This window comes from Neoluteolibacter marinus (genome assembly GCF_014904755.1).
GTDB classification, from domain to species: Bacteria; Verrucomicrobiota; Verrucomicrobiia; order Verrucomicrobiales; family Akkermansiaceae; genus Haloferula; species Haloferula marina.
The window spans coordinates 1-57671 of record NZ_JACZFQ010000106.1 but is presented as its reverse complement, the minus strand read 5'-3'; the positions used below and the strand labels follow the sequence as shown (position 1 = coordinate 57671).

Sequence of the window (57671 nt, the reverse complement as noted above, 5' to 3'; positions counted from 1 at the left end):
GCCGCTTGCTGGGCCTGGTTGCGGTTGTTGTTGTTCGGGGTGACCCGGTTGCCGCCGGAGTTGAAGGATACCGGATTCCCGAAGGCATCGACGTTCCACAGCAGGTTGTCGGGGATCGCCTGCGTCGCGTCTCCCCAGAAGCCGAGATCCCGGTTCGGATGGACGAGCATCCGGTCCTCCAGGTTCGAGTTCCAGGTCATCTTGTATTTGAACTCGGCGACCCGCTCTTGCGGGATGCTGAGGGACTGGATCTTGATCGTGCCGCCGCCGAAGTCGCCGGGGAGGCTCGGGACATAAGTTTTGGCGATGTCGATCCCCTGCAGGGCAACCGTCGGGAAAATGTCGAGCTGGACGGCTTTCCGCGAAGGGTCGGCGGAAGAAATGGCCGCACCGTTGAAGAGGGTCGTGACGTAGCGATCGGCGAGACCGCGCACCACGGCGAACTTGCCGCCGACAATGTTGGCACCGGAAATCTTGCCGACCGCGCCCGCGGCATCGCTGATGTTCTTCTGCGAGAACTCGGCCTTGTCGATGCCGGAAGTGATGGTCTGGCTGGTCTCGAGATTGATGAAGAGGTCGCCCTGGGAACTCTCCTGGTACTCCCCGACGATGCTCTCTTCCTCGAGCATGTACTCCTCGTTGCCGCCATCGACCGGCTTCTCGGTGAGGTTGAAGCGCAGTTCCGCGGGGGTGGTCGGGCTGGCGCTCACGCCGAGCGTCTGGCCGGAGTAGCCGAGGGCGGAGGCGTCCGCGGTGAAGTCGCCGGCGGGCAGGCCTTCGATCCGGAAGCGGCCCTGGGCGTCGGTTTCGGCGATGCGGCCGGTGCCGAGGATCTCGACGCGGGCGCCCGGGACCGGGTCCAGTCCGGAGGCGACTTCGCCGAAGACGACGCAGTCGCCGGACTCCTGTTCGATCGGCAGGGCGCCGAAGTTGCCTTGCCGGGGAGCAGGGTCGCTGCCGGATGGCACTTCGCCGGGAATCCACGGTACCTGGATGGTGGATGGCGTGACCGCGGGGGCCGGCAGGGATTCCGGAGCCGGGGACTCCCAGGTCGAAAGCAGGTCGCCCGGGCGGACACCCGCGGGCTCAGGTGACATCCAGAAGGCGGGCCGTTCCGGCGTGTGCCATTCGAAGAATCCGGCGGCTTGGGTGGAAGCGCCACCATGGGCGTCGAGCACGACGTCACCGCGCTCCGGCAGGAGGGCGGCGAGCATGAAATCGCCCCCCATGCTGTAATCGGGGAGCGCGACGAAGTCCGAAAAACCATGGCAGGGAGCCGCGAGAATCGAGATATTCGTCACGCAGGCCACGGCCACGCGGAACCACTCCTGGGTGCGGAGAGGGGGATGGGTAGGGTCGGTGTAGGAAGGCATCGCGCCGGAGGCTGCGAGTCGATACCGACACCTCCCGGCGCGACGAAGCGGGGCCGCGTGACGCTTCCGTCACTTCTAACGGCCCGATCCCCGCGGCGACCTACTCAACCCGGGCCAATTCCAGCAGCTGGCGCAGCCGTTCCGGCGCGGCAGCTGACGTTTTTGCCACAAATCCCCGTGCGTGGGCGAAGTGGACGTCGTCTTCCCCGTCGATCCGGGTGAAGTCGAAGCGGGGATCGTCATTGTTGCGGGACAGGCCGTAGCCGCTGCCCCGGCGGTCCGGATAGACCAGTGCGGCGACTTCCTTGGCCTTGCCGATCGATTCCAGGTAGCGGCCGATGCCGGACGACGGTTCGTCGGGCATCGGCTCGGTGCGCGGCAGGAAGGCGATCTCGCAGCCGGCGACCGTCCACAGCTCGAGATGGCGGGCGATGAAGTCGAGGCGCTGGCGGAGGGAACTGACGTAATCGAGCAGGTCCTGGCCGATGTAGCGCATCATTTCCCAGATCACGTCGCCGGGCCCGAGACGCGATGACTTGGCGAAGCGGCGCAGCAGGGTGACGTCGACGGGCGAGTTGAGCTTGGCGAGGGTCTCGCGGTCGACGCCCAGCCACTTGGCCGTGACATTGGGGCCGCGGGTGTCGAACCACTCGGCCGGCTCGAGCCAGTCGCAGAAGCTACGGGCGTCCTCGTAGATGCCGAGGTGCTGGAGGACCAGCGTGAGGGCGCAGGCCGGCGGATGGTCGGCGGGGAACTGGTGATGGTCGAAGTTGTGGCGTTCCGGCGCGTGTTCGCCGCCGACATCGACCACGGCCACCGCGGGATCGGCCAGGTCCGCGTCGGTCGGCTCGCGGCGGACGATCTCGACCCCGTGGACGGCGACGAGCAGGCAACAGGCGAGCAGCTCGTCCTTATGGGCGCCGCCGGGGTGGGTGAGGATGGTGGTGATGGCCATGATTCCGGGAAAAGGCGGCGAGACTAGTCCTCCGGCACGTTCCTGCAACCCCGGGGTGGCGAATCGTGGATCGAAGAATTGGCTTGCCGGATACCTTGCGATGCAAGATAGCTCTGGGGCCCGGTGCACATTCCACCATGAAAGCTCGATTTTTCCCGATGGCCCCTCGATTGCGGAGGTGGGATTGGATTTGTCTGGCGGCACTTGTTGCGGGGTTCGCGGGATTTTACCTGATGCTCGTCCAGCCCGGGACGGACGATGTGCTGGCGCGGGTGACCCTCGCGGACGGCACCGAGTGCCTGGTGACCCAGTCCTGGAACGGCTGGGACAACGGCGGCGAGCCTTACACCGTCGACTTCTACTCAAGGAAACCGGGAGGCCCCTGGCTGTGGCAGTACCTCGATCACGAGGCCCGGCGTTGGGGGAGCTGCCGCATCGTGCCCGGTCCGGCGGAGCATTCGGTGAAGGTCTTCGGCGACGGCGAGTTGCGCGGCGACCTCGATCTCAACTGGCCCTACCAGCACGAGCAGGATCCTCCGCTGCGGTTCTGGAATGGCTGACACTAGTCATGGCTGACCCCGGCACATCCGCAGGAGAACTCTTTGACAACTGGACCGTCCAGATGCGCAAGGGCGTGCTCGATTTCTGCATCCTGAAGGCCCTGGCCGGCGGCGAGTGTTATGGCTACGCGCTGGTCAAGACGCTGGTGGCGATTCCGGGGATCGGGGTGGCCGAAGGGTCGATCTATCCCTTGCTGTCGCGCCTGAAGAAGCAGGGCCTGGTGGTGACGCGCCTGGAGGAGTCGAGCGAAGGTCCGGCCCGGAAATACTACCGCCTCACCGCCGCGGGGCGGACGGTGGGCGAGGAGATGCAGGCTTACTTCACCGAAATGGCAAAGGGCGTGGCGGGACTCGGCGGTCACGTCGATTTCACGAGCCCTTCATCCGGAATCCCCGCAACCGCCCCATCTGACGGAATCCTCCGAACCTGAGCCGCTACTTTCATGAAAACCTGGACCACCCAAGCCGAGCTGCGCCTGGCCGACTATCTCCACGACCGCGCGAAACGGGAGGGCTTCGACGGCGAGGACGCGGAAGATCTGAAGGCGGACCTCATGCGTCATATCCACGAGGAGGCGGAGAAGGAGATGGCCGACGGCATCGGTCTGATTCAGCTGGAGGGAATCCTCGGCAGGCTTGACGCCGGCTACCGGCCGGTCCCGGCGATGAGCCACCCGGCGGTACCGGAAAAGCGCAAGAAGGAGATGAAGCCCTTCTGGCTTTGGACCTGGGGAGTGGTCCTTCCCCTGGCGGTGCTGCTCATCGAGGGCGCGTCGGTTTTCTGCGGGAGCGTGTTCTTCGATCCGATCGCGACCTGGTGGCACGCCATGCTGGTCGCGACCGTGCCGGCGGTCAACGCCTGGATCCTGAAGGGGGCTCCCCGGGGAAGCGAACGCGGCAAGGGGCTGGCGGCGGGGTTCACGGTGGTGATCGCCGTCTTCTATGCGCTGCTCTTCCTGCCGCTGTTGCCGCTGACATTGATCGCGTTGTTATTCGGGATCGGGGTGCTTTCCCTGACCCCGGTGATGGCCGGACTGTGGACCTGGCGGATCGGGCGGCGGCAGCGCCGTGAATCACATGACCCCGCGGCCTACCGCCGTGGCTGGCGGACCGGCCTGGCGGCAGCGATCGTCGCGCTGCTGGTGCTCGAGGGGCCCGCGGTCTGGACGCGGGGAAACCTCGGCATGGCCGGAGCGGGCGGCGCGAGCGAGCGGTCCGCGATCGCCCGCCTGCGGATTTTCCACTCCGAGCGCGTCCTGCTGCGGGCATGCTACGAGAGCTCTCGTAGCGGTGCGATGGGGACCGATGTCTCGGGTTGGTTGCGCTACGGGTGGCAGATGCTGGGCTTCGACAACGTCAGCCGGATGGCCCGCAACGAGGATGCCCGGAACGTGTTCTTCCGGGTCACCGGGAAACCGTTCAACTCGCTCAGGCCCCCCCGCATGATGCGCTCGGAATCCTTCGGGCGGGGCGGGGACTTCCGCGAGATGCAGTTCGACGACGGTCTCGGCGGCGATCAGGTGGCGGTCCGGATCAAGGACCTCGACCTCGCCCAGTCGCGCTTCGACGGTCATGTCGATGGCCGCTCGGGGATTGGCTATGGGGAGTGGACGATGGTTTTCCACAATGGCTCGCGCCAAGCCCGCGAGGCCCGCTGCCAGGTGCTGATGCCGCGCGGGGGGCGGGTGTCGCGGCTGACCCTGTGGGTGAACGGCGAGCCCCGCGAGGCGGCGTTCAGTTCAGTGGCGAAGGTGAAGGCGGCCTACAAGGAGATCGCGGTCGTCCAGCGCCGCGACCCCGTCCTGGTGACGATGGCGGGACCGGACACCCTCCTCGTCCAGTGCTTTCCGGTGCCGGCGGAGGGCGAGATGAAGATCCGCTTCGGCATCACCGCCGCCCTCGACGGGGGGATGTGGGAGATGCCGCGGATCATCGAACGGAACTTCGGGACCGTGGACGGGCTGGAGCACGCGTTGTGGATCCAGGGTGACGGCAAATTCGACGTGCTGGAGAAAGGGAAGGCGGACCGCCATTCGGTCGAGGACGGCGAGGGCCAGTCGATGACGCTCAGCCTTTCCCCCGCGGCGGTGATGGAGGGCAAGGTGGTGGTGCGGACGGGAGCGGTTCCGGACGCGGCATCGCCGGAGGTCTGGTGCGAGGACAAGTTTGCGGAGGCGGAGGAGCGGTTCCTGATCCGCGGACCGAAGACGCTGACCCGCGGTCCCGCGGGGAAGATCCTGCTGGTGATCGACGGTTCGGCCGCGATGCGGGAGGCGAAGGACTGGATCGTGGGCTCGGTTCTCGATGACTTCCCCGAAGGGGCTTTCGAGTTGATGCTGGCAAACGACGACGCCACGGAGATCAGCCCCGCGCAGCTGAGGAAGCATCGCTTCTCCGGCGGCCGCGACAACGAACCGGCGTTGCGCGAGGCCCTGCGGCGGGCGAAGTCCGGGGAGGTCGGTGCGGTGGTTTGGCTGCACGGTCCGCAGTCGGTCGGGCTGTCTCAGGCCGAGGCCCTGCTGCAAGTGATCGAACGCGGCGCGCGGGTGCCGGAGATCCACGCGGTGATGGCGGTGCCCGGGCCGAACCGCCTGGCGGAGACCATCTACCGCGGTGGAGCGCTGCGGCGCGGGCCGGTGCTGCTGGACCCGCGGAAGGATCTGACCGCCTTCTTGAAGGGGCTGGAGTCGGGCCGCGAGGAGATCGGCTGGCATTGGCGCCGCCAGGCCACCCCGCCATCCGAACTCGGGGCGCCGGTGTGGGATCATCTTGCCCGGCAGTGGGCGATCGAGGCGGTCGATTCGCCGCTTTCCGGAGTGCCCGAAGCGGAGCGGCCGGCGCTGGCGGCCCGCTACCAGCTGGTCACCCGCGTGTCGGGGGCGGTGGTGCTGGAAACCGAGGAGCAGTACAAGAAGCACGGCCTGGAGCCGGTTGATGACGACGCGACGCCGAAGATTCCCGGGGTGCCGGAGCCGTCGACGTCGCTGCTTCTCCTGATCGCCGGGATGGCCGCGGCCTGCAGGCGGTCGAGGAGGTCGAGAACCGCGATCTAACGGGTCACCCCGCGCTTCGAACCCTCGATGAAGGCGATCAGGTGTCTCACCGGGTCGTGGTTTGCCGGGCGGTCGGCCTTGAGCGAGCTGATGAGGGTGGCGAGGTTGCCGTCCTTCTTGAGGAACAGCTTCTTGTAGGCGGACTTCAGGGCCTTGATGTCGTCCTCGGCGAAGCCGCGGCGCTGCAGGCCGACGAGGTTCATGCCGCGGGTGGCGGCGGGGTTGCCGTCGACGATCATGTACGGCGGCACGTCCTGGACCACCTTGGCGCAGCCGCCGATGATGGAATGGCAGCCGATGCGGCAAAACTGGTGGATCGCGGCCAGGCCGGAAACGATGGCGTGGTCCTCGACCTCGACATGGCCGCCGAGGGTGCCGTTGTTGGAGAGGATGATGTGGTTGCCGACCTGGCAGTCGTGGGCGACGTGCGAGTAGCAGAGGAAGAGGTTGTCGGAGCCGATGCGGGTCGGGGTGTGGCCGTGGGTGCCGCGGTGGATGGTGCAGTTCTCGCGGAAGACGTTGCGGTCGCCGATTTCCAGCGCGGTCGGTTCGCCCTCGTACTTGAGATCCTGGGTCTTGCCGCCGACCGCGGCGAAGGGGAAGAACTCGTTGCCCTGTCCGATCTTCGACGGTCCGCCGAGGATGACGTGGGAATGCAGCACGCAGTCGTCGCCGAGTTCGACGCCGGCCTCGATGATGCAATAGGGGCCGACCCGGACGTTGGCACCGAGCTTCGCTTGCGGGGAAATGATCGCCGTGGGATGGATCACGCGGCGGATTTTCGTCCGGGCGGCGCGGGAAAGGCGAACGTTTTCTGCGACCGCGTGGGACCGGGGGATGAGAAGATCCGCACACCTTTCACAAACCAACGCGGAGTCAAGCGCCCCGGCGGCTTGCTAGGGTGCGAGCCTCACCACCATGCTCACCACCAACCTCTCCGATTTCCACCGTTGGTTCCTTGATGGCGGGGCCGCGCATGCTCCCGGCATCGTGCTGTTCGGTTTTCCGGTCCTGCCCCGCGGGCTTGCAGCGGCGGTGGCGGGTCACCTCAACGAGTTCGACGAGGACGGCGGCGGCCGCTGGACGGGCTTCGTGCCGGAATTGCTCGAGCAGATCTCGGCAACCCCGGCGCAGCGGAGCCTGCTGAACCTGGGGGAGGGGTGCCGGAATTGCCCGCCTAACAGCGCCTGCGGCCGCCGCAAGGTGCTTGAGGTGCTGGCGCGCCGCGGCAACGCGGTGCTGGAAGGAATGCTGGCGGTCGAGGCCAGCGCCAACCTCTCGAACATTTTCCGCGTTTCACTCGGGCCGGCGCCGAATGACGGCAAGGGCTTTCACCTGGTCCTCCAGCCCGACCTGTTCAGCGAGCGGTCGCTGGCATCGATCATCGGGGACACTTATCTCGAGTGGGCGGCGGCGCGGTTGATGGCGGAGTCGGTTTGAGAAGATCCGCGCATCCTCGGGCAATCCACGCGGCGACGTTCCCGCCCGGGTCCCCTCCAATGCCCCCGTCACCATGAACGTCATCGCCCTGACCATCCTCGTGAGCTCCTGTCTCGCCGGGATTTTCATCTTCTGCTTCGCCGGCGAATTCCGCCGCTCGCGCCGTTCCTCCCCGGAGCGCGATTCCCTGCTTCCCCTCGACGACGACACGACTTTCACGAAATGAACACCGCCAGCGCCAAGACCACCACCATCACCTACGACGACCGCACGGTGCGGCAGTTCATGATCGCCTCCATCGTGTGGGGGATCGTGGGCATGCTCGTCGGCGTGATCTGCGCCACCCAGCTCTCCTGGTGGCAGATGAACGGCAAGTTCCTCGAAGCCCTCACCGGCGGGCTCTTCAAGGGCGAGGGGATGCAGTACATCACCTTCGGCCGCCTGCGCCCGCTGCACACCAATGCGGTAATCTTTGCCTTCGTCGGCAACATGGCCTTCGCGGGGATCTACTACTCCACCCAGAGGTTGTGCAAATGCCGGACCGCTTCCGACCTGTTGTCGAAGATCCACATGTGGGGCTGGCAGCTGATCATCGTGGCGGCGGCGATCACGCTGCCGGCGGGCCTCACGCGGGGCAAGGAATACGCCGAGCTGATCTGGCCGATCAACCTGGCGGTCGTGGTGATCTGGGTCGTCTTCGCGGTCAATTTCTTCTGGACCCTGGCCAAACGCAACGAGCCGAGCCTCTACGTCGCGCTGTGGTTCTACATCGCGACCATCGTCACGGTGGCGATGCTCTACATCGTCAACCACCTCTCGATCCCGACCTCGCTGATCCATTCCTACCCGATCTTCGGTGGCCTGCAGGACGGCCTGGTCCAGTGGTGGTACGGCCACAACGCCGTCGCCTTCTTCCTGACGACCCCGATCCTCGGGATCATGTATTACTTCCTGCCCAAGGCGGCCAACCGTCCGGTCTACAGCTACCGGCTGTCGATCATCCACTTCTGGTCGCTGGTCTTCATTTACATCTGGGCGGGCCCGCACCATCTGCTCAACACCTCGCTGCCGCGCTGGCTGCAGATGCTCGGGATGCTGTTTTCGCTCATGCTCTGGGCCCCCTCGTGGGGCGGTATGCTGAACGGTTTGCTGACCCTGCGCGGAGCATGGGCGAAGCTCCGCACCGACCCGGTGATCAAGTTCTTCGCCGCCGGGATCACCTTCTACGGCATGGCGACCTTCGAGGGGCCGCTGCTCTCGATCCGCGCCGTCAACGCGCTGTCGCACTACACCGACTGGGGCATCGGCCACGTCCACTCCGGCGCGCTCGGTTGGAACGGCTTCATGGCCGCCGGCATGTTCTACTGGCTCGCGCCGCGGCTGTGGAAAACCAAGCTGTGGTCGACCTCGTGGGCGAACATGCACTTCTGGGTCGGGCTGGTCGGCATCCTCCTCTACGTGGTCGCCATGTGGACGGCCGGGATCATGCAGGGCCTGATGCTCGGTGAGGTCGCCGAAGGCGGCACCACGCTGAAGTACGAGTTCGTCGAGACCCTCAAGGCGATCCAGTTGCCCTACATCCTGCGCTCGATCGGTGGAACTCTCTATCTCATCGGCTTCGGCATGTGCGCGGTGAACATCTTCAAGACCGCCCGCTCGGGCTCGGCCCACGACGACACCGTCGAGGTCGTGGTTCCGGACAAAAAGCACGACACGATGCGCATCGGCGCCGCCGTGTTCAACGACCCGGTCGCCTATTGCGTGCTCGGCCTGGCGGCGATGATCCTGTGGTTCTTCCTGCCGCCCCATGCCGACAAGGCCGCGCTGCTGGTGGCGGTCCTGCTTTCGGTCAAGGCCATCCGCGCCTTCCAGAAGAACGCCCATGCCTGGGACCACTGGCACGAGAGCCTGCTGCGCAACTACCTGCCGTTCACGCTGCTGGTCTTCATCGCGGTGGCGATCGGCGGCAGCGTGCAGATCATTCCCTCGCTGCTGGTGAACCGCGACAAGAACATCGAGGGCCGCCTGCAGGAACTCTACACGCCGCTCGAACTCGCCGGCCGCGACCTCTACGTCAACGAAGGCTGCTACAACTGCCACTCGCAGATGATCCGCACCTTGATGCCGGACGTGATGCGCTACGGCCGTGCCGGCAAGACCGACGACTTCTCGCACCTCGGCGAGTCGCTCTATGACCATCCCTACCAGTGGGGGTCGAAGCGGACCGGGCCGGACCTGGCCCGCGAGGGTGGTGACTTCGTGGCCGGCTCCGAGCATGTCCGGTCGGGCAAGCGCGACAACAAGTGGCACTGGTTCCACTTCATGAACCCGCGCTGGGCGAACGAGGACTCGAACATGCCTCCTTACCCCTGGCTCTATGAGCAGAAGACCGACTTCAAGTCGCTGCCGGGCAAGATCGCCGTCCAACGCCGTCTCGGCGTGCCGTTCCCGGCGTGGACCAAGGACGAGATCGACCAGCAAGCCCGCGAGCAGGGCATGGCGATCGCCCGCTCGCTGTTCGAAGGGGACGCCCCGGTCGGCTACGAGCCGATGAAAGGCGCCTCGACCGAGGAACTGGTCCGCCATTTCTCGGAAAGCCAGGTGGTCGCGATGATCGCCTACATCCAGAAGATCGGCACCTATCGCGAGATCACCAAGGACGGCCCGCCGCAGCCGATGCCGCTGGATCCCGACAGCTATCGCAAGCTCACGGAGAAGAACGAGGCCTTCCGCAAGGGCGAAACCACCACCAATCCCTGACCGGTCATGTTCAAGCGCGTCATTCATGAGGAGTGGGCGACCATTGTCCCGATGTTCGCCTTCGCGGTGATGTTCACCGTGTTCGTCGTCACCACGCTGCGGGCGATCCGGCTGAAGCCCGACGAACGCAAGCGGATGGCGGACCTTCCCCTTCAGGATTCCAACGATTCAGAGAAATGAACCCCGAGATCAAGAGAGGCAACTACGCCAAGGAGAAGGGCGAGGTGATCCTTCGCGAACACGAGTACGACGGCATCCAGGAGTTCGACCAGAAGCTGCCGAACTGGTGGTTGTTCACCTTCTACGGCGCGATCGTGTGGTTCGTGGTCTACTGGGGTCTCTACTACCACTCCAACGTCTATCAGACCGACCAGGAGAAGATCATCGCCCAGGTCGGCGCGCTGCAGGAGAAGAAGGACGCCGAACTCGCCGCGACCCTGGCGTCGCTGGACGACGAGACGCTGATCGGCAAATGGTCGACCGACCCGGCGATCGTCGCCGCCGGGGAAGCCACCTACATGGTCAACTGCGTGGCCTGCCATGCCGCCGACCTGAGCGCCACGATGGACGTGGCCGGCAACAAGATCCCGCTGCCCGGGCGGGCACTGAACGACGGCGTCTGGGAGCACGGCGGCAAGCCGATGGACGTGTTCAAGATCATCAACGAGGGAACGCCTGAAGGCTCGACCGGCCTGAACGGCGCGAAGATGCAGGCCTGGGGCCAGATGCTGAGTCCCAAGCAGGTCGCCGAAGTGACCGCCTACCTGATTTCAAGGAACTCCGCGGAGTTCGCCAACTGACCGCCCCGTGCGGTCGCCCCCCCAGAACCATGAAAACCACGACATCCCCCGAAAAACCGAAGCCGGGCTTGTTCCGCTCACGCTGGATGAACCGGCTGATCCAGATGGTCCCCGAGGAATCCGCGATCTGCGAGTTCGACTGCAACAAGACCCGCTGCTCGAACCGCGAATGGCGGACCTGCAAGCGCCGCCTGGCCTCGCTGAGGAAAGACGGCCCGGAGGCCTGAGCGGGAAGATCCGCGCATCGTCTGCGACGGGATGCGGAGCGGGATGACCCCGCGGGAGCCAGATTGTCCCCGTTCACCACGGCATGTCCGCACCCGTCCAAAAGCAGCCGAACCTCGATTCCGTCACGACGATCAACCGGGACGGCTCGCACTTCTTCCTCCATCCCGCGGACGTCAAGGGCCGCTGGACGTCCGCGCGGCGGGTCTTCGGCGTGTTCCTGATCGCGATCTACGTCGCCCTGCCGTGGATCCAGGTGAACGGCAGCCCGGCGCTGTTCTTCGATGTTGAAAACCGCCGCTTCCACGTCTTCGGCCTGACGCTGGTGCCGCAGGATCTCTGGGTGATGTTCTTCGGCGTCACCGGCCTCGGTTTCACGCTCTTTTTCGTCACCGCGCTGCTGGGCCGGCTGTGGTGCGGCTGGGCCTGTCCCTACACCGTCTTCCTCGACCACGTCTTCCGCCGCATCGAGCGCTGGACCGAGGGGGATTCGGTGGCCCGCAAGAAGCTCGCGGCCGCCCCGTGGACGGCGGGGAAACTCGCCCGCCGGGTGGTGAAACACACGCTCTACATCCTGTGCGCGTCCCTCATCGCCCACGTCTTCCTGTCCTACTTCGTGTCGCTGCCCCGGCTCTATTCCTACATGCAGGAGAGCCCGCTCGCCAATGCCAGCGCCTTCGCGATCGTGGCCTTCCTCACGCTGGTGCTGTGGTTCTGCTTCGGTTGGTTCCGCGAGCAGTTCTGCATCATCATGTGCCCCTACGGCCGGCTCCAGAGCGCGCTGACCGACGACGACACGGTGATCATCGGCTACGACGAAGGGCGGGGCGAACCGCGCGGCGCGAAGGGCAAGGTAACCGGCGACTGCATCGACTGCCGGCGCTGCGTCAATGTTTGCCCGACCGGCATCGACATCCGCAACGGCCTGCAGATGGAGTGCATCGGCTGCGCCGCCTGCATCGACGCCTGCGACGACATCATGACCAAGGTCGGCCGGCCGAAAGGCCTGGTGCGCTACGACTCGCTCAATGGCCTGAGCGGCAAGAAACGGCGCATCCTGCGGCCGCGCGTGGTCGCCTACACCTTGCTCGGCTTGCTGGGACTCGGGGCCTTCGCCATCGCCGGCTGGCGCAATGCGCGGCCTTTCACCGCCGACTTCTCGCGGATGCGCGGCCAGCCGTTCTACGCCGACGGCACGGCGGTGCGAAACCACTATCAGGTGCGCTTCCACAACAAGCGCAACCAGCAGGCCCGCTTCACCCTGCACCTCACCCAGGCACCGGAAGGCTTCTCGCTCAGCGGTGCGGACGCGCTCATCGAAGTGCCCCCGCTGGGAGAGATCACCCGTCCCGCCATCGTAGTGGCCCCTGCGTCCGCCTACCGCGGCACCACCAACCTCGCCATCGAGGTCCGTGCGGAACCCGGCGGCGTGGTGCTGAGCCACGAGATGCGCTTCCTCGGCCCCGATCCCGATTCCATCCAAAACTAACCTGTCATGAGCCCCGTCGAATCCCGTCCCGCGTTCCTGGTCCGCCATCCCTGGCTATTCGTGGTCCTCGCCTTCGCCCTCCTGCTGGCGGCGTGGAGCACGCTCATCACCGTTGCCGTGAAACACGCCCCGCAGCAGGTGGAAGTTCAAGTGAAGTAGCGCTGCACCTTCCCGGCGACGCGTCGGGAAGATGGACAGGCAGTCGCTTCGAATCCTTCGCCAAAGCATCATGGACCTGACCCTCGCCGGTGCCCTTTTCGCGGGCCTTGCCACCAGCCTGCACTGCGCGGGCATGTGCGGGCCTTTGGCCTGCGGGGTGGGGGCGATCGCGAAAAGCGAGAGCGAACGGATGGCGGCGGCGTCGATATACCACGTCGGCCGCCTGGCCGCCTACACCACGATCGGCACGATCTGCGGCGCGCTGGGGAAGGAGCCGCTCGGCTGGTTCTTCCACTCGCCGGCGGTGCTGCTGCCGTGGGCGCTGGTGATCGCCTTGCTATTGCTGGCGAGCGGTTTGGAAAAGAAGATCCCGCGGCCCGCCTTTCTCACCCGGATCGCGGTCAGAGCCCGCTTCAAGGCCCAGCGGCTGCCGGTCGTCGCCGGGGCCGGGCTGACCGGTCTGTTGACGCCGTTCCTGCCTTGCGGGCCGCTTTACGCGGTGTTCATCGCGTTGCTGGCCGCCGGTTCCGCGGCGCGGGGAGCGGAAGTGGCGCTGGCCTTCGGGCTGGGCACCGTGCCGCTGCTGTGGGTGGCGCAGCACCAGTTCCAGAAGCTGCGCAGCAAGATTTCGCCCCGTGGCTTCGCGCGCATCCAGCGGGGACTTGCCCTGGTCACCGCCGTGGTCCTGGCCTGGCGGCTCCACGCCACCGTGCCGTTCCGGGGCGGGGAAGTGGCGGTTGAGCGGGAGCTGCCGTCATGCTGCCACTGAAGGCGCGGAGGCTTTCAGACCAAGGCGCCCTTGCTTTCGATCCACTTCGCGATCCGGTCGTCGTCGTCTCCGGCGGCCCAGACCCGGCGCAGGAAATCGGCGAGGTGGATGTCGCCGTGTTCGCGGAGGAATTTCCGGTCGCCGCCGCAGCCGTACATCAGGTCGGGGTCGAGTTCGCCCGCCAGCTTGGCGCGGGCCTTGGCGAGCAGCCGCGGGAGGTACGCCATGCCCGCCAGGGTTTCCTCACGGGCGGGGGCGTTGTCCGGGTTGAGGGTGGGGCGGCAGACCTTGCCTTCCATCACGACGTGGAAGTAGTCGCGCCGGACCGCCGCCACCAGCAGCGCCGTGGTCGCCGCCGGGCCATCCCGGTCCTCGACGTGGTCCTCGACGAAATCAAAGAACTCGCGGCCGCGGCAGCCGATCGATGTTAGAAGCAGGAGATCCTCATCCTCGTAATAACCGGTGAAATTCTTGTCGCCCGATTTGTAGCGTTTCACGCTGCGCTCGAAGAGGTCGATGAAGGATTCGTTCCAAGTCATGCCGGAGAAATGCACGAGGCGGCGGGACGAGGCAAGCCGCGGCTTTCGGGTTCGATTTGCACAACCTCCGGCAATTCCCGCGTGGCGGACGGCGCGGCTTGGGGCAAGATTCCCGCCACATGGCGACCTGCGAGCATTGCGGCACGGCCTTCACTCCCCGTGACGCGGGGGAACGGTACTGCTGTCGTGGCTGCGACTACGTGGCAGGGATGATCCGCGAGCAGGGATTCGGCCGCTACTACGAACTCAAGGACGATGCGACCGGCACCCCGGTGAGGTCGCGGCCGTTCGAGGACCACGACTTCGCCTGGCTGGCGCCCGCGATGGCGGCGGCGGAGCAGGGCGAGGGCGTGGCGCAGCTCGATTGCGCGGTCGAGGGCATCTCCTGCGTCGGCTGCGTCTGGCTGATCGAACGGCTCTTCGAGCGCCACGACGGCGCGGTGCGGGCGGCGGCGAACCCGGCCAGCGGGCGCTTGCACCTGGAATGGCGTCCCGGCAGCTGTGATCTCGCCGGTTTCGCCAAGGAGCTGGCCGGTTTCGGCTACGTGGTGGCGCCGGCAACGGGCCGCGAGGCTTCGCCGGAGCGCCGCCAGCTGGCGGGTCGGATGGGGCTGTGCGGGGCCTTCGCCTTGAATGCGATGGGCTTCTCGCTGCCCGGCTATCTCGGGATGCCGGCGGACTTCGAGTTCGCCGGGTTGTTCCGTCTGATCGCCTTCGCATCGGCGACCCTGGCGATGCTGGCGGGGGGCGGGTATTTCATTGCCCGGGCCTGGCGGGCGCTGAAGTCGGGCGCGCTGCACATCGACCTGCCGATCGCCCTCGGCCTGGTCGCCGCCTATGCGGGTTCGATCGCCGGCTGGGCGGCGGGCGAGGAGAAGCTGATGTATTTCGATTTCGTCGCGACCTTCGTGTTCCTGATGCTGCTGGGCCGCTACGTGCAGACCGCGGCGGTGGAGAAGAACCGGCTGCGGCTGGTGAGGCGCTCGCCCTTGCCGGAGTCCGTGAATGCGGGGGACGGCAGGGTGGCGGTGGCGGCCCTGGCACCGGGGATGAAATTCGACCTCGAGCCCGGCAAGGCCTTGCCGGTGGCGGCCTGCCTGGCGGACGGGGTGGCCGAAGTGTCGCTGGAATGGATCCACGGCGAAGCGGACCCGGTCACGCTGGGACCGGGTGCGAGGATGCCGGCCGGTGCGATCCTGTTAGGGCGGCAGCCGGTCTCGGTGACCGCCGACGAGAGCTGGGCGGATTCGTTGATTTCCAAGCTGACCGCTGACACCGCGGGCGATCGCGGCTCGCCGGTGTTCCAGCGGCTGCTGAAGGGCTATCTGGCGGTGGTGATCGCAGTCGGGATCGCGGTCATGGCGGGCTGGTCGTGGTCGGGCGACTGGCGCACCGGCCTGCAGGCGATGATTTCGGTGTTCGTGGTGTCCTGCCCGTGCGCGCTTGGGGTGGCGGTGCCGCTGGCCGACGAATGGGCCGCGTCGCGCTTGTCGCGGGCGGGTGCCTTCGTGCGCCGTGCCAGCTTGTGGCCGCGCCTGCGGCGGGTGCGGAAGGTGGTCTTCGACAAGACCGGGACGCTGACCCTGGAGCGGCCGGAACTGGTGAACCCCGGGGCGGTGGAGTCGCTCGGCGAAGATGCGGCACTGGCCCTGGCCCGGCTGACCCGGGGCTCGCTGCATCCGGTTTCGCGGAGCTTGTTGGAGGCGCTGGGAAGCCGCGGCCAGCGGCTGCTGGGAGCGCAGGGGCCGATCGCCGTCGAGGAGATCCCCGGGACCGGGGTGCGTGGCCAGGCGGAGGACGGCGAGTGGTTCCTCGGCAAGGGCGCGGGCGGGACCGAACTCCGTCACGGCGACCAGGTGGTCGCGACCTTTTCCTTCCGCGATTCCCTGCGGCCGGGAGCCGCCGAGGCGATCCGCGGGCTGGAGCGCCGGGGGCTGTCGATCCACATCCTGTCCGGCGATGATCCACAGAAGGTCGCGCGGCTGGCGCGGGCGCTGGAGCTGGACGACGGGCAGGCGTCGGGGGGCTTGAATCCGGAGGAGAAGGCCGAACGGGTGAAGGCGCTCGACCGTCAGGACACGCTGTATCTCGGCGACGGGGCGAACGATTCGCTGGCCTTTGATGCGGCTTTCGTGACCGGAACCCCGGTGGTTGACCGCAGCCTGCTGGAGTCGAAGGCGGACTTCTACGCGCTGGGATCCGGGCTGGCCTACCTGCCGGAAGCCCTGGCAGCGGCGGATGCCCGCGCCCAGGGGGTGAGGCGCGCTTTCACCTTTGCGATCGCCTACAACCTGGTGGTGATCGTCCTTTCCGCCGGCGGCCACATGAGCCCGATCCTGGCGGCGGTGCTGATGCCCTTGAGCTCGGTGATTTCGATCCTGTTAGTCGCTTCGGGTTCGCGAACTCCTGTGGTTGAAATCTCCAAGCAGGGGACCTATGGTCGCGACGCCGGTCCGGCGACCGGACCCTCCCGAAATGAGCCAAGCGAGCAAGCAATTTGAGGACACCCTGCACGAACGGCTGAAGCAGTCGGACATGTTCCGCGTGTATCAGGATGCCTTCCGCACGGCCACCGGGTTGCCGCTGCGGCTGGTGGGGGCGAATCCCGAGGAGTGGTGCCTCGACGACCAGTCGATCAACCGCAGCCCCTTCTGCGAGGAACTGAATCTCTGCAAGTCGGCGTGCCACGCCTGCATCGACACCAACCGCCGCCTGATCGACGAGGCGAGCGTCAAGGGGCCGTCGACCTGCCATTGTTTCGCCGGCCTGACCGCGTCGGCGGTGCCCGTGAAGCTGGGAGCATCGGTTGTCGGTTACCTGAAGACCGGCCAGGTGTTTTCCCGCACGCCGGGCGAGGCGGACTTCGAGCAACTGCTCGGCAGCCTCGGCCGCAAGACCATGACCAAGGCGACGGAAAACACGCTGCGTTCGGCGTATTTCCAGACCCGCTCGGTGGAGCCCGAGCGCTACGCCAGCATGATCACGCTGTTGCAGAGCTTTGCCGACCAGCTCAGCCGCCACGCCGAGTCGCTGGCGATCATCGCCGAAGGCAGCGAACCGGCGGCAATCGCGAAGGCGCGGAAGTACATCCACTCCCATCTCGACGAGTCGCTGCCGCTGGGCGACGTCGCCCACGAGGCCGGGCTGAGCGAGTCGCACTTCTGCCGCCTTTTCAAGGAAGCCACCGGCCTGACTTTGACCGACTACGTCAACCGTTGCCGGGTTGAGTGGGCAAAGCGCGAGCTGCTCAAGCCCGAGAAGCGCGTTTCGGAAATCGCCTTCGAGGTGGGATACCAGTCCTTGTCGCAGTTCAACCGCAGCTTCGCCCGGATCGTCGGTGCGGCGCCGACGGCGTGGCGCCGCGAGAAGATTGCCGAGTCTTGAGGTTAAAACTCCGCCCGGATGCCGGCGACCACGCCGCGGCCGCCGAGGGGGGCGACTTCCTTGAGGAAGGACGTGCTCAGGCGGGCTTCCTCGTCGGTGAGATTGGTCCCTTTCAGGAAGAAGGTGGTGGTCACGTCGCCGAGGTCGAGCTGGTAGCTGAGCGCCGCATTCACCAGGAAATAGCTGTCGGTGGGCAGCTCGCCGGGTGCGTGGCGGTCCTGGTGGGCGGCGTACTGGCCGTCGATCCTGAAGGTCAGGGCGTCGCGGCCGTATTCGAGCGCGACTCCGCTGCGGAACGGGGGAATGCGCGGTAGCGGATCGCCGGTGCTGCGGTTTTCGGCATGGACGTAGTCGGCCTGCAGGCTGAGGTCGAGGCGCTGCGATACCGACACCGGGGATTTGGCATCTTTGGCTTCAGACGGGGTTTCGAGCAGGTGGAAGGTCGCCTCGATCTCGCCGCCCGTGAAGCTCGCGGCAACGGGGGTGTAGTGGTAGATCGGGATCAAGCCGCCGTCCTCCGGATCGACAAAGTCGGTGCCGGTCGGGGCGAGGTTGATGTAGTCGTCGAAGCGGTAATGGAACACGCTGGCCGATCCGGTGACGCGGCCGGTGTTCTTCCGCAGGGAGAGGTCAAACGACAAGGCGTCCTCGGTGCCGAGGAAGGGGTCGCCAATTTCGAAGGTTCCCGTCGCGACGTGGGGGCCGTTGGCGAACAGCTCGACGTAGGTCGGCGGACGGCGGGTGTAGGCGGCCGACAACGCGACCGCGTAACCGTCGGCGGGTTCCCAGACCAGGCCGGTGGAAGTACTAAAGGCATCGAAGTCGCGCTTCATCGATGGTCCGAACGCCGCGGAAGCATCGGTCTCGTGGTCGTGATGGTCGTAGCGCGCGCCGAATTGGAACCGGAGGTCGCCCAGGGGGACCTCCTCGAACAGGAACAGGCCGACCGCCTGGTTTTGCACGGGTGGCAGGAAGGCCTCGTCGCCGAGGGCGGAGAAGTCGTTGGTGCCGGCTTCCATCCCGATGGCGCCCTCGAAGGGGCCGAGCTTCTCGTGGAGCAGTTCCACCCGACCCTGGAAGCCTTCGATCAGGAACTCGGTGCCCGGTTCGATACCTTCGAATTCCGTATGCTGGTAGTCGCTGTAGCTCAGTCGGTAGTCGATCTCCCGGATCCACGTGGCCGGCTGGTCGAACGCGCCGCGGAGGTCCCAGCGGCGCTGCCGGAGGTCGATCGTGACGTCGGGTTCCGCCACCGTGCCGTAAAGGGAGTCCTCGCCGGAAAAGGAAAGCCCGATGTAGCCGCCCTCATGAAACCAGGTGCCGCCCAAGGCCGCGCCGCGCGATTCGGTCGCGCTGTTCGGCAAGATGCCATAAGCCTCGGTTTCCCCGGGGGGCAGTGGATCAAGGGCCCGGGCGCGGGCCGATCGGGCGAAGCCCGGGATCTTGAGGTTGTCGGTCTGGGTGCTGAAGGCATCCAGGTGGAAGGCGAAATCTCCTTGGCCGTAGTCGAGCTCGCCGGCGTATTGCTCGAGGTTGTCGACCGATCCGAAGCGGCTCGAGAAGCTGCCGGTCGGCCGCGACCCGGTGAAGGGCTGGTCCGGAATGCGGCCGTCGATCACATTGACGACCCCGCCCAGCGTGTTCGGTCCATAAAGCAGGGTAGCCGGGCCGCGGACGACTTCCACCGATCGGGCGGTGAGCGGATTGCTGGCCACCGCGTGGTCGGGGCTGACGTTCGAGACATCGAGCACGGAAGTTCCGTTCTGCAGGATGCGCACGCGATCCTCCCCGAGCCCGCGGATCACCGGCCGGCTGGCGCCGGGCCCGAAGGCGGTCGAACTGATCCCGGGTTCGTCCCGCAAGGTTTCGCCCAGGGTTGATTCCAGGTTGAGCATCAGCTTGCTGCCGGACAGGAGGTTCGCCGGCTGTGCCTGCTCGAAGAGGGTGCGATCGGTGGGCGAGCCGGTGACCAGAAGCTCATCCAGCGTGCTGAGGTCCGCGGATTGGCCGGAAGCAGTGGCGTGAAGGAGGCAGGCGCCGGGGAGGGCGAGAGAGACCCAGGAGAAGCGGTTCGATTTCATGAGGTGTGGAGATCCGTGGCCCCGGGGGAGCTTCCGGGGCACGGCCCTGCATGAATTGAATCCGCTCCAAATTTGCAAACACAAAAAAACTACAACAACAAAAATGACGCGATAGATCCCGTGCTGTGGAGCGTGTGGCGGCTCAGCTTTCCGGTGGCGTGCCGACTTCGATCTCCGGGGCCTTGCCGAGCTCGGGCAGGGCATTGGCCTCGGCCTCTTCCAGGAGCCTGGCTTCGGCCTCCCGTGGCACTTCGATGGTGAAGCGGGTGTCCTGGCCGGGGATCGAGGTGACCTGGATGCTGCCGCCGTGGGCTTCGATGGCCCGTTTGACGATCGAAAGCCCGAGGCCGGTGCCCTTGATCTCTTCTTGCGAGTGGTGCTTTTCCACCCGGTAGAAGCGCCGGAAAATATGGGTCAGGTCGGCGCTGGGGATGCCCACGCCATCGTCGCTGACCCAGATCCGCGTGACCTCTTCGTCGCGGACGCAGCCGATGGTCACGGTCAAGCCCTTGCGGGGGTTCTGCTTGAGGGCGTTCTCAACCAGGTTGAACAGCACCTGGGTCCAGTAGAAGCGGTCGCCGGCGAAGGTCAGGTCGAGGTCCGGCATGTCGATGCGGATCGTCGCTTCCTGGTTGTGGATCACCGACTCCAGCCGCTCCAGCACGTCGTTGAAGCAGGAGCGCATGCGGAATGGCTTCACCTTGAGCGCGGCGGCTTCGCCGGATTCGAGGCGGGAGATCACCAGCATGTCCTCGACGATGCGGGAGATCCGCTCGGTGTGCTTGCGCATCACCTTGAGGAAACGGCGGGTCAGTTCCGGATCGTCGAGGAGGTCGTCGTCGATCAGGTTCTCCAAATAGCCGTTGATGATGGCCAGGGGCGTGCGCAGTTCGTGCGAGGCATTCGCGACGAAGTCCTTGCGGATCTGCTCTGTCTGGTATTCGCGGGTCACGTCACGGATCACAACTCGGGTGGTAGGGTCTTCCGCGGGACTGTCTGAAAGGCGGGCGGCATCGATGATCCAGGCATTCACGCCGCGGCGTTCCTGGTCGCCCAAGGGGGAGGATTGTTGGGCGAGGACCGCCCGGGTCACGGTCGGTTCGCCGGTCTCGAGGCAGCGCATCAGGGCGGCGGCGAGACGTTGGTCGAGGAAGGCCTCGTGAACCGTCCGGCCGGTGAGATCCCGGCCGCGGAACAGCGTGCGTGCCGCCTTGTTGGCGAAGCGGACCCGCGCATCGGCATCGACCAGCATGAAGGCGTCGCCCAGGGCATCGAGCAGCTGGTCGCGTTCCCGGCGCGACTGCGCCATGTCGATGTCCAGCTTCATCCGCCACGACGACACTTCGCGGGTGAACTCCGCCCGGGCGCGCCGCAGGCGCAGGGCCGTGACCGCCAGCGCCAGCAAGGCACAGAGCGCGGCAAGGACGGCGGCGATGGTGAACGGCTCGGGCATCCTCAAAGGGATGACACGCAGTAGCCGATGCCTCGCACGGTTTCAACCATCGCTGCATGTTCGCCCAGTTTCTGACGGAGCCGCTTCATGTGGGTGTCGAGGGTGCGGCTGTGAACCTCGTCGCTGTATCCCCAGACCGTGCGGAGCAAATCGTTGCGGTCCTGAGCCTTGCCGGCGCGCTCGGTGAGGAAGAGCAGCAGCTTGAACTCGGTGGAGGTCAGTTCAACGGGTTCACCGTCGAGGTAGAACTTCAGGGCGTTCTTGTCGAAACGGAAGGGGCCGTAGGTGATTTCCACCTGGCCGGGCGGGCCGTCGCTGCGCTTGAGGACGGCTTGCACGCGGAGCATCAGCTCCTTGGGCGAAAAGGGCTTGGTCAGATAGTCGTCGGCGCCGGCCTCGAGGCCCTGAATGCGGTCCTCGGTCTGGGCCCGGGCGGTGAGCATGATGACCGGAATGTCGCGGCTGCGGTCGTCGCGGCGGAGCTCCTTGAAGACGCCGTAGCCGTCCTTGCCGGGGAGCATCAGGTCAAGAATGACGAGGTCGGGCCGTTCGCGGATCGCGACCTCGGCCCCCGAGATTCCGTCGTGCGCCTTCATCACTTGGAACCCGGCGCGCTCCAGGTTGAAGCCCACCAGGTCCGCGATGTCGCGTTCGTCCTCGACGATCAGGATTTTCTGCATGCGCGGTGAGGTTTACGGGGGCCGTGTGACGCCGGGAACGGAGGGCGTGTGACGAATTCGTCGCAAGTCCCGTCAGGCCGGGGGCGCTGCCATCTTGCGGTGCCAGTCCTTGTAGACCTGCGGGGAAATCTCCGACGGTTTGATCTCCGAGCGGCCGCCCCAGAAGACGTTGGTGTAGCTGACCGGGATGCCGATCGAGTCGAGGTGGCGATCGATGGCGGCCTTGTGCTCGAGCACCCGGTCCTTCTCGGTGCCGTGGACCACGCCCATGATATTGACGTCGCCGAACTGCGGGCCGCCTTCGCGCCAGTAGCAGTGGGTCATGCAGAAATGGCGGCCGACCTCGCCGCCGGCCTCGATCTCGCGGCCCTTCGGCACGGCCCAGTGGAAGAGGCCGTTGAAGCGGGTAACGCGCTCGCCGGTGGACGACGGCTTGACGTGCTCGAGGAAGGTCGAGAAGCGGCCGATGACCTTCTTCTGGTTCAAGGCTTCAGCAATCTCGCAGTAGCGCTCGAGGGGCATGCCGAGCCGGGCGGCGCGGGCTTCCCAGGGGTTGGGGACGATCTCGTCGGGAGCGAGCTCTTCCTTCAGGGAAAGGAGCACCGACCATTCTTCCGGGCTCAGGTCGGCGGGCACGGTGTTCATCATCACCGCCGGCTCGTCGGCCTTGTCCCCCGGTTCGAGGGCGCGGCGGCGGATATGGCCGACGCCGAGCGCGAACACGCCGTTGGCGGGCATCAGGAGGTATTCGGTGGCACCGGTCAAACGCAGCAGGGCGGTCGCGTGTTCGTCGAGCGACTCGCCGACCGGGACTTTCAAGGTGGTCCACAGGCGGTAGCCGGAGCCGGAGACCTCGGTGTCCGTGGACCGGATGACCACGTGGCCGGAGAAGGGGTCTTCCTTGGCCATGAAGTCGAAGGCGGCGTTGAGCTTTTCCTCGGGCACTTTCCAGGCGACCAGGGCCCCGTGTGCCAGCTTGGTGGCGAGCATCGTCTGGCGGACGCGGCGGATGATGCCGGCTTCGAGCATCGCGCGGATCCGTTCCAGCACGGTGTCGAGGGGGACCCCGCTCTTTTCGGCGATCACGTGAAATGGCTCACGCTGGAAGCCAGCGACCAGATCCTCCGAAACGGCCAGGATCTTTGCGTTGATGGGGTCGGTGTGCTCGACAGGGATCGTTTGCATGGCGGGGACGCTAGGCCGTCCCTTACGCGCAAGCCACGCGGAATTTGCGGAATTCCTCCCGATTCATCGCACGCCGCCGGGGCAAGCGGCTCGCGGCTTCAAGCTCGCCATGCGGCGGAAAATCCGTCTGGATCTACGGTTGATTGGCCAAGCCGGGAAATCTCATGAAGCCGGAAGCGCTCCAAAAGCTCTCGTTCCTTGTGTTGCGCGGCTCGCTCCTGCTGGCCTTGGGCGCCTTGGTGGCGTTGGGGATCTGGATGGCAGCGGACCGGCAGGAGGCCTGGGTTGGCTTCGAGGGGCTGGTGATCCTGATCTTGGTCGGAGGGGTGATGGCGACGTGGGGGAAGAGGTTCCTGGTGAGGTCGGGCTACGAGGTGTCGGACGAGGGGCTGATCGTTCACCGGGCGCTGGGATCCCGGATGATTCTCTACCCGACGATCACGCGGGTGGACCGGGTTCGTCGGGTTGCCAGCGCGAGGACCGAGATGGTTCGGGTCACCTTCCGGCGCGGGTGCAAGCAGGAGGCGGTGAAGATCCGGGTGCCCCGGCCCGACCTGCTTGCCGCCGAGGTGGTGAGGCGCTGCCCCCAGCTCAAGTCGAGCAGCGCGCAGAAGCTGGCTCGCGACCGGACATTCAGGGCCGCGGAGCAGCTGCTCCGGGGCGCTTCTGCGCCGAACTCGCCCGAGGTGGACTACTAGATCCGGAGAGGGTGCAATGCTGGAGACGGATTGATTGAAACAATTGATCGAATCGAAAGATTCAAATGATTAGATTGTTGGTTTTTAGTGGTTTGTGTTGTTTCAATTGGGCTTCTTTTCGAGGCGTTGATGGAAGATTTGCTGGTGTTTAAGTGCCCATTTGACTCGATCGATGCAAAAGGCTGCTCCCTCAGGCTCGGTGAGTCTCGATCATGAATCCTTGATCTGATCGAGGAGCCACTCAAGGGCGTGCTCGCGGCTGCCGAGTCGGCCTTCGAGTTGCTCGGTCTGCGCTGATTCAAGCAGTTCCTTGAAATGGGGGCCGGGTTTCAAACCCCGGGCGATCAGGTCGCGACCGGTGATCAAGGGTGGCGGGATCAGCGGTTCGGCGGCGAACTCTTCGCGCTTCCCGAGCAGGAAGTCCAGGTTCTCGGTGAAGCCGTTGGAAGAGGCGCAATCGACCCGGTGCAGTTCCAGTTCCAGCGGGAAGGTCGGGGTGGCCATGAAACGTTTGAGTTTCGCCGTGCGCATCTGCTGCACGTTCATGAATTGCATGTGGCGGCCGACCATGGTGGTTACGGAATCGATTGTTTCATTCGGATATTTCAAACGACGCAGAATCACCTCTGTCATCGTGGCGCCCAGGGCATCATGGCCATTGAAACGGATGCGTCCGGCGTCTTCGTCGAAGGTCCGGGTGGGCGGCTTGGCGATGTCGTGAAGCAGAACGGCCAGGCAAAGTTCCAGCGGTGCGTGGTCGCCGAGCATCTCCAGCATGATCCGGGTGTGAACGTAGACATCGCCTTCGGGATGCCATTCCGGCGGTTGTTCACAGCCGATCAGGTCGAGGACTTCGGGGAGGAAATGGCGGATCAGCCCCGAGTCGACCAGCAGGTCCAGGCCCCGGGCCCGTGCCGGCAGGACCAGTGTCCGCGAGAACTCGTCGCGGATCCGCTCCGCGGCGATCCGTTTCAGTCCGTCGGCATGCTCGCGCATGGCGGCCCAGGTGCCGGCTTCGATTTCAAACCCGAGCTTGGTCGAGAAGCGAACCGCCCGCAGCAACCGCAGGGAGTCTTCGGCGAAGCGGTGAACCGGATTGCCGATGGCCCTCAAAACGCCAGCCTCGAGGTCGGCCCGGCCGCCGACGTGGTCGATGATCTCCCCGCTTTCCGGATCTTCAAACAGGCCGTTGATCGTGAAGTCCCGGCGATGGGCATCTTCCTCCGGGGTGGAAAAGGCCACCTCCGCCGGGCGCCGGCCATCGTGGTAGGAGCCGTCGGTGCGAAAGGTCGCGATTTCGACCATGTGGCCCTTGGACTTGGCGATCACCACGCCGAAGTGGGCTCCGACTTCGTTCGCCCCGGGAAACAGCCGGACGACCTCGGCGGGCGTCGCGGAGGTGGCAATGTCGTAGTCCTTGGGTTCCTTGCCCAGCAGATGATCGCGGACGCAGCCCCCGGCGAAATAGGCGAGGTGACCCGCATCGCGGAGGCGGTGGGCGAAGGAGACGGCGACGTTGCGGGCTTCTGGCACGACCATGGTGTTAGGGCAGTGTGTGGACGGCGGCAAGGCCCGGTGGGCTGGAAACGGCCGTTTGATCCCTTGAGTTCGCCGGCGTCCCCGCGATAGTCGGCGCCATGTGCTGGATGCGAGTCCCCCTGTTCCTGACAATCGCCGCCGTGGCCGCGGCCGAAGATCCGCCGCGTCCGGTGACGACGGCGACGGCGGTTTCAGCGCCCCTCGAGCGCCAGCTGGAACTCACCGGCACGGTGACGGCCCATCGCCGGGCCAGCCTTTCTTCGCGGACCGGCGGCTTGATCGGGAAAATCCAGGTGGACGCGGGGAGCGAGGTGACGGCGGGGCAGGTGCTGATGGAGCTCGATACCGAACTGGCCGGGCTGACCCTGGAGCGGATCTCGATCGAGCTTGAGCAAGCCGAACTGGAGCTGGCCGAGGCGCTGCGCAAGGTCGAGGAAGTGCGCGACCTCACCCGTCGCGGCGGCTTTCCGCGGTCAGAGGCGGAGTCGCGCGAGACCGCCGCGAAGGTGCGCGAAAGCGAGGTCCGGCGGCTTCAGGTGCAGAAGAAGGAGCAACAGGAAATCATCGGGCGTCACCAGCTGGTTGCGCCCTTCGCGGGGGTGATCGGCCGCAAGTTCGCCGAGGAGGGCGAGTGGGTGGAGACCGGCACTCCGGTGGTGGAACTGGTGGAAACCGGCGACCTGCGGCTCGACGTGCAGGCGCCGCAGGAGGCCTTTGCCCGGCTCGATGGCGAGGTGCGGGCCACGGCGGTGCTCGACGCCTGGCCGGGCCGCGAGCTCGATGCCCGGATTCTCGTGCGGGTGCCGGTGAAGGACCCGGTTTCCAGGACCTTCCTGGTACGGCTTGAAATGACCGATCCCGAGGATCTTGCGTCCCCCGGGATGTCGGCGCGGGTGGTTTTCCATTCCCGCGGCAAGGTGCCCACGGTGCAGGTGCCGCGGGACGCCGTGGTCCGCTTTCCCGATGGAACCGCGAAAGTTTGGACGATCGAGCGGGAGGGGGACCGGGACGTCGCGAGGTCCCGGCCGGTGAAGCTCGGCGTGGAACTGATCGGGAAGATCGAGGTGCTCGAAGGCGTCGCCGGCGGCGCGACGGTGGTGGTGCGCGGCAACGAGGGCCTGCGCGAGGGGCAGCCGGTGAGCAAGCTCGACGACGGTCCAAGCGGCGACTCCTGAACCGATGATCGACGCCATCCTCAAGCGCGGGACGCTGGTCACCGTGGTCACCGCGATGGTGATGCTGCTGGGCATCATCGCCGCCACGCGGGTGCCGGTGCAGATGATCCCGGACCTGGACGTCCGCATCGTCTCCATCCAGACCGGCTGGCCCGGTGCGACCCCGCAGGATGTCGAGAAGGAGATCGTCATCGAGCAGGAGCGCTACCTGCGCAGCTTGCCGAACCTCAACCGGATGACCTCGCTGGCCTCCACCGGCCGCGCCGAGATCGAGCTCGAGTTCCCCTTTGGCACCGATGTCAACGAGGCACTGCTGCGGGTGAACAACGCCCTCAGCCAGGTGCCATCCTATCCGGAAAACGTCGACGAGCCGGTGCTGCGGACCGACTCGTTTTCCTACAACGCCTTCATGGCCTTCAACGTGGTGCCGATGGTCGGCAATCCGAAGAACGTCGACATCCACATGATGTTCGACTTCATCGACGACCACGTGCGCCCGGCGCTGGAACGGGTGCCGGGCGTGTCGCAGGTCGAGATCGGAGGCGGGGTGGAGCGGCAGATCCGGCTGCTGGTGGACGCGGCGAAACTGGCCGAACGGAATCTGTCCCTGACCGAAGTCCGCGACGCGGTCCGCAACCGCAACCTGGATGTTTCCGGCGGCGACATCGACAGTGGCAAGCGCCGCTACCTGCTGCGCACCGTCGGCCGCTTCGACAAGCTGGAGGAGCTCGAGGACCTGATCCTGGCCCGCCGCGGTGACGCGATCATCCGCCTCGGTGACGTGGCGACGGTGCAGCTGAACCACGCGGAGCTGCGGAACCTTTCCTACAACAACGGCGAGGCGAACATCCGGCTCGGTCTGATCCGCCAGACGGGCTCGAACGTGATCGGCATCAAGGAGGCCGTGCTGCCGAAGATGGATGAGATCAACCGCGACATCCTCGAGCCGGCGGGCCTGACGATGTACTTGAGCAACGACGACGTGCGCTACGTCGAGGACTCGGTGGCGAACGTCCGCAACAACATCGTCATCGGGGCCTGTCTGGCCGCGCTGGTGATGCTGCTGTTCCTCAGGTCGCCGTCGACCACGCTGATCGGGATGTGCGGCATGCCGATCTGCACCGTGGCCGGCTTCATCGGGCTGCTGCTGCTCGGCCGCACCATCAACGTCATTTCCCTTGCCGGCATCGCCTTCGCGATCGGGATGACCATCGACAACACCATCGTGGTGCTGGAAAGCATCCAGCAGGAGCGGCAAAAGGGGAAGGATCGCTTCGAGGCGGCGCGCGACGGGGTCAAGGGGGTGTGGAGCGCGGTCCTGTCGGGCACCATGACGACGGTGCTGGTGTTCCTGCCGCTGTTGTTCGTGAAAGAGGAAGCCGGGCAGCTCTTTTCCGACATCGGCATCGCGATCTCTTCGGCGATCATCGTCTCGATGGTCGTCTCGATCACCCTGGTGCCGGTGGCCTATGCCAACCTGCCGGGGCGCCGCCGTCAAAGCGAGGCGGTCGCAGGCCGCCGCCAACGTTTGATCCCGCCGATCTTCTGGATGCTCGCCAAGCCGTGGCGGAGGTGGACATGCATTGCCGGCACGCTGCTGGCGACCGGTGCCGCGGTCACCTTCTTGACCCCGCCGGCGGAGTATCTTCCGGAGGGCGAGGAGGCGAAGTCATTCTCGTCCATGATCGCGCCGCCGGGCTACAGCCTCGCGGAAATGGAGGTCATCGGGAAGAAGCTGCAGGACGAGCTGCTGCCGGCGCTCGACCAGGATCCGGCGGCCTTTGACCGCGGGGAAACGGAGATCCCGGCACTCGACCGGGTGACGGTTATCATCCAGCCGCAGGCGCTGCGGGTGATCGCCGTGACCAAGAACCCCAAGCACATCGATCCCTTCATGGAGATCCTCAACGAGCGCTTCCGCGCCTACCCCGGCATGCGGGCGTTCTCGTCGCGGGGCTCGATCATTTCCAGCAACGACGGCGGCACCCGCGCCGTCACGCTCAACATCAGCGGCCCGGACCTGCCGGAGATCTACCGCACCGCGCTCACCGCCTACCGCATGGCGGGGGAGGCGATCGATGACGCGCAGATCAACTCCGTGCCGTCCTCGCTGACCCTCGGTCAGCCGCTTCTGGAGGTCCGGCCGAAGTGGGAGCGCCTGGCCGAGATGGGCTTCAGCGCCCGGGAATTCGGCTACTCGGTCGCCGCGCTCACCGATGGTGCCTTTGTCGACGAGTTCTTCCTCGACGACGACAAGGTCGACATCTTCCTGTTCAGCCGGGCGGCCAACCGCCAGCGGCTCGACCGGATTTCCGACCTGTCGATCCACACGCCGCGGGGCGGGGTGGTGCCGATCGGTTCGCTCGCGGACATCACCGAAACCGTCGACACCGCGGAAATCCGGCGCGTCGACGGCCGGCGCACCGTGACGCTGTTTGTGATCCCGCCCCGTTCGGTGCCGCTGGAAACCGCCGTGGCGACGGTGCGGGAGAAGGTGATCGAACCCCTCCGCGCGGACGGTTCGCTGCCGCCCGGCGTCGCGATCAACTTGTCCGGGGCCAGCGACCAGCTCGACGCCACCCGTGAGTCGCTCGGCGGCAACATGTGGATCGCGGTGGCGCTGTGCTACCTGCAGCTGGTCATCATCTACCGCCACTGGGGTTCGCCGTTCCTGATCCTGGTGACGGTGCCGCTCGGGATCAGCGGCGGCTTGGTCGGGCTGTGGCTCCTGAATTTCGTCGGCGGACACCTGCCGTCGTTCGGGCTGCCGGCGATCCAGCAGCCCTTCGACATGATCACCATGCTGGGCTTCCTGATCCTGTTGGGCACGGCGGTCAACAACCCGATCCTGATCGTCGATCGCGCGATGCAGAATCGCCGCGAGGGCGGCATGGGGCTGCTCGACGCGGTGAAGGATGCCGTCGCCTCCCGCCTGAGACCGGTGATGATGACCACCGCGACCACCTTGATGGGTCTGGCGCCGCTGGTGTTCATCCCCGGGGCAGGGACGGAGCTCTACCGTGGGGTCGGCGCGATCGTGCTGTTCGGCCTCGCCTTCACCGCCGCGATCACCCTGACCTTCCTGCCCGCGCTGCTGGTGGTGGTCCTGGGGGCGATCGACCGGGTGGCGGGTTGGCGGGCCAGGCAGGCGTAGGGAGCGCCGACTTTAGTCGGCTTCGACAGGTCGACCTCTTCAGGGATTCCGGCTTCCTTCACGGAGTCTTCCAAGCCGACTGAAGTCGGCGCTCCGTTAAGCTGTAGGAGAAATTTCGGATTTCCGAAATGCTTGGGATGCGATTCAATGCCGCCACCTTGATCCAGATTTTCCCTTCCCTGGCCCACCCGGTCTGGTTCGTTCCGGCCTTCCTGATCGGGGCCTGCATCGGTTCGTTCCTGAACGTGGTGATCTACCGCGTCCCGCTCGGTTTGTCGGTGAACGAGCCGAAGCGCTCCTTTTGCCCCAAGTGCAAGAACGAGATCCCGATGCGACTCAACGTGCCGCTCTTCAGCTGGCTGTGGCTGCGTGGGAAATGCGCCAAGTGCAAGGCACCGATCGCGTTCCGCTACTTCGCGGTCGAACTTCTCACGGCGCTGCTCTTTGCCGCGATCTGGGGATTCCTCCGCGCCTCGCTGGGGCTCGGGCCCTACCTCCAGCTCGAGGTCGCCGCGCTGTTACCACTGTGGATCATGGCCGCGCTATTCATGGTCATCACCTTCATCGATGCCGAGCATCTGGTGATCCCGTTGTCCTTCACCTGGGCCTCGTCGATTGCCGGTCTTGCCGCCGCGGCGCTGTGGCCGAAGTTGCCGGACCTCGCCTCCTGGGCGAGCGAGGATCCCATGCTCGCCGACGGGCTCAAGCAGTCGGGGCTCGGCTGGGTGATCGGATTCTTCGGCCTGTGGGCGGTGGTGTTGTTAGGCAAGGCCGCCTTCGGAAAGAAGAAGATGGAGTTTCCCGAGCCGGTCGACTGGCGGCTGATCGAGCCGGAAAGCGATGAGGATCCGATCTGGTTCGAGATGAACGGCGAGCGCACCGGCTGGTGGGATATCTTCTTCCGCAAAACCGACCGGTTGGTGATCGAGGCCACCGAAGTCCGGGCGAACGGCGAGGAGGCCAAGGCCGGGGTGGTGACCATCCGCGAGACGGGCGTCGAGCTCCCGGACGGCCGGATCATTCCCATCGAGGAGCTGAAGGCCCTGGACGGCAAGGCCCCGCGCGCCGTCATTCCGCGCGAGGCGATGGGAATGGGCGACGTCCATCTGATGGGTTCCATCGGTGCCTTCTTCGGCTGGGCGGGCGTGTTCTTCAGTCTGTTCGCCGCGTCCCTCTACGCCATCGTCGCGGCCGTGCTCGGGCGGGTCGGTTTCGGCATGCGCCTGCCCTTCGGGCCCTTCCTCATCCTCGGCGCGCTGACCTGGATGTTCGGCGGCTGGAAGATCGCGCAGTGGTATTTCGAGAACCTCGCGGGCGGCTTCTAGGCACCGCCCGGTTCCAGCGTGAGATCGAGGGCGGCGATCAGCCGCTGGCGCAGCGGCGCGCTTTTCGCCGCCAGCCGCGACTGCTCCTTTTCGTAGTCGCGGCGGCCCGCGGCGGTCTCGATCTTCACCGGCTCCAGGCCGCAGGCGCCCAGGTCGTAGGGGCTGGCCCGCATGTCGAGGTCGCGCAGCTCCATCGCCAGCTCGAAGCAGTCTAACAGCAAGTCCGAACCCGCCCACGGCATCGCCTTGAACGACCATTTGTAGAGGTCCATGTTGGCATGGATGCAGGCCGGCTGCTCGAAGTCCTCGCGGGTGAAGAGCGCGGGCTGCAGCCGGTTCAGCGGCTGCGTGTCGGGGTGGAAGAAACGGAAGGCGTCGAAGTGCGAGCAGCGGATCGGTCGGGATTCGACCAGCGCGTCGATCTCCCGCTGCGGCAGGCGCAGCGGGGTCACTTCGCCATGGCGCACGTTCAAGCCGCGATACACCATCGCCCATTCGTGCAAGCCGTGGCAGGCGAGGTTCGGGGCGCGGTCGCGGGTGGCGGCCAGCAACTCCCGCAGCCACACCAGCCGGGCCCGTTCCTTGTCGGAAAGCAGGGTGGGGTCGGCGAAGAGCGCCTCGCCGTCGCGACGGTAGGGGCCCTTCGTCCAACAGGCGGGAAGAGGATCAGAGGCTTCCACCGCCACGCCCACCGGAGGATGCCATTCCTCCAGCTTGGCGAACGAGAACGGGTAGTAGGTGAACAGGAAATCCTCCACCGGATCGGGATTCCTGGCGGCCCGGCGGGAGCGGGCGGAGACCGTCCAGCGCTCGGCCCGGGCACGATGCAGGCGCAGCCGCTCCTGCCAATCGGCGGTCTTCAGGAGGGTCGAAATCGCGGTCACGCGCGACGGCGTATCACGAATTTGGAAACAGAACAAAAAATCCCTTGCGCGGGCCTGTTTCATGGATAGGGTCGCGGCCCGCGCCGCAAGGCGCACATAAAACCGCGGGGTGGAGCAGCCAGGTAGCTCGTCAGGCTCATAACCTGAAGGTCGCAGGTTCAAATCCTGTCCCCGCCACCAATTTCAAGGCCCTGTAGCTCGATGAGTTGCAGGGCCTTTTTTCGCGCTGGGTTTGGAACTACGAGTGACGTGGTTCTGCAGGAGGGTTCGCGATCCTTCATTTGAGCTGGTGGTATCCATCCCTGCCGGGATGGATACGTCTGGCGGATTCTCCTGATCTTCGGCCGTGTGCTGGTGGTCCTTCTTTGCCAATTGGCAGGTACAGGAGGTATGTCGTCTCGTGCTACGATTCTGGTGCAGGGTTTGGTTATGAATCGATATCTGGAGGTGCGGCGATCTGCGGGGGCGATGTGACCATGACAAATCATAGAACAGCAGAGCGAAATGGAATCATGATGGTAGATGGAGTGATGTCCCAATGAGCCCTTGAAGATGATTGCTGATGATGTTCAAAGCGTGATCAGCAACCGATATTTTGGAAGTATGGCGATTGGCAATTCAACCGATGACGACGACGTCCGCTATGAGAGTGGAGCGTCCACGTGTGATCCGATCGTGTCCCTTGCCACGAAAGTCGAGTCGCTTGACCGGAAGATCGCCGCATCCGGGCGTCGATTGGAGCAGGCACGGCTGGAGATAGCGGAGTTGATGGCAGAAAATCGTGAGCTCCGGAGACAACTCGCGCGCCAGGGCAAGGTGGGGGGATCTCTTGTAAGCAAGCAGGAGCAGATCCTCGAACTTCTTCATCAGGGGGACGCTCTTCCGGTCAGCAAGATCGCGGAGTCGGTTGATCTATCGGTCTTTGAAACGAAGTGCCATTTGGATGAGCTGGGGGCCGGTGGCTTTGTCGTCCATGACATCAACCGGTCGGTCAGTGTGGTGAAGGCGGCAGGGAGCAGCGCCCTCGTGCGCGCAAGGGGCGGCTACTATGCATCGGCCCATTACAGGATCCTCGGGAAGGGGCGTGAGTATGTCGCCGCGAATCTGATTTGATTCCAAACCGGACGGAGCTGGCCGCGGTGAGTCCGGCCGCACGATGCGGGTTCAGGCCCGGATGGATCGGGCTTGAGCCTGCTTTCGGTCCGCGGAGTCCTAAAGGGAACGCGGGATTCACCCCGCCCGGCTGGTAAGCTGCCGGGGCAGGGGGGCGGAATGAATTCCGCGCTCCCGGTCGTCGCCACCCGAAGAACCCGCCTAAGTGTCGTGCTGGTGGGTTCAGTCCCTCACCGCGAGGACCGAGACCTGGGCGTCGTGCAGCAGCCGCTCGGCATTGGTGCCGATGAAGAAGCCCGCCACGCGCGACATGCCGCGGGTCCCGAGGATGACGAGATCGGCTTCCGTGTCCTGGATGTGATGGGTTAGGGCCATCGAGGGCATGGTGGATTCGAGCAAGACCGGCGCGTGATCGATCCGCGAAAGGGCCTCGGCAGAGGGGGCGAGGAAGCCGGCCATCGCCTTGTTGGCGCGGTCGCGGCATTCGGTCTCGTAACTCACTTCCGAATTTTCCTCGTGGTCGAGGACTTCGCCCCAGACGTCGCGGGTGGGCGGATACATGACGTGGACGATCTCCAGCCGGGCACCGTTGGCGGCTGCCATTGTCACCCCGCGGGCCAAGGCGAGTTCGGACGTCGGCGAGAAGTCGGTGCAGACGACGACCTTGGAGAAATTGCCCTCCTGCCAGTCGCGCAGGACGAGGACGTCGCAGGGCGCGGTGCGGACGCAGCGGGAGGCAATCGACCCCAGGCGCTTCTTGGTCAGGTCGTTGGCCGCGATCACCAGTAGCGACGCTCCTTCTTCCTCGACGAGACGATGCAGCTCTTCCGCCGGACGTCCGTTGCGGATCTCGAGGCGAACCTTGGCGCCGGGATCGACCTGCGATACCAGCTGGGCCAAACGGTGCCGCCCTTGCTCCACCACCTGATCCAGTACGGGGTTCGAACCGGCACTTGCACTCAGGTGCGAGAGAATTCCGGAATCGAGGACGTGCACGGCGATGACCGGGGCGCCGGTCAGGGCAGCGGTGTGCAGGGCATGAAGGAGGACGGACGGGGAGGGAGCGGTAAAGTCGATCCCTGCGACGACGGGAGCATTCGGATTCATTGATGAATGGGGTTCTGGGGATGGCGGCGGGTACTAAAAAGCGCCACGCGATTCTGATAGATTATCGATAGATGGCGGCTCATCGCAAGGATTTGCCTCGAGTTCTGAAGAGGTCGAAGCCGGCTGCTTGTGACGTCGGACCTGGATCGCTTTGGACCTTGCTTCGCGGGCCGTGTGGAGACGGGGGGGCTTTGGGAGCTGGGGATGGCGGAGTTCACGTAGGCCGCAGGAATTGCAGAGAAATCGCCGGCGGGGTGTCGTTGGATCGTCGATGGCCCGGCCCTTTGCGGTGGCTGATCCTAAGGAAATTTAAAATATCCTTTAAATTTAGGTGTTTTTTTGAGATTTCGTCACTGCTGTTCCACCATGAAAACAAACATTCACCACCTTCTCGGCGCTGCGGGAGGGGCGATGCTTTTGGCATCGTGTGGCCCGCAGCTGTCCTCGACATCCGTGCCGATGTCGACCTCGGCACCGGTTTCCATCTCCCGAAGCGATGGGAGTCTGGCCGGAACCATCCACTCCGGCGTGAATTCCTACCGGGTTTCCAGCGGCCGTGAGGCGCTGAACCGCCACTCCGGGCTCGATCGCCTGGCCCAGCAACACTCGGAATTCATGCGCCAGAACCGTGGCAAGTTCCAGCTGAGCAAATCGGCGAACATCAGTCACTACGGCTTCAGCGAACGTGCCCTGGCCGCCCAGCGGATGATGAACATGTCCAACGTCGCGGAGAATGTCGCGACCTGCAGCGGGACCGGCAACCGGGCGGCATCGACCCTGGTCAATGCCTGGATCAAGTCTTCCGGCCACAAGAAGAACCTGCAGGGCAAGTGGGATGCCACCGGCATCGGCGTGGTGGTGGACTCCGATGGCACGGTGTTCGCGACCCAGATTTTCGCCTCGGAGAACCATTCTCATATGGCCATGACCGATCGCATGCGGCAGTTCTGAGCCCGCATGCCCGATGATTCCCTAGAGTCCGCCCTCCGCGCCCGCGGGGTTTCAATGATCGCGGGGGTCGACGAGGCGGGCCGGGGGCCGCTGGCCGGGCCGGTTTCCGCCGCGGCTGTGATCCTGCCACCGGGTTGGCGCTGTGCCGGATTGGATGATTCCAAGAAGCTCAGCGAGGCCAAACGCGAGAAGCTCTTCGAGACGATCACCGGTGACAACTCGGTGATCTGGGCGCTGTCGTTCGCCGAAGCGGAGGAGATCGATCGCATCAACATCCTGCGCGCCACGCATGCGGCGATGGGCCGGGCGGTGGGCGGATTGCGGACGAAGGTGGACCATTGCCTGATCGACGGTCTGGCCGTGCCGTCCTTCCCGTGGCCGCACGACGGGGTGGTGAAAGGGGATGGCAAGTCGCTGTCGATCGCGGCCGCCAGCATCATTGCCAAGGTTTCGCGGGACCGCCGGATGCTCGACTTCGCCCGGGAGTTCCCGGAATACGGATTCGAGCGGCACAAGGGCTATGGCACCAAGGTGCACCTCGACGCGCTCCATCGGCACGGACCGTGCCCGATCCACCGGCGCTCTTTCCAACCGGTCGCCCAACTGGCCCTGCCGCTGGACGGCGGGTGATGGCTGGCAGACAGGGGCATGCTGGTGTGGCATTCATAACCGCATGGGGTTTCTCTCTGAGAACCCCATCCAGAACATCGATCCGCCGGATTGCGCCCCGGGCAGCATATTGGGACTTCTTGGCGAATGACTCCAGTGATAGTTCAATTTATCACGATGGAGTTAAACGACATGAGTCTAGTTTCTTGGTTTGTCGCCCGCTTCAGCCGCCTGCTCAATGCGCCCTGCCGGTTGGCAAGGTCCGACGGAAGTGCGGTCAGCTCCGCGGAGATCGGGGAGCTGGGGGAACGCATTGCCCGCGCCTGGCTGCGGTCCCAAGGGGGCAAGGTGCTTTACCGGAACTTCAAGGCCCCGCGCGGAGGTGAGGTGGACATCGTCGCCCGCGAGGGCAGGCAGTTGCTTTTCACCGAGGTAAAGACCCGCCGTGCCGGGGCGAAGGGCCGGCCGCTCGATGCGGTGGACCGGGAAAAACAGAGGCTAATCGAACGCGGCGCGAACGAGTGGCTCCGGCTGTTAGGCACCCGCGAGATCCCGTGGCGCTTTGATGTGATCGAGGTGATCCTGACCGAGGGGGAGAAGCCGCGGGTCCACCGGGTGGAGAATGCATTCTAGCAGCGTCGAGGTCGCCCGGAGGGACCTGTTTGGTCCGCCGGCAGGACAAGTGGCCCCTTTGAGGGCTCGGTTGAATCAAGCCCGGCCAAGTTGAGAGTGGGCCTGGGTTTGCTTGGTTATGGCATCGAGTGAACCCGCGACCTCCCGGTCTTGTTGCCGGAATCGCGACAGCCCCGCCGACGCCATGAATCGACCATCCTTGAGCAGGCTTTCCCGAACATTCCGGACGGATGGGGCCACGCGCGGCGGCTTCGCCCTCGTCGTGACCCTGAGCCTGATGATCCTGCTCGCCGTTCTTGCGGTCGGCTTGCTGGGTCTGTCGTCGATTGCGGTCCGCACGGGCGGCCAGGACAATGCCCGCGCGGTGGCACAAGCGAACGCTCGGCTCGCCCTGTCGATCGCCATCGGCCAGTTGCAGAAGTCAACCGGACCGGATCAGCGGGTCACCGCGACGGCGTCGATCTTTGACAAGGACCCGGACACGCTTGAGATCGACGGGGTCGCGGCTCCCGCGACTGTCGGGGTTTGGAAAACGGTGGACCCGTCCGGCGAGCCCATCCTCCACCGCGATCGCGACGGGATCAGCGTCGACTCTCGGAATCCGGGGAGCGCGGGTTATGTCGATCACCGCAATGCCGTCGAGACCTGGCTTTCCAGTGGCTCGGCAAGGGAGGACTTTGATCCCCGGACCACCGCGGACGAAGCGGGTCGCGGCCGCAAGGCCGTGATCATCGCCCGCGACGGGGATGCCGAAATCCGTGCCCCGCTGGTGGAAGTCGGTGAAAAGGACACCCCCGGGGCCTATGCCTATCATGTGAAAGACCTCGGCGTGGCGATGCCCCTGTTGCAGCACAACCCGAACATCGGCAAGGACGCCGTGTCCGGGGGCGGGGATAGCGGCGGGTATGCCAATCTTTATGCCGGCAGGGTCCGGGATTTCTCGAGGCTCGACGGCATCGCTCCCGCCGCAAGCCACCTGTCCGACGACGCGTTAGTCCGCGAGGAGGGAGCGGAGGCTCGCTATGTCTCGTTGGCAACCTGCGCCTTCGATGAGCAGGGGGAGGTGGATCCGGCGACCGCCGATATGCTGGGAAATTCAGGAGAAGGAATCACCACGACGAACAGCGCGCTTTTCACCGACACCCTCGCCGGTCGATTGAAGGCGGACCTGACCCCTTTCCTCAGGGACCGCTCCAACACCGGGAGCGGGGTATTGAAGCGCAGCGACGGCGGTGGTTTCGAGTACGAAGGGCGGACGCTCGATGACGACGCCCCGCTTATTCCGGGGCGCCGTTTCGAGAGCTTCTCCCCGAAGTTCGGTGCGCTCCGCGATTTCGTGAGATTGGGGGAAGATGTGGGACCGGACCGGGTCGCGACGCCGCGCGGGCCCTTCAACGGCGGCGGGGGCGAGGGCGACTTCGCCGATCCCACCCGGGTGATCCGCCAAGGACTGCATCCGATCATCGCGGAATACAGCGTGTATCACTCGATCGCCCCGAACCCTTCCGCAGGGGAGACGGGATTGGCCCTGCAGTTCTACCCGCGAGTGACCTTGTGGAATCCGACCAACGTGACGCTCGATACCTCCGGCTACTTCGTCCAGCTGCAGCACCGGACCGGCATGGGGATCATGGTCAACGGCAAGCGCGGCACCCATTCGGCACCCTACGACCAGTACGGCGAACAGTTCACCTACTTCGGGGACGGTCCGCGTCCGGGCGACGGGACCCAGGCGCGCGAGTGGTACTTGTTCTTTTATCTCGAGCCGGTGCGCATGGAGCCCGGCCAGTGCCTGGTCTTCTCGCCGCCCAACGGCCGCGTCACCGAACTGGAAGGACGCAACGGCAACATCGCCCGCAATGTCCTCAGTGCTTCGGCCGATCTCGCGGCGAATGACCGGGGTTGCTACTATGTGAACTTGAACCAGCGCCGTACCCCGAAGGACCAGAGCTCCGAGATGGTGCCTGTCTTCAATCCGCGGGCGCTGCCGAACCAGTACAAGTTCGACCACAAACAGATCCAGTCGGGCCAGAACCCGATGTACATCGGCCGGGAATTCGGATCGATGGCGGCTCATCTCCGGATCGCCCCGGCGACGGCCTCGTATGACCAGCTCGAGCGCGCCACGGTGCGCGACGGCGGCTTGCGCCTCAACGCCTACCCGATCGTCCACACGCTCAACTGGAACGGCATGATCGATCCCGGCGGCCAATGGTGGTATGCGGACCAGCAGCCTTGGCAACAGATGACGAGCATGCGTGCCAATGGCAACATCCCGGAGAACCGGATGAAGCTCGGGGCGCGGCTGAAGTCGTTCCGCGAGACCAGCGAGAACGTCGCGAAGCACGGGTCCGCCTTCTGGGATTTCCCGCTGTTCGAGTCATCGAACCTGATGTCGTCGACCTTCCGGCGGACGCCGTGGGATGCCCCGGTGGAAAGCCTGACCAAGTCGGGCTACGGGGCGCAACCGGTCATCGCCTACGGCGCCTTGACCACCGACGAACTCGACCAGCCGGGATACCTGGATCCCTTCATGTTGCCCCGCCATGTCAACGGTCTGCAGGAAAGCTCTCCCTTCATGAACACGCAGTCGTATCCGGGAGAGCTGCGCTTCCCGGTCATCGACATCCCGGTGGCGGGTGTCGAGTTCTTCAACCCGGCGCAATTCCGCAGCGCCCGCCTTACCGAGGAGTTCAGCGCTCCGACTTTCATTGCCGGCGAGAGTCTTGCCACGGTTGCCGCCCCGCGCGATCAGTCGGCCTTCGATCCCCGCAGCTACGAGCGGGCGTGGTGGTCGGGATTCAACCGGGAGTGCACCGTCAATCCCCGCGACAACACCTGGTGGCAGGACGAGTTCGATCCGGGGAAACAGTTCGCGGCCTTCGATTACCGCTACGAGACGAACCGTGTGTTGTGGGACGGATTCTTCTTCTCGACCTTGCCCGAGGGCGCCGACCTCAAGGCCCTCGTCGCACCCGGCAAGCTGCCCAATCCCTACATCCATGTCGCAGCCGATTCCCTCGGTGGCCGGGTGGAAGCCGGTGCCGAGAATGCCGCCCGCTACCTGCGCCTGCGCAACCACCTGTCGGTGAACTCGACCCGGGCGATAGCCTGGAAATCGCTGCTCACCATGAACCGCGGGCTGCGGATCGGCGGGGCCTCGTCGGGAGATGACGCGGTGCCATTCCCCGGATCCGCCGATCCCCAAGGTGATGCGAACTCCGGGAGTGCCTCGGATGAGCCCCTGGCGTGGACCGGCTTCCGGGAGCTCGACGACGAGGAAATCGAGCGTCTCACCGCGGAACTCGTCGCGGAGGTCAAGCGGCGCGCGCCCTTCGTGTCGGTGTCGGACTTCGTGAACCGGCGCTTGCTCGATGTCGGCCGCGAGTCGGAGTCGCCGTCTTCCCAGATCGACGACGAGACCAAGGCCCTCAGCTACGCCGGTCCGTTGGAGGTCGCGATCCGGCGGGCGGGCCTGAACGATCCGATGCAAGACTTCACCGTATCTTCGTCGCGCCGCTACGCTGCCCCGGCGGGCGGGGCCCCGGCCCCGGCCACGGCAAACATGCCGACGGATCGCTTCGCCGGGGCACCGGCCCACCTTTCCCAAGGCAAGATCCTGCAATCGATCGGGGCGTCGCTGACCGCCCGGTCCGATACCTTTTCGATCCGTGCCTACGGCGAGGCGCGTGACCCGGCCGGGCGGGTCGTCGCCCGGGCGACCTGCGAGGCGGTCGTCCAGCGCGGCTCCGACTATCTGGAAGCGGCGGCCGATGACCCGACGGTCGCCTGCGCCGACCTCATGTCGGACGTGAATCGTGCGATGGGCCGGCGCTACCGCATCCAGTCGTTCCGCTGGCTCGGCAAGGGCGAGACCGGACTCTAACCCGAGCCTTCCTTCGAAATGACGACGAAACTTGCGGTATTCCTCGTGGGCTTTGCGGCCATGGCCTCCGGACAGTCGGAAACCGGTGGCGGGAAGGCGCCGGAGCGCTTGCAGCTGAGGGTCGTCGCCCTCGGGCATCACCGGACGACCCGCTGGAAGATGGGCGAGCGGGAAGGGGATGCCGCGGCACCCCTCGCGCCCGGTGAAAAGGCGGGGAAGAAGAAGGGGGGCGGATTGCGCCCGGTGGAGATCAAGGGCAAGCCATTCGAATACCTTCCGAGCCCGCTCTACCTTCGCGACGAGGGCGACGGCGGACGGGTAGAGATGCGGCCGGTTTCCCTGGCCCTCAACGCCCCGGGGACGGAGTCGGAAGTGAAGCCGCGCATGTCGCTGGACTTGCTGACCGGGGAGACCGGTGCCGATGGAGGGCTTCTTCATCACGGCTATGTTTCGGCCGCGCTGCCGAACGGGGCCTCCCGGGCGCTGGCGGTTCTGGTGGCGGCACCGGGGAAAGTCGAGGCATGGAAGGATCCCGGAGTCCACGTGTTCGACACCTCGCCGGTCGCGCTGCCGGGCGGGTCCCTGTTCGTTTTCAACGGCACCCTGTTTGGGATCGAGCTGGACGTCCCGGTAAAAGATGCCAAGGGGCCCTTGATGCTGAAACCGCTGGAGTCGCGGGTGCTGCGGCCGGGTGTCAACCGCTCCGGCCGGACACAGGTGGTTGCCCGACTGGTTGGCAATGGAGGCAAGGTGAAGCGGCAATTCTACTACAACACCCTGCCGGTGAGCCCCGATTCGAGGAGCTTCCTGCTGGTCTATGCCGACCCCAAGCCGAAGAATCCGAATCCGGCCGGGGTGGTGATGTTCCGCGATGAGCTGGGAACGGAGCCCTGAGTCGATCCATCCTCATGAAAGCCCTGGCCCGTCACTCCGGCATTGCCCTTCTTCTGGTGGTCGCTTCTCCTGCCCGCGCGGCGGAAGACGGCGGGCATCCGAACATCCTGATGATCTGCGTCGATGACCTGCGGACCCAGCTCGGGTGCTACGGCGACGCCGTGGTCAAGTCGCCGAACATCGACCGGCTCGCGGATACTGGCCTGGTGTTCGATCGTTGCTACGTGCAGGTGGCGGTCTGCAACCCATCGCGGGCCAGCATGATGACCGGCCTCCGCCCGGACACCTTGAAGTGCTGGACGCTGCAATATCACTTCCGGGAGACTCACCCCGATGCCGTCACCCTGCCGCAGTATCTCCGCCGGCAGGGCTATCATGTCGAGGGCTACGGCAAGATCTTCCACAACCCCTGGCAAGACCCGCGCTCCTGGGATCTGCCCCATCGCTTCGGGGCGGGGGATTGGAATCATTACGACGAGCGGCAGAAGGCCCTGATCGGAACGGTCCGGGATGCGCTGCCCGATGATGCCTGGCAGAAGGCGTCGTTGCGCGGGCCGGTCACCAACGATCCGGACATCCGCGACGACGACCATCCGGACGGGGCGATGACGAGCATGGTGGTCGATCGTCTCGATCAGCTGAAGGACTCCGGCAAGCCCTTCTTTCTCGCTGCGGGATTCGTCCTGCCGCATCTGCCGTGGTGTCCGCCGCGGAAATACTGGGACCTCTATGACCGGGGCTCGCTGCCCCTCGCCGCCAACCCTGAGGTGCCCGACGGAGCGCCGGCGGTGGAGCTCGGGACCAACTACGAGCTCCACCATTACGCCGACTGCATTGATTTTCCCGCACCGCTCCAAGGCAAGATCAGCGATGCGAAGGCCCGCCGCCTGATTCATGGCTACCTGGCTTCGGTTTCCTTCGTCGATGCCCAGATCGGTCGGCTGTTAGAGGCGCTCAAGGCATCCGGGTTGGCGGAGAATACGGTGGTCGTGCTGTGGTCGGACCACGGCTACAAGCTGGGCGAACACAACGGCTGGGGGAAGATGACCAATTTCGAGATCGATACCCGCGTGCCCTTCATCATCCGCGATCCACGGGCGAAGAGGGCGGGTCAGCGGTGCGGGCAGATCGTCGAGACCCTCGACCTCTTCCCGACCCTCTGCGAGCTGGCCGGCGTGGCGGCTCCCTCTTTCACCGAAGGCAAGAGCGCGGCAAAGTTGCTCAAGGATCCCGCGGCGGAGCATCGCGACGCGGCCTACAGCCAATACTTCTACCGGCCGCTCATCGGCAACAGCGTGCGGACGCGCGGGTGGCGCTACACCGAGTGGCGGAACATGGAGGACGGCCGGGTGAAACATCGCGTGCTCTACGATCACCGCGAGAACGACCAGGAGAACGCCAATGTGGCGGCAGCTCATCCCGCGGTGGTGGCGGAACTTGAAGAGACCTTGAGCAAGGTGCTGCCTCCCCGGCGCGTGGCGATGCGGCCGGTGGTGCATTCGTTGGACGGGGGCGGCGTGGCGGCGGTCCGCTTTGTCAACCGACATCCGGGCGAGGTCCGTCTGACCTGGATCAGCCCGCAAGGGGAGCGGGCGCGGCAATGGGACATCGCCGCCGGGAAAGCGCAACGGATCGACAGTCACGCCGGGCATGTCTTCGTCGCCGAAAGCCTCGACGGCCGCTATTACGAGACGATCACCGTGGCGGCGGCGGAGGGCGGAGGACGGCGGGTGATCGAGCTCGGGGGCGCGCCATGAGCCGTCCGCGGATGATTCCCGGGATGGTGCCGAGGCGCTGGCGATTCTCTCCCGCCGGACCCGCCGCGGGGCCGGTTTCGGCTCGACGGCACTCCGCGTCGGGTTGAGATTCCGGACCATGGACGACAAGGTCGAGCGCAAGTCCCTCGCGGTTCAGGTGGCGGACCGGATCGAGCAGGCCATTCGCTCCGGCCAATGGGGTGATCGCCTTCCCGGCAACCGGATGCTGGCCGAGCGCTACGGCGTGAACCGCAAGACCTGCGTGGCGGCCATGGAGTTGTTGGAGCAGCGCGGGCTCGTCGGCGGTGCCGAGGTCGGCAAGTGCCGCGAGATCCTGCCCGCCGAAAGCCGGCCGGATTCCGGGAAGGCTTCCCGCGGGCGACTGCTGATCCTGCGCCCCGCGTCGTCTCCGTTGAATCTTGAAGACGAGAACCTGCTGCGCAGTTTCCAGGAAGCTTGGGAAGCAACCCGCGGCGGGGTGGCATGGGAGCGGGTGGACTTCGAACGCTACCGGAATCCGAAGGTGCCGCTGGAAAAGCTGATCGAGCGCCACAACGCCGCGGCGCTGGTCCTCTACGTGCCATTGCACACCTGGGGCGAGGTGGCGTGCGAGCGCCTTCCGTCGTTCCAGGTCGGCGGAACGCACGGCAATAGCAAGAAGTTCAGCATGTGCTCCTTTGCCATCAACCAGGGCATCGAGGCGGTGGCGCGTCACTTGTCCCAGCTCGGCCACCGGCGGATCCTCGTGCCCATCGACTCGATCTCCGGGGGCTTCCGCGAGGCCTTCGTCGACGGGCTGGCCCGCGGGCTCGGCGAGGCCCCCGAGGAAGGAACGGTGGAAGACCTGTGCCCGCGCTTTCCCGAGCCCGTCCCCGAGGTCTGGCGGTCTTACTGGGAAAAGGCGTTCCGGCGCATTCGGCCGACTGCCGTGGTCGTGACCGAGGACGTCCACCTGCTGTCGCTTTACGGCTTTTGCGCCCACCATGGCATCCGTATCCCGGCCGACGTGTCGGTGATCAGCATCAACTACGAGCGCCATTTCGAGTGGTGCCAGCCGCGGCCGACCATGCTCCGCTTCCCCAACCGCAAGGCGCTGACCTACTTCAAGGAATGGCTGAGCGGCGGGCTGAGGCCGATCGGCAAGCACTTTCTCGAGATGAACCTCATCGAGGGCGAGAGCGTCGGCCGCGCCCGCACGGGAGGGTGACTCAATCGGCGGTGCCGAGGATGAACTCCACGATCTGATCGCAATGGCAGGCGAGGGAGTCGACCTGTGGCAAGGGGCTGTCGCTGCCAGCCAGCAACAAGGGGAACTCGGTGCAGCCGAGGATCACGGCTTGCACGCCGATCCGTGAGAAACCATCAATCTGGTCCAAAAGAAGCCGGCGGGACACCTCGTCGAAAATACCCATCGACAGCTTCTCCAGGAGGCAGCGGTGGATCGCCCGGCGGACACGGACATTCGGCACGCGGGTGCGGATCCCGTATCTCTCCTTGAGACGACCGCGGAGAAAGTCGTCTTCCATGGTGAAGCGGGTGCCGAGCAGGCCGACGTGGGTCCAGCCCTGCCGCTCGCACTCGCGGGCGATCGCATCGCCGATGTGGAGCACCGGGACGCGGAGGTCCGACTGGAGCAGGTCGTAGATCTTGTGCGGGGTGTTCGCGCACAAGGCGATGCCCTCGACCCCGGTGTGCTGGAGCTCGATGGCGGCCGACCCGATGCGCTCGAGGACCTCCTCCCATCGGCCGGCCAGCTGGGCGCTGTGGATGCCTTTCTGATCCAGGCTGGCGAGGTTGATGCGCGGGTTGGTGTTGTCGCCGTAGTGGCGGTTGATGGCCTCGTTGATCGCCGAGTAGTAGGCCATCGTGGAGCGCCACGAGGTGCCCCCGATGAGGCCGAATTTCCGCAATGGCGGTGACTCGCGGCGGGCCGGGCGGCAGCCGGGATGGGACAGGGAGGCGGCATTCATCGGATCACTCCCTTCGCCGGACGGTCGACCACCTCAAAGTAGCCGAGGAAGGCGCCGGTCTCGTCGCTGATCGCCCACACCGACCCGGGCCTTCCCTTGAGCTCTTGCTGCTGGTTCGGCTCAATCACGCCTTTGTCGACGGCGTGGCCCTGGCGGTTCATCCAGTGAAGCTGCACGGTCTGGTTGCGGTGGTTGACGAAGGCAATGCGCATCGGCGTGCCGTCCGGCTTTGACGGCGGCAGGTCGGAGGCGGTGGCCACCGGCCGCCATGGCAGGTCGGGGAGATCCTTGACCTTGACCTCTTTCACTGTGGAGAAGCCCGCGGGCACCAGCGCGCGCAGGCGTTTGAGTTCCGCGGCGTGGGCGGGGGTCGAAGCGAGATTGTCCCATTCGTAGGGATCCACGGAGGTGTGGTAGAGTTCCTCGGCGCCGCCCTTGTAGCGGATGTAGCGCCAGTCCTTCGTGCTCACGCCGACGCTGCCGCCGTCGTGCAGATAGGTCATCACCGCCGGTTCGATCGAGGACGTCGGATCCTTGAGCAGCGGCACCAGGCTGCGGCCATCGATCGCCTCGCCGGGCGGCAGGCCGCAGAGTTCGGTGAGCGTCGGGTAGAGGCCGAGCAAACTGACCGGAGCATCGCAGCGGATGCCGGCCCTTGTGCCGCCGGGCAGGGCGGGTGAGATCCCGGCGGGAACCTTGACCATCAGCGGGACCCGCGTGCAGGCGCGCCAGGCGGTGTACTTCTGCCAGTGCTGCTTTTCGCCGAGATGCCAGCCGTGGTCGGACCACAGGACCACGATGGTGTTGTCCTTGTTCGGGCCTTTCTCCAGGGCGTCGAGCACCCGGCCGAGCATGGCGTCGGCGAAGTGGATGGAGGCCAGGTAGCTCTGGACGCCTTGCTTCCACTGGCCCTGTTCGAGGATGTGGGGAAAGTAGCGGTTTTCCGCGAGCTTCTTCGCCTCGTCGGACAGGTCGTCGAGGTCGCCTTCCTTGTAGCCGGGCGGCAGCTGGATCGATTCGAGCGGGAACTTCTCGAAATACTTTTTCGGGACGAACCAGGGTTCGTGCGGCCGGTAGATCCCGCAGGCGAGGAAGAAGGGCTCATCGTGCTTTTGCGCGAGCTTCCCGCCGACCCATTGGCTGACCGTGTAGTCGCCGCCGAACTTTTCGTCGCTGGTGTCGAGCGGACCCCAGTCGGTCTCCTCGTATTGCCATGGGCCCGCCCGGGGCAGGGACAGCGGGCGCTTGTCGGGATACAGGGTGTCCGGAATCGGCATCTCGGTCGACTTCTCCGGGAAGTACTCGTCCCAGGAACGGGCATCGATGATGTAGTGCAGCATCTTGCCCGAACCGCTGGCGTGGTAGCCGTTCTTGGAAAAATGCTCGGGCAGCAGGGTGACGTCCGGCAGCACGTCGCGGAGCTTCTGGGCATTGGTGTAGATGCCGGTCTTGTGGGGCGAGCGGCCACTGAAGATCGAGATCCGCGAGGGGTTGCAAGCCGGTGCCGCGCAATGGGCGTTGGTGAACAGCATGCCGTCCGCCGCGAGCCGGTCGAGGTTCGGCGTGACCGTCTGCGGGTGGCCTTCCATGCAGCCGATCCAGTCGTTGAGGTCGTCGAGGGCGATGAACAGGACGTTCGGCCGGGACTCACCTCCCGCGAGTGCCGGCAGCATGGCGAAGACCGCGAGCAGGGGCCGCAGATAGAGTGGAACGTGGACGGGAAGCATGGGCTAGGCGGAAGTATTCCCGTGCCCGGAGTGGGAATCAAAGCCCGGCGGGCGGGAATCGTCCGGCCCGCTGAGGATGCCGGTGCGGCATTGGCGGTCGGGCGATTCCGGTCATCGGCAGTGGACTTGGCGGAAATTGCGGATTGAGCCGGCCGGCCCGCCGGCATACCGCAGGGCATGGCAAACGGCTTCAAGGAGTGGCAGGTGGTGTGCGACGCGCTCGCCAGCGGCAGGCAATCGATAATCCTGAGAAAGGGCGGGATCCACGAGGGGCGGGCCGGCTTCTCCTTCGCCGAGGAATCGTTCTTCCTGTTCCCGACCCGCTTCCACAACCAGGACCAGTTTGTCCGCGAGGGTGAAGTGGTGGCCCAACCCGAATGGACCGACGGGGAAACGGTGGGCATCACCCACCACTGCGAGGCGCTGTGGGCCAAGACCCTGAGCGACTGGGACCAGGTCGCGGCGCTGGAGCCGTACCACATCTGGACCGAGGAGACCATCCGCCAGCGCTTCGACTGGGAGGGCAAGGGGATGGCCAGCGGCAGCATCCACGTCGCGCTGCTGCGGGTCAGCAAGCTGGCGCAGCCCTGGGAGTTCCCCTACGAGGCGAAGTACGGCGGCTGTCGGAGTTGGGTGAAACTTCCCGAGCCGCCCGAAGGCACCCGCGCGGGCACGGAGCCGGTGCTGGGGGACGACTGCTTCTCGACCTTGTTTGCGAAGATGGAGGAGTTGCTTGGTTGATCCGGGCGGGCGGAGGGCTTTGCCGAATCAATCGTCAGCGATGCTCTTGTTCCAGAGGCTGGCGTAGAAGCGTTCGGGGTCCAGGCCGACCGGCAGGCCGGAAACCTGGCCGTCGCCGGTCTCGACAATCTTCCAACTGCCGTCTTCCAGGAGTGCGACATCAATCGTGAGGAAGTCGGAGCGGAAGCGGCGGGCGATCTCCTTCCATCGCCCGATTTCATCCATGGGTCCTGGCGTGGAGGGCTCCGGGATGACCAGCGGCTCGTCTTGCCAGAAAAAGAGGCGGGTTTCCTCGACCAGCGGCAGGCCGCGGATGTCGCTGCCCCGCTCGACGATGGGCAGGAACTCGCGCAGCACCACGCCGCGGTTGAAGAGCCGGCCGCGCTCCTCACGGAATCTGCCGCGGCCGAGTGGAGAGGATCGCCCGATCACTCCCGCGTTGCGTTCAATCTGAAACCCGGCATGGTCGGCAATAGTCCAATGGCGAAGTCAGCGATAACCCGGTTCGCAGAGCAGATCGCAGTCTACTCGAAAAAGCAGCACTTGATCTCTGCGTGTCTCGTGGTGGCCCCATTGTTGATCGTGTTGGCATGGCTTGCTTTTCCCCTCCTCGAGAGCAGGAACCTCGGGTATCCGTTCTGGCAATGCTCCTGTTTGTTTGGATTCCTTGCCTCAGGATTCGGGAGTGGATGTTGGTTTGCGGAGCGGCTGAGCGACGGGCGTTCTCCGTCTTGGGTTATCCTCTTGTTGCTTGTAGGACTTGGGGTCGGGTCGATTCGGCTCTGGGTATTCGGGGAGTTCTATTGGGCTTTTGACAGGGGATACTTCTTGAATTGAGGGACGCAGAACAAGGTGTTGCTGCGGGCACGTGGAGGCCTTCTGTTAGTGCAGTTTACCAATGAATGGTGGTGCTTGCGTGGAGTGTCCGCGGTCCCGTGATAGAAAGACGGGCAGGCAAAGAAAAAGCCAGCCCCGCGGTCGCAGGGCTGGCTTGGGAAGCGTCGGACAACCGCCTAGCCTTGCACCGGAGCTGCCGCCGGTTTCTTGGCGGTCACCTGGATGCGCAGGTCGCGGAGTTGCTTGGCGTCGACTTCGGCCGGGGACTGGCTCATGAGGTCGTTGCCTTTGTTGTTCTTCGGGAAGGCGATGACCTCGCGGATCGAGTCCTCGTTGCAGATCAGCATGACCAGACGGTCGAGGCCGAGGGCGAGGCCGCCGTGCGGCGGGGCGCCGAAGCGGAAGGCGTCGAGGATGTGGCCGAACTCCTCGGCGGCGTGTTCCTCGGAGATGCCGAGCGCCTTGAACATGGCGGTCTGCAGCGGGCCCTCGTGGATCCGGATCGAGCCGCCGCCGAGTTCGTGGCCGTTGAGGACCACGTCGTAGGCCTGGGCGCGCAGTTCGGTGGAGAGCTCGCCCTTGAGCAGCTTCTCCTCGTCCTCCTTGAGCGGGCGGGTGAAGGGGTGGTGGACGGCGACGTAGCGGCCGGTCTCCTCGTCGAAGGCGAGCAGCGGGAACTCGGTGACCCAGAGGAAGTCGAGCTCGGTGTTGCCCTCGAGCAGGTTCTGCATGTCGGCGCACTCGAGGCGGACGCGGCCGAGGACGTCGCAGGCGGCTTCCCACTGGTCGGCGGCGAAGAGGATGAGGTCGCCGGGCTCGATGTTGAGCTTGCTGCGGAGCGCCTCGACCTCGGCGTCGGTCATGCGCTTGACGAAGGGCGAGCGCCAGGACTCGCGGTCCTCGCCGCGGGCCTGGATGTAGGCGAGGCCCTTGGCACCGGCGGCCTGGGCGAGCTTGGTCAGCTTGTCGATCTGGCCGGTGGAGATGTCGGCGAAGCCCTTGGCATTGATCGCTTTGACCACGCCGCCGGCGGCGACGGCACCGGAGAAGACGCGGAACTCGCAGTCCTTGAGCTCCTCGCTGAGGTCGACGAAGTTCAGGCCGAAGCGGCGGTCGGGCTTGTCGGAGCCGTAGTTGTCCATCGCATCCTTCCAGGTGATGCGCTCGAAGGAGGCGGGGATGTCGGCGCCGCGGGATTCCTTGAAGATCCGGCCGAGCAGGCCCTCGACGAGGCCGATGATGTCGTCCTGTTCAACGAAGGAAGCCTCGATGTCGATCTGGGTGAACTCCGGCTGGCGGTCGGCGCGGAGGTCCTCGTCGCGGAAGCACTTGGCGATCTGGAAATACTTCTCGATGCCGCCGACCATGAGCAGCTGCTTGTACTGCTGGGGTGCCTGGGGCAGCGCGTAGAAGGAACCCGGCTGGAGGCGCGAGGGGACGAGGAAGTCGCGGGCGCCTTCCGGGGTCGACTTGGAAAGGATCGGCGTCTCGATCTCGCAGAAGCCCTGCTCGTCGAGGAAGTCGCGGGCCGACTTGGTCACGCGGTGGCGGGTGCGCAGGTTGCCGGTGATCCGCGGGCGGCGGATGTCGAGGTAGCGGTAGCGCATCCGCAGGTCCTCGTTCGACAACTCCTTGTCGAGCTGGAAGGGCAGCACGTCGGCCTTGTTGACGATGACCAGCTTGCTCGTGACGATCTCGATCGCTCCGGTCTCGAGCTTGTCATTGGTGGTGTCGACCGTGTCGGTCTTGAGACGGGCCTCGACGGTGCCGGTGACCTGGACGACGTCCTCGACGCGGAGCTTGTGCGAGAGTTCGGCGGCTTCCGGGGAGACCTCGGAGCGGAACACGCACTGGGTCACGCCCTCGCGGTCGCGGAGGTCGATGAAGATCACGCCGCCCTGGTCGCGGGCGGAATTGACCCAGCCGATCAGGGTGACGGTTTCACCGATGTGGGAGGCGCGGAGTTCGTTGCAATGGTGGGTGCGCATGGACTTTGAAGTGGAGAGTAATCAGTGATCAGTGATCAGTGGAAAGGCAGGATCAGGTCAGGCGAGGAGGGGGCCGTCGGGTTGCTTGAGGCGGTCGGTGAGCCAGTCGGCGAGGCCGAGGACATGGCAGGATTCCTCGCTGCGCGAGGAGAGGGCCTTGAGCTTGAGCTCGGGGAGTTCGCTGCCGATGACGAGGGCGAAGCGGGCGCCGCTGCGCTCGGCGTTCTGGAACTGCTTGTTGATCTTCGGGGTGGTGAAGGGCAGGTCGCAGGAGATGCCGGCATTGCGCAGCTCGGCGAGGATCTCGAGGGCTTCCGGACGCTTGGTGTCATCGGCGAGGACGAGGTAGATGTCGCAGGCGGCGGCGTTGCGCTGCAGCCAGGCGGCCATGTTCAGCTCGGCATGCGGGGTTTCCTCGATGAGGTTGCGGATGACGTAGTCGCCCATGGCGAAGCCGGTGGCGGGCAGGTCGCAGCCGCCATCGGAAATGGTGGCGACGAGGGTGTCGTAGCGGCCGCCGCCGGCGACCGCGCGCATCGACTTCTTCGCGTCGAAGACCTCGAAGACGACGCCGGTGTAGTAGGCCAGGCCGCGGACGATGGAGAGGTCGAGCGAGAGGTAGTCGCCGAGCCCGCGGGCCTCGAGTTCGGCGCGGATGGTGTCGAAGGCCGCGGAGGCGTTCTCCGGGTTGGCGATGAAGGCGGTGACTTCGTCGCTGCTGAGGCCCAGCGCACCGAGCTTCTGCGCGGTGACGTCGGGTTTCTCGCGCTCGAGCTTGTCGATGATCTGCAGGAAGTCGGGGATCGCCTCCTCGGCGACTCCGCGTTTGGCGGCGAAGTCGAGCCAGGCCTGGCGGTCGGAGACGCGGACGACGAAGTCGCCGGGCTTGAAGCCGAAGGCGAGCATGGTGTCGATCGACAGCGCGATCAGCTCGGCATCGGCCTGCGGGCCGGCCTCGCCGAGGATGTCGACGTTGAACTGGAAAAACTCACGGCCGCGGCCTTTCTGCGGCTTCTCGTAGCGGAAGCACTGGCCGATCTCGAACCACTTGAGCGGCTTGGGGAAATCGCGCTGATGCTGGGCGGCGAGGCGGGCGAGGGAGGCGGTGACTTCGGGCCGCAGGCAGACGTCGCGGCCGCCCTGGTCCTCGAAGCGGAACAGCTGCGAGGACAGCTCGCCGCCGGACTTCTTCAGGTAGAGGCCGGTGTCCTCGAGCAGCGGCGTCTCGTATTCGACGAAGCCGTAGCGGCGGGCGACCGAGCGCCAGGTTTCGAACAAATAATTGCGGGCCGCGGTGTCTTTCGGGAGAAAGTCGCGGAAACCGGGAAGTGCTTGGAATTTAGGCCCTGCCATCAGCGGGCGGCGAGGATGCACGGGTGTCCCGGCATTTCAAGGGTAGAAGCAGGGGTTTGCCCTTGCGGGGCGGGCGGCTCCCCCGGCTAGCTTGGCGCCGTGATCCGCACCCTGCGCGCCGTCGATTTCCGTTGTTTTGCCGGCCTGTCGCTGGAGATCCCGGCGGGCGGGGCGGTTTTCACCGGCGACAATGCCCAGGGCAAGACCTCGATCCTCGAGGCGGTCTGCGTGCTGGTGCGGCTGCATTCGCCGCGCTCCCGCCGGATGCCGGCGATGGTGCGGATGGGCGGGGCGGGGGGCTTCGGGATCGCCGGGGAGGTCTGGGGCATGGAGCGCCGGGTCAAATGGCAGCGGGGCTTCGACCTGGCGGTCGATGGCGAAGCGCGCGGTGGTCCCGGCGTCTATCTTGCGGATGGCGGCTTGATCGTGTGGATGGGCAACGAGGACCTCGAGCTGGTCCGCGGCCCGGCGGAAGGGCGCCGCCATTACCTGGACTTCATCGGATCCCAGATCGAGCCGGGCTACCGGCAGGCACTCAGCCGCTACCGGCGGGCCTTGAAGGTGAAGAACCTGCTGCTCAAGGACGGACGTCCCCGCGAGGAGGAGATCCGGTCCTACGAGGAGATCATGATTGCCAACGGCGACCAGCTGGTGGCGGCGCGGCGCCGGCTGGTGGAACTGCTTTCGCCGCGGGCGGAACACGCCCAGCGCGAGGTCAGCGGCCGCGACGAGCGGCTGGCGCTGGAGTATCGCCCGGCCGGCGGCGGCGACTTGCGCGTGGCTCTTGAACAAGCTCACGAGCGGGAGCGCCGCCAGCGCCAGAGCGTGGTCGGTCCGCATCGCGACGACCTGCGGCTCACGATCAATGGCATGGCGGCCGGTGAGTTCGCCAGCGAGGGCCAGCAGCGGACGCTCGCACTTGCCCTCAAGCTGGCACAAGGCGAAGCGCTGGCCGAGGCGCGGGGCAGTTTGCCGGTCTACCTGATCGATGACGTTTTCGGCGAACTCGATCCCGGACGCCGAAATGCCGTGCTGCGGGCGCTGCCGGCGGCGGCGCAGAAATGGATCACCACCACCCACCTGGGCTGGCTGGATGAATCGCAGGGGCTCGGCGGGATGGCGCGGTTCAGCGTCACCTCCGGCCAGGTGAGCCCGCTCGGCTGAGACGCCGGTCAGCGGGGGATCACCAGCGACTGGCCGGGGCGGATGATCGTGCCCTTGAGCCGGTTCGCGCTCTGGATCTTGCCGACGGTGGTGCCGTAGCGCTTGGCGATGGCGTAGAGCGAGTCGCCCTTCTTCACCGTGTGGCGCACCACCTTGGGCTTGACCTTGACCGGGGCCGGCTTGGGCTTCGGTTTCGGCGCGGGCTTGGGGGTCGGCTTCGGATTGATGACCGGCGTGGTGGCCGTCTTTTGGGGGGTGTTGGCCGCGATGAGCGGCGGCGTCTGGACCGGCTCCGGCTGCTTGTCGGGCTCGGCGTCCACCGGACGGGAGTTGGCCTGCTTCCACTGGGACGGATTGTCGGCCCAGGCTTCAACGTAGTTGCCGCGGCTGTCGAAGGGACCGGTGCCGGTCGGATTCTCGGCGGACGAGTAACCGCCGTTGGTGCACGCGGTGAGCGCCACCGAAAGGGCGGCAGCAGGAACGGAAAGCCAGCGCAATCGCATGCGACCGAGTATGAGAAATTGGTTGCCCTTGGCAAAGCTTGATTGTTTGCGCCTGTGATTTGGTTCCGCAGCCAAGCAATCTCAATCCCCGCGGACCGGATTTCCCCTTGATTTGAAGCTTCGGAACTGTCACCGGTGGCGCGTCCGAGAGGAACAGGGGGCATTAGCTCAGTTGGTAGAGCGTTTCGTTCGCAATGAAAAGGTCAGCGGTTCGATTCCGCTATGCTCCATTTTTCCGGATCAAGGACTTAACCCCGATCGGGGGCCGAGTCCCTGACTCGGTGATCCCTACCCTCGGGTGAGGTCGTCCTGGAGATCCACCTCCCTCTCCCCCTGCTTCAGGTCGTATTTCTTGTTCTTCGTGATGCTGAAGAGGAAAATCGCGTGGAAATAGACTGAAGAGATGAACTTGTTCTCGGAGGTCTGGTGCTGCTCGACAGTTATCGGCCCTTGCCTGCTGATGTAGTTCCGAAGAATCGAGCAATCAACGTTAATGTAAACCCGGTCCAGATTGCCGTCTTCTCCAACCGATGGATACATCGGGATATTCCAGTCCATTTCCACGCCAACCTCGGCCAGCTTGTCCCAAGTGATGTCGTCCGGGTGATCTTCACGCGGCTCTTTGAAAACCAACTGCAGTTCCGGCAAGCCCATCGGCTGCTCATCCTCCTCGTCCGGCTTCTTGACCTCCTTTGGCTCCTTGTTCGGCTCGATGATCTTGACCCAGAAGCGGCACTCGAAGTCTTCCGGTCCGCCGAGGGTGGCCCGGATCTCCAGCTCGTCGCCCATTTTTAGCTCGCTGGTCGCGCCGAGCCCGATGCGGATGGTTCCGTCCTTCGGGCTGGTCTTGCGGATATCCAGGAGTTCTTCGGGGGCATCGACGGCACCGGCCGCGGTTCCGCCTTCCGTTTCATTGATCCGGCGCTGGAGTATCGAGACCTTCAGCTCCCCGGGATCCTCGCTGCGGTCAAAGTAGCTGTCCTCCACGTCGGTGGAAAACTGGATGGTCTTCTCGTCGCGCTCGGGGATGGTGAGGAACTGCTTTCCCTCGCCGCCCTTCAGTTTGAAGAACGAGGGGTAGGGCCAAGTCCCGAAATGCTCCGTGCGAGCTGTCTTGCCTCGCCGAAATCTTCAGCGCGTCCTCGGTTGCTGGTTCGCAGCCTGTTCAATAGCTCCAAAAGAGCAGGCTCCTGAATCGACCACTTGAAGTGCTTCTCCCGTTGTCCACCCCACGCCATCGCGACTGCGTAGGCTTCCAATGGATCGACCCTCTGGTCAGTGCTTATCCTCCGAACCTCATCACGGCAGCACGTCTTCACTACCGACGGGTAGAGTTTCTCGACTGGGCTGACGTCTGGTTGCCGGAGTGAGGCAGTTCTGCGCAGCAGGCTCAAGAAGTTCGTGGGCTTCCTTCCTATAGATCCCTGAGCCGAAGGGGCTTGGTTGATTGCTTTGAGCCGAGAAAGGGCATTTGTGGAAAACGGGGGGAATTTCATCGCGACCAACCTGCTCAATAATCAGAGTAATACAAGTAAAAACAAACACAACACAAGCAATAGGAATTTGTAGACCCTAGCGCTTTTCGTAGACGGTCGGTGCTCGCCCTTTTCCTGCCCTGACACTTACGATGAGTCCTTCCTCGACCAATTTCTTGAACGTGAGACCGATGAGATTCCGGATCCGTCCTTCGTCCTCACCTCTCGCTCGATGCTCCCGTATCCACTGCGAGAATTGGCTGGTAGTGACTTTGCTGCCCTTCTTGAACATGGGCAGCCATTCGTCCTTCGCCCATGTTTCAAAGTCCGCCAGATGAATTCCGGCGTCCGAGGGCATCGAGAGCCTCTCTGGAACCCAACCGTGTCGGATTCTCAATAAGTCCTCAATGGCCGACAACTCGCGCCTGGCATCAGCAAGCTGACCAGTCAGCATTTCAACCGATGTAGCGGCTTCTTCTTTCATTGCGAGCAGTGCTTCCTTCGAAACGTGGTTCATGCTTGTTGTTCTAGCTTCTTCCACAAAAAGTGCAACAAGCACGTAGGTGGCTGCCTATGCGTTCGATCTCGGTTGCGTTCTGAGTGGGCACCGCAAACGAACTCGGTGGTCCGGGATCCTGGCTCGCGTGAACTACCGGGTATTCAGAGGGCTGATCGGAAGGACTCGGTGGCTAAGTAATCCGCTTCCAGACCGCGTGCGACCCGAGGTCGTCAGATCGTGGCGAGAGACAGCGTCGGAATTCCCATACCGGCCGGGAAAGCCCGAGGGCTTGAATTGCAGCCGGCGAGAAGGGAACCGAATCAAGACCGTTGACCGTGATCAAGTTGGCCTTCCCGGACGTGAAGAGGATCTCAATGTCGGGTGACTGGTATTTGTAGATCGTGCCGTACTTCGATTTCTGCGTCTCCTTCGGTTTGCCGAGGAGCTTGGTGACCTCGGCGGGAGTCTTGGCAACCACGACCTTCACGTCGAAAACCAGAGGAGCCGCAGAAGCGTTCCCCTTCGATAGCTTGGAGAGGCTTTCTTCCGTCGTCCTCCCCGCAGCTGCTTCTCTCCAGGCAGCCAGAGTTCGCTCCGGCTCGCGCTCTTCCAACAGGACGGTCTTCTCGTTGGCGACGAAACGCTGGAAGCCGTTGTAACCGCCAAGCCCGTTCTTCGAATTGACCCATCCATACGCAACATTCCCGGTCTTCTCGCTCCATGCGTAACCCACGTCCTTGAACTGAGCGGATTCCGGATCCTTCAGCTGCTTCGCCACCGCACGCTTCGCCCGCGGGACCACGGATGGATCCGCCTTCGACTGATAGCCTTGGTTCGGTGAACCCGTGGAAGCGGAATTGACACTTGGGCGATTCCCGGACCTATCGCGGCCAAGCGACCCCGTAATCGTTTCGAATACTACAGGGAGAACAACGAAGCCGATCAGCAGCACGAGAACAAGCCAAGTGCAGCCACTTGTTATGGGGCGCTCAGCACCGCAATGAGGGCAAGCCTTTGCCCGTTTGCTCACCAGTCCCTTGCAGTCCGTGCATTTCGTAAGCGACATCTGATTTCGAAAGTTCTTCGGAAAAGTTAGATTTTCACCATGCAACCTCAAGCCTTTACGACTGCTCCAAAGCTGGCAGGGACTCCTGCCACGCAGCTGCGCGCCTACGAAAAGGCAAGCGGCGGATCGTTGTACTCGGTGCGGTAATGGCCAAGCTGCTCCACGTCATCTATGGCGTCCTGAAATCATGTCGCCCCTTCAACCCCAACCACCTCGCCCAACCGAAAGCCGCTTGCAGCCAACACCGCACCTATCTCCTTGCACTTGCAGACTCCTTGCAGGAGCCGGTCAAGTCATTCCAAGCACCGGCATCTCGCGCTGATCCGCAGCGCCCTGAAGCGGGGGCGGTCTTCAGCGGACAAGTGGATGGAGTCCGCTGCTACGGGGCGGGCTGGTGGAGGGCTCCGAAGCGGTAGAAGACGCGGGAGTCGGGAGGAGTGGTGGTGTCGGTGATGGTGAAGATGTTGTCGAGGAGGGTGGAGCTGGTGTCGGGCTGGTTGGTGAGGGTGACGCCGTTGGAGCGCCAGATTTCGGTGAAGCCGGTGAGGTCGGTGGAGCGCTGGAGGACCCAGATGGTGCCGGGGACGGCGGCGGGGTTGTTGGGGAAGGTGAGGAGGGGGTTGCCGCTGGTGTCGAAGGTGGGGGCGGTGAAGGGGCTGGGGTAGGTGGGGAGGGTGGTGTCGGTGCCGAGGGCGTTTTCGATGCCCCAGGCAAGGCCGTCGTGGTCGTAGTCGGTGTCCCAGAGGTCGGCGGCGGGGGTTTCGTAGGCGCCGAGGTCGATGGTGCCGATGAAGCGGGAGTTGCCGGCGAGGTCGGTGGTGCTGGGGTTGGCGGAGTCGTCGCCGCGGTCGATGCAGGGGGAGGCGGGCTGGAGCCGGAGGTCGCCGCCGGTGGTGGGGGCGGAGGCGGGATCGACGGGGGTGAGGAAGAGGGGATCGTTGGCAGGGTTGGTGCCGTCGAGGTTGCCGGTGCCGGCGGGGTTGAGGTTTTGGACGAGGCAGTGGGAATAGGTCACGGTGCCCGCGACGGTCGCGACGGAAGCACCGGGGGCGGTCGTGCTGCCATTTTGCCGGTTGTTCCAGAAGATGCAGTTGGTGGCGGTGGTGGTTCCGCCATTCTGGAGGATCGCGCCGCCAGCGAGACTGGCTTTGTTGCCTTGGAAGGAGCAGTTGGTGAGCACGGGGGAGGAGTTTCCGTTGTAAACCCCGCCGCCATCGGAGGCCAGGTTGCCTTGGAAGGAGCAGTTGGTGAGCACGGGGGTGGAGATTTCGTTGCAAATCCCGCCGCCAAAGTATTGGGCTTGGTTGCCTTGGAAGGAGCAGCTGGTGATCACGGGGGAAGAGCTGTAGTTGTAAATCCCGCCGCCATAGTATCCTGCCAGGTTGCCTTGGAAGGCGCAATCAGTGATGGAGGGGGAAGAGGAGAAATTGGCGATGGCTCCGCCGTTCCCTAGTGAGCTGTTTGTACTGGAATTGTTGGAAAAGGTGCAGCGTGTGAGGGTCGGGGAGGAGGAGGCATTGCGGATGGCCCCGCCGCCGAATACGGAGGAATTGTCGGAGAAGGAGCAGCCGATGAGGGTGGGGGAAGAGGAGGCGGCATTGCGGATGGCTCCGCCGTAAGTGGAGGAATGAGATGCAACGGATTTTTGGACCGTTTGTTGGTTAGTTGATCGAGTTCAGATCGGCTTCGAACTGGGCCGGGGTGCGGTAGCCGAGGGA

Annotated in this window: 49 protein-coding genes and 2 tRNA genes (1 of these 51 running past the window's edge); 30 read left to right on the top strand and 21 right to left on the bottom strand. The window is 65.2% G+C overall.

The window, feature by feature from the left end:
* Together IG178_RS21305 and IG178_RS21300 are read right to left on the bottom strand one after the other, a co-directional pair.
* Positions 1-1373: the beginning of a carboxypeptidase regulatory-like domain-containing protein gene (locus IG178_RS21305; protein WP_193214610.1), read on the bottom strand. The gene continues 2290 nt to the left of window position 1, outside the view; only the first 1373 of its 3663 coding nucleotides appear in the window; the start codon lies at positions 1371-1373; its stop codon lies off the left edge, out of view.
* 100 nt (positions 1374-1473) lie between these two features.
* A complete protein-coding gene (locus IG178_RS21300) occupies positions 1474-2328 on the bottom strand; it encodes an MYG1 family protein (RefSeq protein ID WP_193214609.1) in 855 nt (284 codons plus the stop codon).
* 233 nt (positions 2329-2561) lie between these two features.
* Here IG178_RS21300 and IG178_RS21295 point away from each other — a divergent pair, with 233 nt between their 5' ends.
* The 3 genes from IG178_RS21295 to IG178_RS21285 are packed head-to-tail and all read left to right on the top strand — an operon-like array spanning position 2562 to position 5941.
* A complete protein-coding gene (locus tag IG178_RS21295; RefSeq protein WP_193214608.1) occupies positions 2562-2888 on the top strand; it encodes a hypothetical protein in 327 nt (108 codons plus the stop codon).
* Positions 2889-2896: 8 nt separating this feature from the next.
* On the top strand, positions 2897-3319 hold the full coding sequence (locus IG178_RS21290; RefSeq protein WP_193214607.1) for a PadR family transcriptional regulator: 423 nt from the start codon (positions 2897-2899) through the stop codon (positions 3317-3319).
* Between the two features lie 12 nt (positions 3320-3331).
* Positions 3332-5941 (top strand): PEP-CTERM sorting domain-containing protein, encoded by a 2610-nt coding sequence (locus IG178_RS21285; RefSeq protein ID WP_193214606.1) that lies wholly within the window; start codon positions 3332-3334, stop codon positions 5939-5941.
* Here IG178_RS21285 and lpxA read toward each other — a convergent pair.
* Positions 5938-6711, bottom strand: a complete 774-nt coding sequence (gene lpxA, locus IG178_RS21280; RefSeq protein WP_343226027.1) for an acyl-ACP--UDP-N-acetylglucosamine O-acyltransferase — start codon at positions 6709-6711, stop codon at positions 5938-5940. The genes IG178_RS21285 and lpxA overlap by 4 nt on opposite strands.
* 148 nt (positions 6712-6859) lie before the next feature.
* Between lpxA and IG178_RS21275 the strand changes: the two genes are divergently transcribed.
* The 9 genes from IG178_RS21275 (at position 6860) to IG178_RS21235 (ending at position 13583) form a co-directional block, all read left to right on the top strand.
* Positions 6860-7381 carry a hypothetical protein gene (locus tag IG178_RS21275; RefSeq protein WP_193214605.1) on the top strand — a complete coding sequence of 174 codons (522 nt, stop codon included), beginning with the start codon at positions 6860-6862 and terminating at the stop codon, positions 7379-7381.
* Between the two features lie 73 nt (positions 7382-7454).
* Positions 7455-7607, top strand: coding sequence for a hypothetical protein (locus IG178_RS21270; protein WP_193214604.1), 153 nt, complete (start codon positions 7455-7457; stop codon positions 7605-7607).
* Positions 7604-10141 (top strand): cytochrome-c oxidase, cbb3-type subunit I, encoded by a 2538-nt coding sequence (ccoN, locus tag IG178_RS21265; RefSeq protein ID WP_193214603.1) that lies wholly within the window; start codon positions 7604-7606, stop codon positions 10139-10141. Before IG178_RS21270 ends, ccoN begins: the two co-directional genes overlap by 4 nt.
* A gap of 6 nt (positions 10142-10147) precedes the next feature.
* The gene (locus tag IG178_RS21260; RefSeq protein WP_193214602.1) at positions 10148-10321 is read left to right on the top strand and encodes a hypothetical protein; all 174 of its coding nucleotides are present in this window, start codon (positions 10148-10150) and stop codon (positions 10319-10321) included.
* Positions 10318-10941, top strand: a complete 624-nt coding sequence (locus IG178_RS21255; RefSeq protein ID WP_193214601.1) for a cbb3-type cytochrome c oxidase N-terminal domain-containing protein — start codon at positions 10318-10320, stop codon at positions 10939-10941. Before IG178_RS21260 ends, IG178_RS21255 begins: the two co-directional genes overlap by 4 nt.
* 29 nt (positions 10942-10970) lie before the next feature.
* Complete coding sequence (locus IG178_RS21250) at positions 10971-11168, top strand: hypothetical protein (protein ID WP_193214600.1); 198 nt, start codon at positions 10971-10973, stop codon at positions 11166-11168.
* A gap of 83 nt (positions 11169-11251) precedes the next feature.
* The gene (gene ccoG, locus IG178_RS21245; RefSeq protein ID WP_193214599.1) at positions 11252-12655 is read left to right on the top strand and encodes a cytochrome c oxidase accessory protein CcoG; all 1404 of its coding nucleotides are present in this window, start codon (positions 11252-11254) and stop codon (positions 12653-12655) included.
* Between the two features lie 6 nt (positions 12656-12661).
* On the top strand, positions 12662-12814 hold the full coding sequence (locus IG178_RS21240) for a hypothetical protein (RefSeq protein ID WP_193214598.1): 153 nt from the start codon (positions 12662-12664) through the stop codon (positions 12812-12814).
* A 70-nt stretch (positions 12815-12884) separates the two neighbouring features.
* The gene (locus tag IG178_RS21235) at positions 12885-13583 is read left to right on the top strand and encodes a sulfite exporter TauE/SafE family protein (RefSeq protein WP_193214597.1); all 699 of its coding nucleotides are present in this window, start codon (positions 12885-12887) and stop codon (positions 13581-13583) included.
* A 14-nt stretch (positions 13584-13597) separates the two neighbouring features.
* Here IG178_RS21235 and IG178_RS21230 read toward each other — a convergent pair whose 3' ends face one another.
* Entirely contained in the window at positions 13598-14122 is a 525-nt protein-coding gene (locus tag IG178_RS21230) for a DUF5069 domain-containing protein (protein ID WP_193214596.1), read from the bottom strand.
* Between the two features lie 119 nt (positions 14123-14241).
* On the opposite strand from IG178_RS21230, the gene IG178_RS21225 reads away from it, so the two are divergent.
* Complete coding sequence (locus tag IG178_RS21225; RefSeq protein WP_193214595.1) at positions 14242-16623, top strand: heavy metal translocating P-type ATPase; 2382 nt, start codon at positions 14242-14244, stop codon at positions 16621-16623.
* Entirely contained in the window at positions 16598-17506 is a 909-nt protein-coding gene (locus IG178_RS21220) for a helix-turn-helix domain-containing protein (RefSeq protein ID WP_193214594.1), read from the top strand. Before IG178_RS21225 ends, IG178_RS21220 begins: the two co-directional genes overlap by 26 nt.
* A 2-nt stretch (positions 17507-17508) precedes the next feature.
* Here the strand turns inward: IG178_RS21220 and IG178_RS21215 are convergent, their stop codons facing one another.
* The 4 genes from IG178_RS21215 to IG178_RS21200 form a co-directional block, all read right to left on the bottom strand.
* Positions 17509-19587 carry a TonB-dependent receptor gene (locus IG178_RS21215; RefSeq protein ID WP_193214593.1) on the bottom strand — a complete coding sequence of 693 codons (2079 nt, stop codon included), beginning with the start codon at positions 19585-19587 and terminating at the stop codon, positions 17509-17511.
* Between the two features lie 142 nt (positions 19588-19729).
* Positions 19730-21040: a sensor histidine kinase gene (locus IG178_RS21210; protein ID WP_193214592.1), complete on the bottom strand. Its 1311-nt coding sequence runs from the start codon at positions 21038-21040 to the stop codon at positions 19730-19732.
* Between the two features lie 2 nt (positions 21041-21042).
* Positions 21043-21720, bottom strand: a complete 678-nt coding sequence (locus tag IG178_RS21205) for a response regulator transcription factor (RefSeq protein ID WP_193214591.1) — start codon at positions 21718-21720, stop codon at positions 21043-21045.
* A gap of 72 nt (positions 21721-21792) precedes the next feature.
* The gene (locus IG178_RS21200; RefSeq protein WP_193214590.1) at positions 21793-22905 is read right to left on the bottom strand and encodes an Lrp/AsnC family transcriptional regulator; all 1113 of its coding nucleotides are present in this window, start codon (positions 22903-22905) and stop codon (positions 21793-21795) included.
* 164 nt (positions 22906-23069) lie between these two features.
* Between IG178_RS21200 and IG178_RS21195 the strand changes: the two genes are divergently transcribed.
* Positions 23070-23603, top strand: coding sequence for a hypothetical protein (locus IG178_RS21195; protein WP_193214589.1), 534 nt, complete (start codon positions 23070-23072; stop codon positions 23601-23603).
* 210 nt (positions 23604-23813) lie between these two features.
* Here IG178_RS21195 and IG178_RS21190 read toward each other — a convergent pair whose 3' ends face one another.
* On the bottom strand, positions 23814-25136 hold the full coding sequence (locus IG178_RS21190) for a CCA tRNA nucleotidyltransferase (protein WP_343226026.1): 1323 nt from the start codon (positions 25134-25136) through the stop codon (positions 23814-23816).
* Between the two features lie 113 nt (positions 25137-25249).
* Between IG178_RS21190 and IG178_RS21185 the strand changes: the two genes are divergently transcribed.
* The 3 genes from IG178_RS21185 to IG178_RS21175 all read left to right on the top strand — a co-directional run bounded on the left by IG178_RS21185 (position 25250) and on the right by IG178_RS21175 (position 30796).
* Positions 25250-26317, top strand: coding sequence for an efflux RND transporter periplasmic adaptor subunit (locus IG178_RS21185; protein ID WP_193214587.1), 1068 nt, complete (start codon positions 25250-25252; stop codon positions 26315-26317).
* 4 nt (positions 26318-26321) lie between these two features.
* A complete protein-coding gene (locus IG178_RS21180) occupies positions 26322-29471 on the top strand; it encodes an efflux RND transporter permease subunit (RefSeq protein WP_193214586.1) in 3150 nt (1049 codons plus the stop codon).
* Positions 29472-29599: 128 nt separating this feature from the next.
* Entirely contained in the window at positions 29600-30796 is a 1197-nt protein-coding gene (locus IG178_RS21175) for a prepilin peptidase (RefSeq protein ID WP_193214585.1), read from the top strand.
* Here the strand turns inward: IG178_RS21175 and IG178_RS21170 are convergent.
* Positions 30793-31680, bottom strand: coding sequence for a 3-methyladenine DNA glycosylase (locus IG178_RS21170; protein ID WP_193214584.1), 888 nt, complete (start codon positions 31678-31680; stop codon positions 30793-30795). The genes IG178_RS21175 and IG178_RS21170 overlap by 4 nt on opposite strands.
* A gap of 103 nt (positions 31681-31783) precedes the next feature.
* Here IG178_RS21170 and IG178_RS21165 point away from each other — a divergent pair.
* Together IG178_RS21165 and IG178_RS21160 are read left to right on the top strand one after the other, a co-directional pair.
* Positions 31784-31860: transfer RNA gene (locus IG178_RS21165), tRNA-Met, on the top strand.
* A gap of 366 nt (positions 31861-32226) precedes the next feature.
* Positions 32227-32793, top strand: a complete 567-nt coding sequence (locus IG178_RS21160) for a hypothetical protein (protein WP_193214583.1) — start codon at positions 32227-32229, stop codon at positions 32791-32793.
* A 222-nt stretch (positions 32794-33015) separates the two neighbouring features.
* Here IG178_RS21160 and IG178_RS21155 read toward each other — a convergent pair whose 3' ends face one another.
* Positions 33016-33900: a universal stress protein gene (locus IG178_RS21155; RefSeq protein ID WP_193214582.1), complete on the bottom strand. Its 885-nt coding sequence runs from the start codon at positions 33898-33900 to the stop codon at positions 33016-33018.
* A 366-nt stretch (positions 33901-34266) separates the two neighbouring features.
* On the opposite strand from IG178_RS21155, the gene IG178_RS21150 reads away from it, so the two are divergent.
* The 7 genes from IG178_RS21150 (at position 34267) to IG178_RS21120 (ending at position 43837) form a co-directional block, all read left to right on the top strand.
* Entirely contained in the window at positions 34267-34851 is a 585-nt protein-coding gene (locus tag IG178_RS21150) for a CAP domain-containing protein (protein ID WP_193214581.1), read from the top strand.
* Positions 34852-34857: 6 nt separating this feature from the next.
* Positions 34858-35481, top strand: coding sequence for a ribonuclease HII (gene rnhB / locus IG178_RS21145; RefSeq protein ID WP_193214580.1), 624 nt, complete (start codon positions 34858-34860; stop codon positions 35479-35481).
* Between the two features lie 171 nt (positions 35482-35652).
* Complete coding sequence (locus tag IG178_RS21140; protein ID WP_193214579.1) at positions 35653-36093, top strand: YraN family protein; 441 nt, start codon at positions 35653-35655, stop codon at positions 36091-36093.
* 184 nt (positions 36094-36277) lie between these two features.
* Entirely contained in the window at positions 36278-39979 is a 3702-nt protein-coding gene (locus tag IG178_RS21135; RefSeq protein ID WP_193214578.1) for a hypothetical protein, read from the top strand.
* A gap of 18 nt (positions 39980-39997) precedes the next feature.
* On the top strand, positions 39998-40873 hold the full coding sequence (locus IG178_RS21130; RefSeq protein ID WP_193214577.1) for a hypothetical protein: 876 nt from the start codon (positions 39998-40000) through the stop codon (positions 40871-40873).
* 14 nt (positions 40874-40887) lie between these two features.
* Entirely contained in the window at positions 40888-42630 is a 1743-nt protein-coding gene (locus IG178_RS21125; RefSeq protein WP_193214576.1) for a sulfatase-like hydrolase/transferase, read from the top strand.
* Positions 42631-42748: 118 nt separating this feature from the next.
* Complete coding sequence (locus tag IG178_RS21120) at positions 42749-43837, top strand: substrate-binding domain-containing protein (RefSeq protein WP_193214575.1); 1089 nt, start codon at positions 42749-42751, stop codon at positions 43835-43837.
* 1 nt (position 43838) lies between these two features.
* Here the strand turns inward: IG178_RS21120 and IG178_RS21115 are convergent, their stop codons facing one another.
* Together IG178_RS21115 and IG178_RS21110 are read right to left on the bottom strand one after the other, a co-directional pair.
* The gene (locus tag IG178_RS21115; protein WP_193214574.1) at positions 43839-44600 is read right to left on the bottom strand and encodes an aspartate/glutamate racemase family protein; all 762 of its coding nucleotides are present in this window, start codon (positions 44598-44600) and stop codon (positions 43839-43841) included.
* On the bottom strand, positions 44597-46327 hold the full coding sequence (locus IG178_RS21110; protein ID WP_226895658.1) for a sulfatase-like hydrolase/transferase: 1731 nt from the start codon (positions 46325-46327) through the stop codon (positions 44597-44599). Before IG178_RS21110 ends, IG178_RS21115 begins: the two co-directional genes overlap by 4 nt.
* Positions 46328-46504: 177 nt before the next feature.
* Between IG178_RS21110 and IG178_RS21105 the strand changes: the two genes are divergently transcribed.
* On the top strand, positions 46505-47068 hold the full coding sequence (locus tag IG178_RS21105) for a DUF1802 family protein (RefSeq protein WP_193214573.1): 564 nt from the start codon (positions 46505-46507) through the stop codon (positions 47066-47068).
* 27 nt (positions 47069-47095) lie between these two features.
* On the opposite strand, the gene IG178_RS21100 is transcribed toward IG178_RS21105, so the two are convergent.
* From IG178_RS21100 to hisS, 3 genes are all read right to left on the bottom strand, one after another.
* Positions 47096-47500, bottom strand: coding sequence for an ATP-grasp domain-containing protein (locus IG178_RS21100; protein ID WP_193214572.1), 405 nt, complete (start codon positions 47498-47500; stop codon positions 47096-47098).
* A 581-nt stretch (positions 47501-48081) separates the two neighbouring features.
* The gene (aspS, locus tag IG178_RS21095) at positions 48082-49893 is read right to left on the bottom strand and encodes an aspartate--tRNA ligase (RefSeq protein ID WP_193214571.1); all 1812 of its coding nucleotides are present in this window, start codon (positions 49891-49893) and stop codon (positions 48082-48084) included.
* A 57-nt stretch (positions 49894-49950) separates the two neighbouring features.
* On the bottom strand, positions 49951-51246 hold the full coding sequence (hisS, locus tag IG178_RS21090; RefSeq protein ID WP_193214570.1) for a histidine--tRNA ligase: 1296 nt from the start codon (positions 51244-51246) through the stop codon (positions 49951-49953).
* A gap of 99 nt (positions 51247-51345) precedes the next feature.
* Between hisS and recF the strand changes: the two genes are divergently transcribed.
* Complete coding sequence (recF, locus tag IG178_RS21085; protein WP_193214569.1) at positions 51346-52410, top strand: DNA replication/repair protein RecF; 1065 nt, start codon at positions 51346-51348, stop codon at positions 52408-52410.
* An 8-nt stretch (positions 52411-52418) separates the two neighbouring features.
* Here recF and IG178_RS26050 read toward each other — a convergent pair whose 3' ends face one another.
* Positions 52419-52913 (bottom strand): LysM peptidoglycan-binding domain-containing protein, encoded by a 495-nt coding sequence (locus tag IG178_RS26050; protein WP_193214568.1) that lies wholly within the window; start codon positions 52911-52913, stop codon positions 52419-52421.
* 157 nt (positions 52914-53070) lie between these two features.
* Between IG178_RS26050 and IG178_RS21075 the strand changes: the two genes are divergently transcribed.
* Positions 53071-53143: transfer RNA gene (locus IG178_RS21075), tRNA-Ala, on the top strand.
* A gap of 58 nt (positions 53144-53201) precedes the next feature.
* Here IG178_RS21075 and IG178_RS21070 read toward each other — a convergent pair.
* The 4 genes from IG178_RS21070 to IG178_RS21055 all read right to left on the bottom strand — a co-directional run bounded on the left by IG178_RS21070 (position 53202) and on the right by IG178_RS21055 (position 57286).
* On the bottom strand, positions 53202-53900 hold the full coding sequence (locus IG178_RS21070; protein ID WP_193214567.1) for a hypothetical protein: 699 nt from the start codon (positions 53898-53900) through the stop codon (positions 53202-53204).
* Positions 53901-54485: 585 nt separating this feature from the next.
* Positions 54486-54905, bottom strand: a complete 420-nt coding sequence (locus IG178_RS21065) for a hypothetical protein (RefSeq protein ID WP_193214566.1) — start codon at positions 54903-54905, stop codon at positions 54486-54488.
* A 172-nt stretch (positions 54906-55077) separates the two neighbouring features.
* A complete protein-coding gene (locus IG178_RS21060; protein ID WP_193214565.1) occupies positions 55078-55839 on the bottom strand; it encodes a hypothetical protein in 762 nt (253 codons plus the stop codon).
* Positions 55840-56332: 493 nt separating this feature from the next.
* A complete protein-coding gene (locus tag IG178_RS21055; RefSeq protein ID WP_255519001.1) occupies positions 56333-57286 on the bottom strand; it encodes a choice-of-anchor Q domain-containing protein in 954 nt (317 codons plus the stop codon).
* Positions 57287-57671: the final 385 nt, after the last annotated feature.

Bases quoted from the DNA above. Each gene is read 5' to 3' on its own strand.
- IG178_RS21300 (WP_193214609.1), bottom strand. From the start codon at position 2,328: ATGGCCATCACCACCATCCTCACCCACCCCGGCGGCGCCCATAAGGAC.
- IG178_RS21295 (WP_193214608.1), top strand. From the start codon at position 2,562: ATGCTCGTCCAGCCCGGGACGGACGATGTGCTGGCGCGGGTGACCCTC.
- IG178_RS21290 (WP_193214607.1), top strand. From the start codon at position 2,897: ATGGCTGACCCCGGCACATCCGCAGGAGAACTCTTTGACAACTGGACC.
- IG178_RS21285 (WP_193214606.1), top strand. From the start codon at position 3,332: ATGAAAACCTGGACCACCCAAGCCGAGCTGCGCCTGGCCGACTATCTC.
- IG178_RS21275 (WP_193214605.1), top strand. From the start codon at position 6,860: ATGCTCACCACCAACCTCTCCGATTTCCACCGTTGGTTCCTTGATGGC.
- IG178_RS21270 (WP_193214604.1), top strand. From the start codon at position 7,455: ATGAACGTCATCGCCCTGACCATCCTCGTGAGCTCCTGTCTCGCCGGG.
- ccoN (WP_193214603.1), top strand. From the start codon at position 7,604: ATGAACACCGCCAGCGCCAAGACCACCACCATCACCTACGACGACCGC.
- IG178_RS21260 (WP_193214602.1), top strand. From the start codon at position 10,148: ATGTTCAAGCGCGTCATTCATGAGGAGTGGGCGACCATTGTCCCGATG.
- IG178_RS21255 (WP_193214601.1), top strand. From the start codon at position 10,318: ATGAACCCCGAGATCAAGAGAGGCAACTACGCCAAGGAGAAGGGCGAG.
- IG178_RS21250 (WP_193214600.1), top strand. From the start codon at position 10,971: ATGAAAACCACGACATCCCCCGAAAAACCGAAGCCGGGCTTGTTCCGC.
- ccoG (WP_193214599.1), top strand. From the start codon at position 11,252: ATGTCCGCACCCGTCCAAAAGCAGCCGAACCTCGATTCCGTCACGACG.
- IG178_RS21240 (WP_193214598.1), top strand. From the start codon at position 12,662: ATGAGCCCCGTCGAATCCCGTCCCGCGTTCCTGGTCCGCCATCCCTGG.
- IG178_RS21235 (WP_193214597.1), top strand. From the start codon at position 12,885: ATGGACCTGACCCTCGCCGGTGCCCTTTTCGCGGGCCTTGCCACCAGC.
- IG178_RS21230 (WP_193214596.1), bottom strand. From the start codon at position 14,122: ATGACTTGGAACGAATCCTTCATCGACCTCTTCGAGCGCAGCGTGAAA.
- IG178_RS21225 (WP_193214595.1), top strand. From the start codon at position 14,242: ATGGCGACCTGCGAGCATTGCGGCACGGCCTTCACTCCCCGTGACGCG.
- IG178_RS21220 (WP_193214594.1), top strand. From the start codon at position 16,598: ATGAGCCAAGCGAGCAAGCAATTTGAGGACACCCTGCACGAACGGCTG.
- IG178_RS21215 (WP_193214593.1), bottom strand. From the start codon at position 19,587: ATGAAATCGAACCGCTTCTCCTGGGTCTCTCTCGCCCTCCCCGGCGCC.
- IG178_RS21210 (WP_193214592.1), bottom strand. From the start codon at position 21,040: ATGCCCGAGCCGTTCACCATCGCCGCCGTCCTTGCCGCGCTCTGTGCC.
- IG178_RS21205 (WP_193214591.1), bottom strand. From the start codon at position 21,720: ATGCAGAAAATCCTGATCGTCGAGGACGAACGCGACATCGCGGACCTG.
- IG178_RS21200 (WP_193214590.1), bottom strand. From the start codon at position 22,905: ATGCAAACGATCCCTGTCGAGCACACCGACCCCATCAACGCAAAGATC.
- IG178_RS21195 (WP_193214589.1), top strand. From the start codon at position 23,070: ATGAAGCCGGAAGCGCTCCAAAAGCTCTCGTTCCTTGTGTTGCGCGGC.
- IG178_RS21185 (WP_193214587.1), top strand. From the start codon at position 25,250: ATGCGAGTCCCCCTGTTCCTGACAATCGCCGCCGTGGCCGCGGCCGAA.
- IG178_RS21180 (WP_193214586.1), top strand. From the start codon at position 26,322: ATGATCGACGCCATCCTCAAGCGCGGGACGCTGGTCACCGTGGTCACC.
- IG178_RS21175 (WP_193214585.1), top strand. From the start codon at position 29,600: ATGCTTGGGATGCGATTCAATGCCGCCACCTTGATCCAGATTTTCCCT.
- IG178_RS21155 (WP_193214582.1), bottom strand. From the start codon at position 33,900: ATGAATCCGAATGCTCCCGTCGTCGCAGGGATCGACTTTACCGCTCCC.
- IG178_RS21150 (WP_193214581.1), top strand. From the start codon at position 34,267: ATGAAAACAAACATTCACCACCTTCTCGGCGCTGCGGGAGGGGCGATG.
- rnhB (WP_193214580.1), top strand. From the start codon at position 34,858: ATGCCCGATGATTCCCTAGAGTCCGCCCTCCGCGCCCGCGGGGTTTCA.
- IG178_RS21140 (WP_193214579.1), top strand. From the start codon at position 35,653: ATGAGTCTAGTTTCTTGGTTTGTCGCCCGCTTCAGCCGCCTGCTCAAT.
- IG178_RS21135 (WP_193214578.1), top strand. From the start codon at position 36,278: ATGAATCGACCATCCTTGAGCAGGCTTTCCCGAACATTCCGGACGGAT.
- IG178_RS21130 (WP_193214577.1), top strand. From the start codon at position 39,998: ATGACGACGAAACTTGCGGTATTCCTCGTGGGCTTTGCGGCCATGGCC.
- IG178_RS21125 (WP_193214576.1), top strand. From the start codon at position 40,888: ATGAAAGCCCTGGCCCGTCACTCCGGCATTGCCCTTCTTCTGGTGGTC.
- IG178_RS21120 (WP_193214575.1), top strand. From the start codon at position 42,749: ATGGACGACAAGGTCGAGCGCAAGTCCCTCGCGGTTCAGGTGGCGGAC.
- IG178_RS21115 (WP_193214574.1), bottom strand. From the start codon at position 44,600: ATGAATGCCGCCTCCCTGTCCCATCCCGGCTGCCGCCCGGCCCGCCGC.
- IG178_RS21110 (WP_226895658.1), bottom strand. From the start codon at position 46,327: ATGCTTCCCGTCCACGTTCCACTCTATCTGCGGCCCCTGCTCGCGGTC.
- IG178_RS21105 (WP_193214573.1), top strand. From the start codon at position 46,505: ATGGCAAACGGCTTCAAGGAGTGGCAGGTGGTGTGCGACGCGCTCGCC.
- aspS (WP_193214571.1), bottom strand. From the start codon at position 49,893: ATGCGCACCCACCATTGCAACGAACTCCGCGCCTCCCACATCGGTGAA.
- hisS (WP_193214570.1), bottom strand. From the start codon at position 51,246: ATGGCAGGGCCTAAATTCCAAGCACTTCCCGGTTTCCGCGACTTTCTC.
- IG178_RS26050 (WP_193214568.1), bottom strand. From the start codon at position 52,913: ATGCGATTGCGCTGGCTTTCCGTTCCTGCTGCCGCCCTTTCGGTGGCG.
- IG178_RS21065 (WP_193214566.1), bottom strand. From the start codon at position 54,905: ATGAACCACGTTTCGAAGGAAGCACTGCTCGCAATGAAAGAAGAAGCC.